Below are 56,570 nucleotides of genomic sequence, written 5' to 3'. Positions count from 1 at the left end.
GACAGACCAGCACCGCCGACTGGACATTGCCCAAGGCCGGGATATCAATAAACAGCGTCCGAGACGTCGTGATTTCAGGCGGAACATTCAACAACAACGTGACGGACCTCTATCTCGGAATCCGCGGCAGTGGGGCCAATGTTCGTGTCGAGGGCGTGCAATGCGCCGAGGCGTCCAAGGCTGGTATCTTGTTGCAAGGCGCTAGCGCCGGGGTCGGCGGAGTGACGATCACCGGGGCGCGGGTCGCCGCTGATGCGACGGCGCATGCACTCCTTTCCCCAAACGACACCATTCACTATGTCAACGACGTGCATATCGCCGATTGTAACTTCGCCACCAAATCCCTCACCGCGGTGGCTGTGTCCGCCTCACCCACGCCGGCTCGAAACTGGAGTTTCAGCAACGTGATCTGCACGTCGCGTGGGACACCGTTCCAGGCCACTCAATTTGGCGGGCGGATGACGATCCAAGGCATGCGGCTGGTGCTGTCAGGTGGCGGTACGGAGGGGTATAGCGCTTTCCGCTGCTTTGGCGCCGGCGCGATGATCGTCGACGGCTTGACCATCGCCGGCCAAAAAGTCGGCACCACGATGGACACCCGGGGTTTTATCGGATCGTTGACGAACGTCCACGCTGAGAACTCCCACACCCGCCCCGTCCCAGCCTCAGTGGGGACCGTCCGGCCGACATTCCCGGGCTTTCCAGGCGCCCGCATTCAGAATCTAGCGCCGGGCGCGGGAGGGCACCGAGAGTGGCAGTGGCAGCACGGAGGATGGGTCGAGACGGGGTGAGCGAACAGGTCTCTCCTACGACCTATATAAATCCGCCAGCAAGCCTCCTTCTCAGTCTGCTATTGTCAGTCCATACGAGGAGAACGATCGGCTTGCTCGTGCGCCGACCAGCCGACCAGGGAACGCCAGCCAGGGTGACCAGAAAACGATCCTCGCCAAGCGCGGATAAGAGGAGCCTGGCCTTCATCAGGAAAGTCGGGACGGCATGGCGTGATCCCGACAGGCCCCCCCCTGCTTGCGTGACGCCTGGGGCTGCGGCACGCCATAAGCTATCATCATGATCATAATCAGACCGCCGCCGGTGATAAGGCTGGTGAAGAGCGACGAGTTTCCAAGAGACATGATGAACGGGATCGAAACGGTCGCTGCGAACGGCAACCGGTCCGGGGTCACGACCTTGTTGGCCAAGCCGAGAAGCAGGCCGAGAACCGCCCCCATGATCACCACGCCCGCCAAACCGTAGGCTGCTACGCCGTCCGTGGCCCAGAAATTGGCATTGGCGTTGAACCCGCTTCCTCCGACGAGATGGGCGCCAGCGACATATCCGAGCGGTACCTTGTATGGATAGTCGATGATCATGTTGATGATGTTTACATGTGACCAGTAGGTCAACGGATTGACGGAAAACACATCCGCATACACGCCGGTCATCGCACCTTGAATGCCAAGGGTCCGCATATAGATCAGCGCGACGGCATCCATGGCCGATCCAACCGGCTGGTAATCTGTAGCTATAAGAATTGCGAGCGCGGAAAATGTCAGCGCCACAAATCCGAACGCAAGGCGGGACGTTGCAATGCGGCCCTTGCTGTTGATGACGAAAAAGTAAAAGCCGAACGTCACGATCAGGATCACGAGCATCATCTTTCCCGCGAACGCCATGAAGACCAGTATCTGCCCCACAAGCCCGAGTGCTATCGCCCAGCGCCGCGTTCGATCAAACAGTCCAACCGCCAGAAGATAGGGGTTCATCGCATTGGACAGCCACCCCGTTAGATAGAGCGCGAGTGTGCTCGTCTGCGCGGCGCCAAACTTGGCGCGCTGGTCGTAGATTTCGTCCATGCCGGAGAATGACATCATCCCCCTGTAAGTCGCGATATAGAAGGTTATGGCAGCCAGATAGAACGCGAGGAAGAAAAAGAAGAAAGTTGTTACCGAAACCTGACGAATGAGTGAATACGACTTGAAGTGGATCATCTTCGGGATGTAGAATATCAGAAAAAATGACGCAGCCACTGAAACAATCAGCCATGATGCGTCAAATGATGTATATCCTTGCCTTGCTACGATGAGAATCGATGGGATAAAAAGCGTCAGATACAGCATCCAGCAAAAAAAATCGGAATACCTCTTAATTGAAATTGGAAGGATAAAAGCAAATGCAGCTATAATACAATAAGCAAGAACGGAATCATTTGCGTTGTAGACATAGCTAAACCCGAGATAAAAGAAACTGACAGATGCCCAATCGATATAGACATCCACAAACATGATGACGTAGACAGCCACCCAGAGCAGGACGAACATCCGCGCGTAGCTAATATTCTCCGGTCGCAGGTATTCCAATTGCCCCGTCCTTGTCGAACTGATATGCGGCGTAGATACCGTATCGTCCAAGCCTTACCGCCGCCAAAAAGGTGCGTCCATAGCTAATTCGCCCTCCCGCCCCTCATTCCTGGCGCTCGACCTGCTGCGCGGGGCATCGGCGCTGGTCGTCATGATGGCACATCTGCGGGGCTATTCGCTGCCCGCCTACGGCGCGCTGCCGGCCTCCGACCAGGGTCTGATCACTGCTTTGTTTTACGCCGTCACTCGTCCCGGACATCCGGCGGTGATGGTGTTTTTCGTCCTCAGCGGATTTCTCGTGGGCGGGCAAGTCATCCGCCATGTGCGGGATGGACGCTTCGATCTCCCGCGCTATGCCGTCGATCGGGCGACCAGGATATTCCTTCCGCTAATACCAGCCCTGTTGCTGACGGCCCTTGTCGCAATCAGCGTTGGCTCTGCCTTTCCGATCCAGGACGTTGTCGCACATATCGCCGGCCTCAACGGCATCGTCGTCCCCACCGTGCAGGCTAACGCACCGCTATGGAGCCTTGCCTATGAGATCTGGTTCTATGTGCTGATGGGCTGCGCCGGATACGCGTTTTCGCGACGCTCTCTGCCCGCCTGGTCGTTCTTCGGGCTCGGCGCCGCCGGCTTGGTCTTCAGCGTCCTCGAAGCTCAATACTTGCTGTTTTGGCTGCTTGGAGCGCTCGTGGCCGCCTACCCGCCGCGATCATTGTGGGTCGCATATACAGGGGTAGTAGCTTTCATAGGCGGCATTTTTGTTTCGCAAATGATGTCGGATGGCGGGCCTTGGGCCGGACACGCAACGGGCCCGGCCGATGCGATCATGTGCGCCGGGCTCGCCGCACTCCTTCCGGCCCTCTGTCACGAGCGGGCGAATCGCGTCCTCGAGCCCGCGGCGTGGCCGATCCGAAGCTTGAGCGCGATGTCCTACTCGCTCTACATCTTTCACTATCCGGTGCTCGTCTACCTGACCGCCAACTACATGCCCACGGCACCAGGGTTGGGTGACGGAGGCACCACATCGCTGGTCGTCAAGGGTGCCGTCTGCTTCGCAGTGTGTTTGGTTTTCTATCTGCTCTTCGAGCGACGGACGGTCGCCTTCCGCAACCGGATCAACGGCACGGTTTCGGCCTAGCGTCAAAGCCTGTAGCGGAGCTTATCGACGCCCGAGAGAAACAGATTTTGCATGATTGCCGACCACACTTCACCGACGGCAAAGATCGTACTGGCTACGTGTCGGTCGCGCACTGCCAGCGCTGCGCCTCGGTGCAGTCGATTGCTATAGGCTTGCAGCGGTTCGGCGATCGAATCATCCGCTATAACAGTTCGAGAAAACGCTCAAATTGTCGTTTCTTGCTGTACTCTTCACGAATTGCGCGGTGCCCGGCCCAGCCGATCGCGTCCCAGCTTCCGTCGTTCAACTGCCGTTCGATTCTTTCCGATGCGTCCTGCGGCTGCTCATAGACCGCCATGGTTTCCCCGTCACGCATGGGTGCGGGATAACTGCCGGAGTCAGAGACCAACAGAGCTCCGGCCCCCATGGTTTCGAAACAACGCATATTGCCACGGTCCGGGCCTGCCATATCGATCGAGGCATTGACCACGACCTTGGCTCGTCCAAGCTGTTCGTACATTGCGCGCCCGAACACGGGAGGCGCACTGACGTTGCGGATCGCGGGCGGGCGGCGCACCGCTTTCAGAGGACCGAACCAGCCAAGCGGCGTCTCCGCAAGCGGCGTATACCGTGACAGATCCAAATGGAAAACAACCCGGCGGCGGCCGGCAAGACGGGCGACCGCTTCCAGTATCTGCCTACGGCGCTGGTGATGGCGGCTGTAGCCGCCGAAGAAAAGAACATCGATATCCCTGTTCCGATTCTCGGCCACGCTGTCGAGTTCCGGATCGTGAGCTGGAAAAAAGTGAGCCGTCATGGCGCCCTGTTCTTCCCAGAGCTGCCGCATCGACGGAAAATTGCACAGCACGAGATCATAACCGGAAAAGTCAATCTTGCCTGGCGCGGCGCGCCAGGCAATCTTGCGTTTCACGTGCCCAGGCAAGCGGCTCACAAAAGCGGCGTCGTAGCGAAATGGATCGAGATTGTAGAAGACATCCGTCTTGTGATGCTCGATCTGGGCAAGAAGGATGTCGGCCAGCGGCGTATCGTTGCCCAGCCCGTTTTCGCGTGCCCACGCCCGCTGCAGCGATTCGTCGTCGCCATTGGTAAAGAACGCCTCCGGACTGCGCTCCAGAATCGGCAACAGAATATGTGCCGCGCCGTAGCGATCGTTCAGAAACACGCCCTTCTGCTGCTCGAAGCTGCTGATCCCCGCCACGAGGCCGGTAAGGCGGGGCCTATAGCTTGGGGCAATCCCAGAATTCTGAAAAAGTCGCATAATTCCGTCTTGCTACCGGGTGGGTTTTGTAGCGCTGATGACGAAGCCGGAACAGAAGATGCGCCAGTTCAGCAATGCGCAGAGATTCTCGAACAGAGCGACGGAAAGGTACGCGGGCAAGAAGAAGGCAAAATAGTCGCTGGCACGGTAGAACGACTTGGCGTCCACCTGCTCGAATCCCTGACTGCGAAACAGTTTAGTCATATCCGAAGGGGAGCAATGGTCGAAAAACGCCGGATAGCCGGTAACTCCGACTGCCGCTGGCCTGAGGTATGGGATCAGCCATCTCTGCATAACGGGTCCGACGATCCGCAATGCCACTGAATAGGGATGCCACTTCGACGGGACATAGTGGTGCATTACGCCGCCCGGCCGGAGCGCCAAAAACATCGAGCGCGCCGCCGCCCTGTTGTCGGGCACGTGCTCCATCAAGGTGATCGAAATGAGCATGTCCGCTTCGACATCAACGGGCTGCTCGATCGACTGGACGACAAATTGGTCGTAGATGCGATAGCAGTCCGGTTTTTCCTCGATGTCGAGACCGATATAGGTGAAACTGGTACTTCGCTCCAGAAGCGGCCTGTCGATACCGCCGACCTCGAGGATGGCCGACGGCTTTAGGCGCGCAACATCCTCGGCAATGCGCCGCTCAAGCTCCGCCTTGTAAGACGGCGCGCCGAAAACTCTGGGAAAGCGGCGTTCGAGCCATGCTGCGGCGTCCCTGTTCCAACCAATAAACGACCTGAGAATCACCGCACCCCTTGTCTGCAAACCGGCAAAGACCGGACATCGAAAATCATAGTGCTGTTACGGCTTGCACTGGCTACGTTAGTTCGCCCTGCTTTTCTCGCCGCATGAACTGGTCCTTCACGTGATTCACGAAGGCGTCAGGAAGGGACGCATTATCGCGGAAACTCGTTTCGCGGGTTGGATCGTCATTTACCACGACAATCGCTTGGTTTGGGTAAGTGATCCGCGGAACCTGCCCAAAAAAAGCAGCCCACAGGTTGAAGTTCGAGCCGGCACCGATGATCGCACTTGCCTGAGCCATTTCCAGCATGTGCGTGACGGACTCCGCGTCATTCGCCCGGAGCACGTCCGGGAGACGAAGGAGTGGCACAAGCTCGGTATCGTCCCCATCGGAAAAGACACGGGCTGGCATGTTCGTGCCCAAGGCCTCACGAAGAGCAACAAGGCTGTCGCAGTACCAGTCGATCGGAAGCCGTTGATTATGGGTCTTGGCCTCCACTCGATTCACGTCGAAACGGGAGAAGTCGCCAAGGCGGACATGGACAGCCACGAAGGGCGCGGCCGGCGCTTCCGGCAGGTACTTTTTGCGGGTAATCCTGCGAAAGGCGTCGTAGAGCACGCGCCCATGGCCGCGGACTTCATGGAAATGTTTTTCGAAGTTTGACGCCACGGTATTCTTGAAGACAACGACTGTGTTTCTGCCGTCAAATGCCGTTGACGCAGCTGTATCCGAGGGAATCTTGCGTGCCGCTGCGAGAAGCACGGTGCGCCACGGCTCGCCCACATAGCCGTGATTGGTAAAAAGCTTGAAATATTCGCGCCTGTCCCGCTCACGGCGCAAATAAGGACCTATGCGCGGGCGGAACCAGCGCGGTCCGAGCATCTGTGCATCGTTGTTTCGACACCATATCTCACAACGCGCCCAGGCGAGCATGCTGTGACCAAGACCGAAACGGCCGATATCTGGATAGCCATAAAGATGTGCCATGAGCGTCTGCCTTCTCAGCGCCAAAACTCAGTCGATGTCCGGCAGACAGCGCCGAACCGATGGTTGAATTGCTCAGCAAAGACGGGGCTCACCCTCATAGTGTCGTTTTTCCGTTTTCTGTTGCCTGCAAGCTCACCATTCTCGTCGCACGATCAGCCAACACAAGGTGAATGGCATAGGTTACAGCGGTGGCAAGCGCGTACCAGACCATAACAGTGGTTGGATTGTCGACCCCTACCCAGCCGAGTCCGCCGAAGACACACAAGGTGAAAAGAAACCGGCATATTTCCCAAGTGAATTGAAGCGACTGGCGGTCAATAACGACAAGCGTCATGGTCAACGCCGTGGCGACGAAGCGCACATACGCGATTGGAAATCCAATCACGCAGAGTTTGCCGGCCATGGTCCAATCCGCCCCGAAGACGAGCGGAACGAGGCTTGGCGAAAGTATCATCCCGAGCACTGTCGGCAACAGACCGATGGCAAGAAGCTGAAAGAGCGAACGTCGAAACGCCCTGTTCAAGCCCTGCTTGTCGGTACGATAGAGTGTTGACAACTCGCCAGTGAAGACCTGCGAAACGGCCACCGCGATGACGCCAACCGGCATCAAGATAAATCGCTCGAGGAGAGCGTACTGCCCCGCTACTTTCAGGTCGAACAGCGCAACAAAGGCGAATGGCGCGACCGCAGCGCTAAGAGATGACAAAAGTGTTCCCGGAAAAGTGAGGAGGCCAAATTTCTGGAAACGAATGGCCGTAAACCTCATCTCGGAAAAAGAGATTCGAGAAATCAGAGTTCGCCAGAGTTTGCCGCTCCCAAAGAGGACCGTGATCGCCCCGAAGGCTCTACCGAACACATCGGCAAGAACGAGACCAACTCCAATGAAAGGAAGAAAGGCAAATCCAAGCGCGCCAAATGAGAACCCCACCGATTGCAAGATCTTAGACCGTGCGCTTAGGCCATAGTTACGCTCGCGGATTGGCAAGAAGGTGAGCATTTGGTAGATCCCCGCTACTGCCATCGCGACGGGTAAGAAAAAGATAATGCCGTGCAGAGATGGCAGGGCACCCGGGATCAACAAATTGGCAGCGCCGGCAAGAAGAAGGGTCGTCATGCTGGTCAAGATGCAGAGCCGAAATGTCAACTTTAACAGATTTTCAAAAACCCTTCCCGGTCGCGCGCTCAAAATTGCAACCTCGTATCGAAATGCGACAAACATAACCGCCACATTCAGTATTGAAATATAGATCTGGTATCGGCCGAACGCTTCAGCATCATAGAGCCGCGTCAGAGCAGGAAGAGCAGCAACGGCAATGGCCTGCGCAATCACTGACCCCGACAGCACGGTCAGGATGCTTCGAAACATGCCAAATCGCCAATTGTAAAAATCGAGACAATTTTCCCCTGACGCAAAACATGGCCGGCAAACGGCCGAACGGTCGCGGAGAGCAAATTTCCTAGGCCAGGCCGTTCCGTAACGAGGTTCAGGACATAAACTCCGATCGGCTTATTCTTGAGATTATCCATCGGTGGGGTTCTGCGCCTTGTGGATGTCGTTGGTTGTTCGCGCACGGCCACGGTGTATCGCGAAACTCGGTGATCGCAAGTCTCGATGCATATACATCTCGGGGCGCACCCGCTAGGCACCCCGCGCCCATGGTGCAATGAGCTACAACGCCTCGACCACTCGCCACCGAGATTGCAGCCATCTAAGCGAGACTATCGTTGCCAGAGTGCGGCTTCGAGAAAAATTGTCCGAGTTTGCGCATTGGCTTGGCAACAAGCGCGTAGTCAAGAGGACCCGATCCGAGCCAGCGGCGGCGTGCCCGCAGCGCTTCCAGATTGTGGCCGATATGCGAGGCAAGGCTTCGCGTGCTGGCCCCACCAACCATCATATCCACAAGCACGTGGCTAGTCGCAGCGATTCGGAACCCGTGGAGTTCAACGGCTCTCAACATCCAATCATAATCCGATGCCACTTTGAGGCTGAGGTCGAATGCACCGACCGCGTCCGCAACCTTTCGCTTGACGTAGAACGTTGGATGAGCCGGCATCCAGCCGGCGCGAAAACCTTTGGCGGGCCGGGTTGCGGCACGCCAACGGCGTACGACGCGCTTACTCAGATGGTCTTCGACAAAATCCAGGTCGCCATGCACGATGTCGGCCTGTTCGAGCCCTGCCGAGATCCGTCCCAGCGCCGTACGATCGTGGAAGCAATCGTCTGAATTCAGCACTCCAACCGCATCTCCGGTATAGAGGCGCAGCCCCTTGTTGAGCGCATCATACATCCCGCTGTCGGGCTCGCTGACCAGGCGGATCTGGTCCTGTGGGTACGATTGGACTATTCGCAGCGTATCGTCCGATGAATTGCCGTCGATGATCACCAGTTCTTTGTCGTAATGATTCTGGACCAGGAAGCTGTCGATCGTATGCCTGATCGTCGCCGCGGAGTTCCAACAGACGGTCAAGACCGAGATTTTCATATCAACCCGGTCCGACGCCACTTACTGTGCCGCAACGCGAATGCGATCCTCATCGAGGCGCCGATGTTCGGATTCCCGCCTTACCGTTTGGAGGTCGGACTGGACCATTTCCTGGACCATTGTCGCCAGCGACGTTGTTGCCTTCCACGCGAGAACGCGCTCCGCTTTCGAAGCGTCGCCGATCAGAAGCTCAACTTCGGTCGGTCTGAAATAGCGCGGATCCACCTCGACCAGAACAGCGCCCGATTTTGCGTCGATGCCTTTTTCTTCAATTCCGGAACCAACCCATTGGATTTCGGTGCCGACTTCGTTGAACGCAAGCTCGACAAAGCGGCGGACCGAGTTCTTGACCCCAGTTGCAAGGACATAATCGTCGGGCACCTCATGCTGAAGAATTCTCCACATGCCTTCGACATAGTCGCGGGCATGGCCCCAGTCGCGTTCAGCTGACAGATTGCCGAGATAGAGTTTGTCCTGAAGGCCGAGGCTTATCGCGGCGGCCGCGCGCGTGATCTTGCGGGTGACGAACGTCTCGCCGCGCATCGGACTCTCGTGATTGAACAGGATGCCGTTGGATGCGTGGATGTCGTAGGCTTCGCGGTAATTCACCGTGATCCAGTAGGCATAAATCTTTGCCGCCGCATAGGGTGACCGGGGATAGAAAGGCGTCGTCTCCCGTTGCGGGATCTCCTGCACCTTGCCGTAGAGCTCGGACGTCGATGCTTGATAGAAACGCGTCTTTTTTGTCAGGCCAAGCAGCCGGATCGCCTCGAGCAGGCGCAACGTGCCGATCGCGTCGGCATTCGCCGTGTATTCCGCGGTCTCGAAGCTCACCTGGACATGCGATTGTGCGGCGAGATTATAAATCTCGTCTGGCTGCACTTCCTGAACAATGCGGATGAGGTTGGTGGCGTCGGTCATATCGCCATAGTGCAGCGACAGCCTTACGTCCTTTTCGTGGGGATCCTGGTAGAGATTGTCGATGCGACCGGTGTTGAACGACGACGACCGCCGCTTGATACCATGGACATTGTAGCCCTTTGCCAAAAGAAGTTCCGCCAGATAGGCGCCATCCTGGCCGGTGATGCCGGTAATGAGTGCGGTTTTCCTAGTCATTGTGCTTCTCCGGGGTCGGTAAGACGATATTCTCAACGCTGATCAGCGTAGCTTTGGACATTACAAAATACCCACTTCAAAAACTGAAGATGTGAGGCTTGCGAGCGGCGGCTTGGTTACGTCGACTAGCGATCTTTGTCGCCCTGTCAACGTGCGCCAAAGCCCGTCAGCATGGTTCGGATGGTACGAAACACGATCAGCACGTCGAGCCAAGGGGAGAAATTCTTGATATAGTAGAAGTCGTAGTGAAGCTTTTCCAAGACATCGTCAACAGCCGCGACGTGGCCCTGGTTGACTTGCGCCCATCCGGTAATGCCAGGCCGCACGATGTGCCGGTATCGATAGAATGGCAACTCCGCCTCGTACCATTTCGAGAGCACGAGCGCTTCCGGCCGCGGGCCGATCCAGCTCATCTCGCCGCGCAGGATGTTGAAGGCCTGCGGCAACTCGTCGATCCTGGATTTTCTCAAGAACTGTCCCAAGCGGGTGATGCGTTCGTCGTCGGCCTTCGTGATGGCCGCTTCCTTCTCGTCGCGAATGATATCGCTGAGCTTCATGGTCCGAAACTTATAGACCTCGTAGGGATGCCCCCTGTAGCCCATTCGCTTTTGCTTGAATAGCGCCGGTCCAGGCGAATCGACCTTTACGGCAATCGCGACGAAGAACAGCAATGGCGAGAAAACCACAAGAACAAACAATGCAGAAGCCAAGTCTATCGCCTGCTTTATTTTCAGATAAGCCTGGTTTGGATTCAAGGAACCCAGGGTATTTTCAGAAAGATGCTCGATTTCTACCCTGCCGGTGAGCGATTCGCTGATTTGCTTGACATGGTAAACCGGCGTTCCCGAGAGAGCGCGGTCGGCAATATACCGCTCCCACTCATCCGAAAGGTCGGCTCGAAGATCGGCCACCACGCCGCTTGCGTACTCGATAACTGTGGCGGGCGAATGAATCCTATGCCAGCTCACACCCGGTATGCTCTCCAGCCTCTCGACGTCTCCGCCTGGGATTACCGCCAGCCGGTGTGCATCGAGCCGCCGGGTGGCCAAGCTCAAACCAAAATACCACAATGTCGATTGAATGAAGCTCGCTGCTGCCTGGAACCGGCTGTAATCGAACCTGAAGAAGAAGATCGTCGCGAACACCAGGCCGTAGGTCAGGGCGAAGGTTGGCAGGATATAGCCGGCCGCTGCAACGCCCGGGAAATTGCCGATGCGCTTATAAAAGAAATAACCTGTCGTGTGAGCGACAAGCGCCGCAAAGATCGTGACCTGCAGGTTCGGTGACCGGATCACCTCCTGATCGACCGACAGGCGGATCAGCGCCGGCAGCAGAATCGCGAATGTCAATCCGCCAAGCAGCTGAAAGCGCATCCGGAGCAGCAGATGCCGTTTATTGGGTAAATGGATGGTGGTGGTGTTCATAGTGAATCCCGCCAAGCAGGCTTCATGAAAACGGGTACATTCACCTGACCAGATGCCGCTCTCGGCCGACGCTCGAATAGGCTATGCCTTCCCTAACGACGTCCTCGCCGCGGTAGACGTTTCGCAGATCAACCATCACCGGCGTCGCCATGAGTGCACGGAGCCGCTTCAGATCCAACGACCGAAACGCATTCCACTCGGTGACGATGACGATCGCATGCGAGCCGTCGGCTACCGCGTATGCGCTATCCCCGAACGCAATGCCCTCGATCATCTTGCGCGCCTGCTCCATGCCGACCGGATCATAGGCCTTGACCGAAGCGCCCGCATCCTTGAGCGCCTGAATGATGGCCAATGACGGCGCATCGCGCATATCGTCGGTGTTCGGCTTGAACGTAAGGCCGAGGATACCGATGGTCTTGCCACGAACCGAGCCGCCGCAGGCCTCGACTACCTTGCGCGCCATCGCCCGTTTGCGCTGGTCGTTTATCGAGACCGTCGTTTCAATAAGCCGCACCGGGCTTGCCGCGTCCTGCGCGGTCTTGACCAGCGCCAGCGTGTCTTTCGGGAAACAGGAGCCGCCATAGCCCGGCCCCGCGTGAAGAAACTTTGCGCCGATACGATTGTCCATGCCGATGCCGCGCGCGACGTCCTGCACATCGGCCCCCAACTGCTCGCAGAGATCGGCAATTTCGTTGATGAAGGTGATCTTCATGGCCAGAAATGCGTTGCCGGCATATTTGGTAAGCTCAGCCGTACGCCGGCTCGTATAGAATATCGGCGCGACATTCAACGAGAGCGGACGGTAGATCTCGCCCATCACAGCTTTGGCCCGTTCTGCATCGGTCCCGACAATGATGCGGTCGGGCCGCTTGAAATCCTCGATGGCCGATCCTTCGCGAAGAAACTCCGGATTGGAGACCACCGCAAAATCGGCGGTGGGATTTTGCTCGCGAATGATTCGTTCCACCTCATCGCCGGTACCCACGGGGACGGTCGATTTCGTCACCACAACCGTAAATCCCTTGAGCGAGCGGCCGACTTCGGCGGCCGCGTCGTAGACGAAAGACAGATCGGCATGCCCGTCGCCACGCCGTGACGGCGTGCCGACGGCTATGAAGACGACATCCGATTGAGAAACGGCATCGGCCAGATTGTCGTCGAAACGCAAGCGGCCTTGCGCGGTGTTGGTGGTGACGAGGTCGTCAAGCCCCGGCTCGTAGATCGGTATCTTGCCAAGTTTGAGCATGGCAAGCTTTTCCGCATCCCGGTCGACGCAGCAGACCTGATGGCCAAAGTCGGCGAAGCAGGCGCCCGAGACGAGCCCCACATAGCCGGCACCAATCATTGTTATTCGCATACCGTGTACTCTCCATCAGCGCCGATGAAACGATCTCGCCAGACAGCGCCTTTTCCCCACCGAACGACGGCTACCGCACTCCCGGGTGAAAACCCGAGAGCGCATCCTATAACAATTTACATCACGACGCCGCCTTGCTGTTCGCGGCTACGCGATTGCTACGAGATCCCTGGCATCCAGATCTACAGGGATTTCGCCATTCATGATGGCCACTAGAACCCGGGCTCTTCCGGCTGGATCGAGCCGGTCAAGGCGACCGATCTGTTCCGCGAGAGGGCCCGAAAGGATTCGGACCGAGGCACCGGCTGCGAGGCCTCCACTGAAATCAAGCAGCCCGTCCTTACCGGTCAATGCAATGAAACGCTCTACCAGACCCGAGGGGACCGGCAAAGGCCGGTCGCCTTGCGTGACGAGGGAACGCACACCGAATGTTCCATTGACCGAACGCCAACGTTGCAGTCCGAGGTCAAGGGCGATGAACATATAGCCCGGGAAATAGGCCGCCGACCGGGTTTCGAGACGCCGGGCATGACGCACGGTTTTCTCGCAGCGAGGCACAAAGGGCTCGAATCCCTGGATCCGGAGATGCCGCTCTGCGACATGCTCCTTCCCGGGAAAGACGCTGGCCGCATACCAGCGCGTTGCCGGCGCGACGGTCGGCTCAGGCGACAGGGCTGTTGCCTTGCTCGTTGTTTTTTCCGCGCTACTCACGTGTCTTCCTTCGGCGGTCGGCGGCATGATCTCAGGTCAACGGTTACGACAGTGTGTGGATACCAGCAAGCAACCAAGCCACTAAAGTCAAGGCGGTTGGGTTAAGAATTTCCTACACATTGTTAGGAAATTTAGCTGTGCCTAAATAATCATCGAGCCGCTTTCTTTTTCAGCTGGCTGAGATGCTATGTCGAGCAATTTATTTCCATACGTAGGTGCTTGGTTACGCTGGTCGTGACGAATCGCCCGTCGGTTCTGGTACTTAGTCCGTCGACTTGAAGCTAATGTGACGGATGGCGTCGCGCACAAGCCTGCCGCCAGCGACAAAGATCCTACACGGCCACACCAACTACGGCGAAAAATCACTGTCGCGCAGAACAGGTAATCACCGCTCGACCGGCTTCACGAACGCTTCAGCAGCGACCAGACAGCCGGCACCAGGCTCGCGGCCAGCGCAACCTTGATCAGATCACCGACGATAAAGGGCACCACCCCGAACTGCCAGGATTTTTCCGGGCCGATCAACAGCGCCAGCCAGGCAAAGCCCATTGCCATCATGACGATCTCGGCCACCAGCATCGCATTGAAGAGCTTGATAGGATGGCGATCCCAGCCACGGTCAGCAGCCCAGCCGACGATCGCCGCCATGACGACGAAGCCGGCTAGATAACCGCCGGTCGAACCGAGCATGTAAGCGATACCGATGCCCTTTTCGGGCGTGCTCTGGAAGACCGGAAGGCCCAGCGCGCCCTCAGCCATGTAGAGAAGCAGCGTGGCGACGCCAAGGCGCATGCCGAAGGCGACAGCGATCAGCAAGACGGCGAGCGTCTGCATCGAGATGTCTACCGGTCCGAGCATGACCTTGGTCCTGGCCGACAAGATCAGCAGCAGCGTTCCGGCGATCGCCAGCAAAAGCTGTCCCGCCAGGCGGGCCGTGCCTTTTTCGGGCAAAGCGAGAGAAATGAGCGGACGCATCGTGGTTGCAATTGCCATGGTCTTCCCCGTTCCGGATTGCCGCCGAACGCGGCCTTGCGTTTTCCTATATTGGCTTCCGTGCTATGCGGCAATCGGTTTTGCCCTCCTCCCAAAAAAGGTCGCGACGTTCGCCATGGCGCTGAAATTCGATACCAGCTTCGATCCGGCCTATGGCCAGGGCGTAGCCGTTGCGCCTGGTATTCAACGCGTCACCGCCCCGAACCCAAGCCCATTCACCTTTCACGGAACCAACAGCTATATCGTCGGGCGCGAGACGCTGGCGGTGATCGATCCGGGTCCTGATGACGAGGCACATCTCCGAACACTGCTCGAAGCGATCGGGACCAGGCCGGTCAGCCATATCTTCGTCAGCCACACGCATCGCGACCATTCGCCGCTGGCGCCTCGGTTAAAGCAGCATACGGGTGCGGCGGTTCTGGCGGAAGGCCGGCATCGTCCGGCGCGGCCGTTGCGTACCGGCGAGGTCAGTCCGCTCGATGCCAGCGCCGACACCGACTTTGTTCCTGATATCGCGCTGCCGGACGATATGGTGATCGACGGTGACGGCTGGGCGATCCGGACGGTGCTGACGCCCGGCCATACCGCCAATCACGCGGCCTTCGCGCTGGAAGGAACCGGCATCCTTTTCTCGGCCGATCACGTCATGGCGTGGGCAACCACGATCGTCGCACCGCCGGATGGCGCGATGGCCGAGTACATGACATCGCTCGATCGGCTGATCGAACGTGACGACCGGCTGCTGCTGCCCGGTCATGGTGGGCCGGTGACCGAGGCGCGCAGCTTCATGCGCGGATTGAAAACGCATCGCAAAATGCGCGAACGCGCAATTCTGGAGCGGATCAACAGCGGCGACCGGGCAATCAAGGACATGGTGGAGGCGATCTATCGAGACACCGACCCGCGCCTGCATGGCGCGGCCGGCCTGTCGGTGCTTGCCCATCTGGAAGACCTGGTGGCGCGCGGCCTGGTCCACACCGACGGTGCGCCGGCTATCGACGGCATCTATTCGCCGGCAAAGTAGTACACTTCGGGTATCACCCCGCCGGCGCCACGCCCACCTGGCCGGCGACTTCCTGGTCGAGCTCGGCAAGGAAATCGATGATGCGCGCTGCATTGTCGCCAAGGTCGTAGCGGCCGTAACGCGAGGCCGAGCGCATATCGACGATGACCGCGTCGCCGTCGTCGGTCACGCGGATGGCGACATCGGCGGGAAGACCAACCAGCAAGCTCTTGGCCAGCGCATCGACCGTCACGTCGCTTTGCCCTGCTGCGTCTGGAAACGGCGCCGTGAGCTGCCAGCCGCGGCGATCGAGCACCGTTTTGGCCGCCTCCAGAACGCGATCGAAAGGCAAGGTGTAGCTGCGTCCGGTAACAAGCGGATAAGCTTCGATTTGCAGGCGCTGCTCGCCGGGTGTCGGCGGCAAAAGCTCGTTCATATCCTTTGTCCGGGTGGAAATGTCGAGCACCGGTGGGTCGTCCAGGTCCGTCGAGATGTCGCGTAGCGGCGGATAGGTGGCCACCCAATAGGCCGCAACGCCGTAAGGGATGAGCACCAGAACCGCCAGCAAGGCGCCGACGGTCAGGTCGTGGCCGCCGCGATCGCCGAAATTCCATAGTCGCGCAAAGGCAAACCCGGCGAACAAAAGCGCAAATGCGGCCAGCAGGGCGACAATGCAAAGCACCCACAGGAATGCGGGCGTCTCGACGAGGTCATAGCGATGGCCGATGAGAGCGGTCAGCAGCAGGACTGCCGAAAACGCGCCGGCGCGCCGCGACCAACCGGCAGCCCACGACGTCTGTCGCTCGGGAATTCCAGTCATTGCTTTCCGCGCTGCCCCAACCCGAACACAGGCATAGTGCCTTTCAGCGGCGGCTTGAAGACGCAAAGACGCCGCATCTCCGGTCAATCCGTCGGCAGGTGATAATCCCGGAACTGCTGGCGCAAGGTAATCTTCTGGATCTTGCCGGCAGCGGTGTGTGGGATTTCGCCGACAAAAGCGACGTCGTCCGGCATCCACCACTTCGCCACCTTACCGTCCATGAAAGCGAGAATATCCGTCTTGGTCGGCTCCCTGCCCGGCTTGCGCACGACCACGAGCAAAGGCCGCTCGCCCCATTTCGAATGCGGAATGCCGATGGCGGCGGCCTCCGCCACGTCCGGATGGCCGACAGCGAGGTTCTCGAGCTCGATGGTCGAGATCCATTCGCCGCCCGACTTGATCACGTCCTTGGCGCGATCGGTGATCTGCATGTAGCCGCCGGGGTCGATATGCGCGATATCACCGGTATCGAACCAGCCGTCTTCATCGAACTGTTCGGATCCGATGCCGCCATAATAGGCGCGCGCGACGGCCGGCCCGCGGACTTTGAGTCGGCCGAAGGTCTTGCCGTCCCATGGCAGCTCGCTATCGTCGTCATCCGTTATCTTGATTTCGATGCCGAACGGCGTAAAGCCCTGCTTCTGCTGGACGGCGAGGCGAGCCTCACCCGTCAACCCGGCATAGTCCGGCTTCAGGGTACACAGCGTGCCGAGCGGCGACATCTCGGTCATGCCCCAGGCGTGGACGACCTGGACATCGTAATTGTCCTGGAACTTCGTCGTGATCGCGCGTGGACAGGACGCGCCTCCGATGACGACTTTCTGCAGATAGGGCAGTTTCTTGCCGGTTCCTTCCAGATGCTGGAGGAGCATCATCCACACCGTCGGCACGGCGGCGCTGAAGGTCACCTTCTCGGTGTCGAGCAGCTCGTAGATCGAAGCGCCATCCATCTTGCAGCCGGGCATGACCAGCTTGGCGCCAATCATCGGCGCGCTCTGGGCAAGGCCCCAGGCGTTGGCGTGAAACATCGGCACGACCGGCAATACGGTATCGCGCGACGACAGGCCCATGGCGTCGGGCATCGCTTCGATCATGGCGTGCAGCACGTTCGAACGATGGCTGTAGAGGACGCCTTTCGGATCGCCCGTGGTGCCCGAGGTGTAGCACATACCGGCGGCGGTGTTTTCGTCGAAAGTCTTCCAGGCGAAGTTACCGTCGGCTTCAGCAAGCCATTCTTCGTACGCAACCACATTGGGCAGCGCAGTCTCCGGCATATGCGCGTTGTCGGTCAGCACGATAACCTGCTTCAGCGATTTGACCGCGCCGGCAATCTTTTCGAGCAGCGGCAGGAAGGTCAGGTCGACGAAGATCGCCTTGTCCCCGGCATTGTTCATGATCCAGGTGATCTGCTCGGGAAAGAGCCGCGGGTTGAGCGTGTGATAGATGGCGCCGACACCCATGATGCCGTACCAGGCCTCGATATGGCGCGCGGTGTTCCAGGCCAGGGTCGCGATGCGGTCGCCGAGCCCGAAACCATCACGCTCGAGCCGCTCGGCGACCTTCAGGGCACGATCATGGATTTCGGCATATGTGCTGCGCACGATCGGCCCCTCGATCGAACGCGACACGATTTCGCGGCTGCCGTGCTGCCTCTCGGCATTGTCGATCAGCTTATGGCAAAGCAGCGGCCATTCCTGCATCAGCCCGAGCATCTTGTTCCTCCCGTTATTTTTTCGCCATTGTGGGACGAACCGGCGGATTGTCCAGCCAGGATCGGGCTGGAGCGGGGCATGGAGCCAATTGAGGCCGAATTCGCCACAATCCGGCCATGCTCGGCGTTAACGTTGGTTAATGGCGGGGCGCGATTGGCGAATGAAAGAGGTTCGCATGGACGCGCAGCTCGACGACAAAGCCCTCGAAAATACGCTTGCCGAAAGCCTGGCCGATCTGGTGGCGGCCGATCTGGTGGCGGCCGATGTGGCGCAGGCCGATCTGGCGCCTGACGCCAAAACCGTTTCCGAAGATGAATTCGTCGAGGTCGTCGGCGGCGCCCTCGAAGCTGTCGGCGGCACGCTCTTGTTCAAGATGTGCGTCGAGAACGAGGGCGAAGCCCAGCACGTAGCCGCCGCATCGGTCGGCGATGGCGGCAATCGCCAGTTCCTGCTGCTCACCTTGCCGACCAACGGTGGTGCTTTGAAGGTCGAGACCACCTCGAAAAGCACCAATCCGGTGGCCGGCATTGCCGCCGCCTATGCCGGGCTGATGGACGCATTCCAGGCCGCCTGATTTCCAGGCGGGATCCCGGAGGAAAGCGCAAGACTGCCGCCTGCGGACGACGCCCGCCGGTGGCTGGCAGGTCTTGCGCAAGGCTCTTGCCAGACACATCTTGGGGTAGAGGCAAGGAGATCCGATATGGACCAGATCGCAAACCCGTCACCCGGCTTTCAGCGCAATCCGGGCAAGGTCATCACAGTCGAGCCTTACAGGGGCACCGTGACGGTGCGCGCCGGCGATACCGTCATCGCCTCGTCCAGCAAGGTCAAGGTGCTGACCGAACCTCCCTATCCGCCTGTTTTCTACATTCCGTTCGGCGACATCGACTTCAAACAGCTTGGCAAGACCGAACACTCGACCCATTGCCCCTTTAAGGGCGATGCCAGCTATTGGAGCGTGCTGCCCGCCGGCGATGCAGGCAAGGATGCGATGTGGGCATATGAGCGGCCGTTCGACGAGGTGGCCTATATCCGCGACCACGGCGCGTTCTATCCGAACAAGGTGACCATCGAGGCCACGCCCGACTGATCAGTCGGTGGTGCCTTCATCGCCGATGCCGTCGGCATCGTCGAGCCGCACGAAGGTGAGGCCCTTGGCCTTCAGCGCCAGGAGGCCCTGCACCACGCCTTCGCCGGCGGCATGGGTCGGCTGGTTGATGTGAGCGATGATGACGTCGCCGTCCTTTGCCGCGGCAATGCGCCGGGCGGTCTCTTTTGCGCCGAGCAATGAGCCGCCATCGCCGTTGATTGAGAATCCGGCGATCTTGAAACCAAGTTTGCGTATCATCGCGATTGCCGACGGGCTGTATTCCGCGGTTGCGCCGCGAAACCATTTCGGCGCCGGTTCGCCGGTCACGGCAAGAGCGGCAGCACCCGATTCGACCTCGGCCAGCACGGCCTGCGGGCTGCCGGCACTGCGAATGCCGTAGATCTTTTGCGGCGTGTCGACAGCCGGGACATGGCGGCCGCCATGGTTTTCCAATTCAAACAGTTCGGGATGCGCCCGCATGATCTCGATGGCAGCGGCGTTGTGCTTCAGCCAGATGCCGGTGACGAAAATGGTGGCAGGAATCTTGTTTTCCACCAGCGCCGAGAGAACCCGTGTGTCGGTCCTTCCGCCGCACGCATCGAGCGTCAGCGCGACGCGGCCGCCGCCCGCCTCGGCCTTGATGTGCAGCGTCGGTGCGACGAGCAACTGGGCGTTGCCATGAGACACCGCCAACAGCGATATCGCAACGGCGCAAAAATACTTTTGGAACGGGCGCATCGATTATTTCCAGGTAGGCCGGATCAAAGTTGAAGCGGCGACCCCAAGACCGCCATCAAGGCGGAAATCGGGACGATGCCCCTGCAAAAGCGGCGGCAGCGGCAATTTGACCGCCGGCCTGACCTTTAGCAAGCGCGAGGTCACAATGCGTGCTCCACGTCCTTAACCGTACGTGAAAGGATCGCGCGCACCTCGTCGACCACTGCTTTGACCTCTAGCCGCCAGACGCAGCAAGCTTTGCTCGGATCGGGCCGGCGGCACAAGTCCCTGGTTATGCACTCGCAAGGCATGGAGGGCCGCGGCGTAACACTGGCCACGCCGACAGGCCCCCAGACCGCCGGGTCGGTCAGGCCGAAGAGGCCAACAACCGGCGTTCCCGCGGCGGCGGCCATGTGCATCGGCCCACTCTCGTTGCCGAGAAACAGGCGTGCCTGACCGAGGACCGCCAGCAGCGTTGCCAGCGACAGCGCCCCGACCACGTTGACGACCGGCGAAGCGGCCTTGGCGATAATGCGCTCGGCAGATGCCTGTTCACCGGGGCCGCCGACAAGCAGGAAGTCCAACCCGGTATGTCGCGAGATGTCGTCGATCGCCATCGCAAAACGTTCCGGTTGCCATTGACGCCCCCGGAAGCTCGCTCCCGCATGAACGGCTATGAAGGCGTTACGCCGGAGATGATGCCGCTCGAGAAGCGCCAATGCCTTGGCGGTCTCCAGCGGCAGCGGCTGAATCGTTGGGACCTCCGCACGCAACTCCACGCCAAGCGCCTCAAGCGGCGAAAGATAGCGGTGAAGATAATGCTGACCACCAAAGCCAAACGGTTTGGCCAGGACGTTGGCGGGCTGGCGTTCCAGCCAGCGCAACGGTTTTTCGGGAGGATCATATCCGACGCGGGTCTTGGCGTTGACGAGCCTGACGATGATGCGTGAGGTTTTGGAATCGGCCAGGTCGATGGTCAGGTCAAACCGGAACCGGCGCAGAGCGCGCACCATCGCGTAAAGCTCGCGACCACGCTGCACAGGGGTGCCACGCATCCGTACGCGTCGGAACGACACCACGTCCGAGGCGATGCCATGAGCCAACAGGAAACTGGCAAAGTTCGCCTCGCAAAGGAACACGATCCTGGCCTTTGGATATTGGAGGCGCAGGTTTCTGGCGAGCGCAGAAGCGAGGACAAGATCGCCGATGAATTTCGTCTGGAGGATGAGAATCGAGCGGACGTGCGTGGGCGGGTTCTGCAACATCTGTTTCTGGCACCGGGGCGGGTTCGGGGGCCGGAAACTGGGCAGAAACGATGTCGGGATTTGGAGCCGACACACGCACGTTCGCGTGAATTCGGTTACAAATCGGTAAGGTCAGATGCCGGTGGACTCCAACTCCTATCTGCGGCCGTTCTTTGCAGCCTGCACCGCCGCTTGCGCGGCGGCCAGCCTGGCGATCGGCACCCGGTATGGCGAGCACGAGACGTAGTCGAGGCCGACCTTTTCGCAGAAATGGATCGAGGCCGGGTCGCCGCCGTGCTCGCCGCAAATACCGAGCTTGATGTCGGGCCGCGTCGCCCTGCCCTTTTCGGCCGCCATCCGCACCAGCTCGCCGACGCCCTCAATGTCGAGCGACACGAACGGATCCTGCTCGATGATGCCTTTTTGCCGGTAGTTCTCGAGGAACGAGGCGGCGTCGTCGCGCGAGATGCCGAAGGTGGTCTGGGTCAGATCGTTGGTGCCGAAAGAGAAGAATTCGGCCGCCTCGGCGATGACGTGCGCGCGGATCGCGGCGCGCGGCAGTTCGATCATCGTGCCGGTCAGATAATCGATCCTGACACCGGTCTCCTCCATCACGCTTTTGGCGACCGCGTCGATGCGCGCCTTGACGAAGTCGAGCTCCTTCACCAGTCCGACCAGCGGCACCATGATTTCGGGGACCACCAGCGCGCCGGCCTTCCTGCCGGCCTCCACGGCCGCCTCGAAAATGGCTCGTGCCTGCATCTCGGCGATTTCGGGATATGAGACGGCAAGCCGGCAGCCGCGATGGCCGAGCATCGGATTAAACTCGTGCAACGCTTCGGTGCGCCGCCGGAGCTTGTCCGGCGACACATTCATGGCGGCGGCGACCTCGGCCACCTCCTCCTCGGTCTTGGGCAGGAATTCGTGCAGCGGCGGATCGAGCAGACGGATCGTGACCGGCAGCCCGGCCATGATCTCGAACAGTTCGAGAAAATCCGAGCGCTGCATCGGCAACAGCTTGGCCAGCGCCGTTCGCCGGTCCTTTTCCGTATCGGCCAGGATCATCTCGCGCATGGCAATGATGCGATCGCCGTCGAAGAACATGTGCTCGGTGCGGCAAAGCCCGATGCCTTCGGCGCCGAAGGAGCGCGCCATGCGCGCATCCAGCGGCGTCTCGGCATTGGTGCGCACCTTCATGCGGCGCGCGCCGTCGGCCCATTCCATGATGGCGGCGAAATCGCCCGAGAGTTCGGGCTGCAGCATCGGCACGGCGCCCTTCAGCACCTGGCCGTTGGAGCCGTCGATAGTGATGATGTCGCCCTTGCGGAAGGTCGCTCCCATCGCCATCAGCGTGGCGGCTTTGTAGTCGACGCGCAGCGAGCCGGCTCCTGAGACGCAAGGCTTGCCCATGCCGCGCGCCACCACAGCGGCGTGGCTGGTCATGCCGCCGCGCGTCGTCAGGATGCCTTCGGCCGCATGCATGCCGTGGATGTCTTCGGGGCTGGTCTCGATGCGGACCAGGATCGCCTTGCGGCCTTGCGCCTTCGCCTCCTCGGCGTCATTGGAGGAAAAGACGATCTCGCCGGTGGCAGCACCCGGCGAAGCCGGCAGGCCGACGCCGATGATGTCGCGTGCCGCCTTCGGATCGATCGTGGGATGCAGCAACTGGTCGAGCGAGGCCGGATCGATGCGCGCAACGGCCTCCTCCTTCGAAATCAATCCGTCCCTGGCCATGTCGACGGCAATCTTCAGCGCCGCCTTGGCGGTGCGCTTGCCGGACCTGGTCTGCAGCATCCACAATTTGCCGCGCTCGATGGTGAATTCGAGATCCTGCATGTCGCAGTAATGCTTTTCCAGGCGGTCTGAGATGCTGACGAAAGCCTGGAAGGCGTCAGGCATCAGCTTCTGCAGCGACGGCTTGTCGGAGCCGGCGGCAATGCGCGCTGCCTCGGTGATGTTCTGCGGCGTACGGATGCCGGCAACGACATCCTCGCCCTGGGCGTTGACCAGGAACTCGCCGTAGAGCTGCTTTTCGCCGGTCGATGGATTGCGGGTGAAGGCGACGCCGGTGGCCGAGGTGTCGCCCATATTGCCGAAGACCATGGCCTGGACGTTGACCGCCGTGCCCCAACTTTCGGGAATGTCGTGCAGGCGCCGGTAGGTGATGGCGCGGTTGTTCATCCAGCTGGAAAACACCGCGCCGATGGCGCCCCAGAGCTGCTCGCTCGGATCCTGCGGAAACGGCTTGCCGAGCTCCTCCTCGACCTTGGCCTTGTAGAGCGCGATCACGCCTTGCCATTCGATGGCTGTCAGCTCGGTGTCGAGATCATGGCCAAGGCCGCCCTTCTGGTCTTCGAGGATTTCCTCGAATACCTCATGGTCGAGGCCCATGACGACATCGGAATACATCTGGATGAAACGGCGGTAGCTGTCATAGGCGAACCGCGCATCGCCTGAATCGGCGGCAAGTGCCTCGACCGTCTCATCGTTGAGGCCGAGATTGAGCACGGTGTCCATCATGCCGGGCATGGAAGCGCGGGCACCGGAGCGCACCGACACCAAAAGCAGTTTCGAGGGATCGCCGAAACGGCGCCCGGTCAGCCGGCCGATATGGTCGAGGGCGACCGCCACATCCGCTTCCAGCGAAGTCGGGTAGGTGTGGCCGTTGGCGTAATAGGCGTTGCAGACCTCGGTAGTGATGGTGAAGCCCGGCGGCACCGGCAGGCCCAGGCTGCACATTTCGGCAAGATTGGCGCCCTTGCCGCCGAGCAGATTGCGGTCGCCGGCACGGCCTTCCGCCGCTCCATCGCCAAAGGTGTAGACCCATTTGGTCATGCTTGCTCCCCGGTTGCAGGAGATTGGAAATACTGACAAATCGAGCGATATGATGCTGCAGTGCGAAAGGCAAGGCATCGACCAAGCCGGCCGGCCTCTACAATCGATTAATGAAAAGCGGCGCCGAAAAGACTTGCTTTTTGGAAAGTTTTGTTTTAGAACATAACGTGAACAAAAGGCTGAAACGATGAGAATGACCGGAAAGCTCGACTATCTGGAAATGCCGGCGACAGGCGGAACGCTGGACAGGGTGAAGGCTTTCTACAGCGCGGTCTTCTCGTGGTCGTTCACCGATTACGGGCCGACCTATTCAGCTTTTGTCGAAGGCTGGACGGCGGTTTTCAGGCGGATGGCGCAAGATGCGCCGGCCAAGCCGCTGCCCGTGCTCTATTCCGAAAGGCTGGAGGAAACATTGAGCGCCGTCGAGAGTGCCGGCGGCACCATCATCAAGCCGATCTTTTCATTCCCCGGCGGCAGGCGGTCCCATTTCGTCGATCCGGCCGGCAATGAAATGGCGGTGTGGGGTGAATATGTCCGTTCAAAGTGACGATTGCAAAACTGGTGAATCGGTCGCGCATAGTCATATGTCGGCATTGAGCTTTCTCCTGGCTCGTCCTATAAGGCCGCGCGCACAGCGGGCACGCTCCGGCTGTTGGGGCGTAGCCAAGTGGTAAGGCATCGGTTTTTGGTACCGACATTCCCAGGTTCGAATCCTGGCGCCCCAGCCAGTTCTCCAATTCTGACGATCCCCGAGTCGTAGTCTCAGTTGCAGACACCTTGGTCGCGGACTGGTATCTGCGGTATCTGTCCACAACAAATTGGTGTCTCCGGTAGAGAGCGCGATGCGACTGGCATCTTAGTTTAATGTCGGCTCAATTGGCCGGCAGTCAAATGCATCTTTGGGGAAAAGCAGTTTTTTATGCCACGGCTTGGCGTTAGATCTTATAGTTTAGGCTTTTATAATCAAAAACATCGGGTTTTTTGTCGCCTTTCCTCAAAAAAAGCCAGAGCATTTAACACCTCTATAGTATTACCAGCGCTTTAATGAAGTTCAATTTCTTTTTAACGACGGCGATCATGTTATCTTGTGAGTATATTTTTCGCCGCGACGTAAGAATCCTGCCGCCGATCAACCATTCTATCAGAGCCTGCAGGTATGTGATTTGGCGCTAATATACACCCTCTAGTAGGCAGACATCCGCGGGGCGCTATCGAATCAAAATGAGGGATTATGGATGGCAACTCTGCACTATGCATCGGGTGGTTCTGCCACCGAAATCGCAACCGCCGGCTTCAATCTGGCTGACGTTCAGTATGTTTCGCTGGTCGACGCATTGCCTGACGGCATGAAAGGCCTGGTGTACCTCAACGAGCATGAGGGCGTAACCGCATCCTTCATCGAGAAAATGACCCCCTTCCTCGGCAATCCGAATGTGTTTGGGTTCTATCTGGTTGACGAGCCTGATCCCACGGGCAGGTGGGGCACCTATGCAACCGCCGAGAACCTGAAGGCGGAATCCGACTGGATCCATGAGCATTTTCCAGGCGCCAAGACCTTCATCACCATGATGAACATGGGATCCCCGACCAATCCGGATTTTACCAACACCTACAATCCGGCCAACACGCATATCGACTATTTTGGAATAGACCCCTATCCGGTGCGCACGGGAACGGACACGGTCGACTACGACATGATCGACCGAGCCGTGGCTGCAGCGGTGAAATCCGGCATCCCGATCAGCAACATCGTTCCGGTCTATCAGGCCTTCGGCGGCGGCAACTGGGAGACTTCCGACGGCGGCAGACAGGTCATGCCCACCGCCGAACAGATGCAAATCATGATCGATCATTGGGCCAAGCTGGTTCCGTCACCTGCCTTCGACTACACCTACAAATGGGGAACGCAGAACGGCGACACCGCATTAGAGAGCTCTCCGGAACTACAAGCCGTTTTCCGGGAGCACAACCTCGCAACGACTGGGACCGAACCGCCTCCCGTCGACACAAGCGACACCTTGTATGGCACCAGCGGCGACGATGTGTTTCACGGCGCCGGCGGCCACACGATGATCGGCTATGGCGGCAATGACACCTATTATGTCGATGACATCCGCGACAAGGAGATCGAGGCGGCGGGCGGCGGTACCGACAAAGCATTCGCCTCCGTAAGTCATGCGCTTGCGGCCGGATCGGAAATCGAACTTCTCGCCACCAACAGCCCGTCCGGCACCACGGCGATCAACCTGACCGGCAATGCGTTCGCCCAGACTATCCAGGGCAATGCCGGTGCCAATGTCATCAACGGCGCCGGCGGGGCCGATACGTTGGTCGGCTATGGAGGCAATGACACCTACTATGTAGACAATGCCGGCGACAGGGTGTTCGAGGTGGTGGGCGGTGGTACAGACAGGGTGCTCGCCTCGGCAAGCTTTGCGCTTGTGCACTCGGCAGGCTCTCAGGTCGAGCTTCTTGCCACCACAAACCCCTCCGGCACCGCAACAATCAATCTCGTCGGCAATGAGTTCGCCCAGACGATCCAAGGCAATGCCGGTGCCAATTACATCAACGGTATGGGTGGCGCCGACACGCTGACCGGCTATGGTGGCAATGACACTTACCTCGTCGACAATGCCGGCGACAGGGTGGTTGAAGCGGCCGGCGGCGGCGGCGACAGAGTATTTTCCTCGGTGAGCTATGCTCTTTCGGCCGGCTCGCAGGTCGAGCTTCTTGCCACCACAAGTCCTTCAGGTACGGGAGCAATCAATCTCACTGGCAACGAGTTTACCCAAGCCATCCAGGGCAATGCCGGCGCCAATGTCATCAATGGTGGCGGCGGTGCTGACATCTTGACCGGTAACGGAGGCAATGATGCCTTCGTGTTCAACAGCGCTCTTGGAGCCGGCAATATCGACAAGGTCACCGACTTCAACAAGCTCCAGGACAAGATCCAGCTCGACGACGCCGTTTTTGCCGGGCTTAAATTGGGCGGCCTTTCATCCGACGCTTTCTTTGCTGGCACGGCTGCGCATGATAGCTCCGACCATATCATCTACAACAGTTCAACAGGAGCGCTCTCTTTCGACAGCGACGGGATCGGTGGCGCAGCTCAAATACAGTTCGCCACTCTCTCTCCAGGTCTGTCGCTTACGGCAGGTTCGTTCCTTGTGATCTGAACGACCCGGAACGGCGGACCTTCAATTCGAGACGGTCCGCCGCTTTATCTTTGTTCAAGCACCCGATTTTCCAAGCAAAGTGACCGGTCTGAGTTGTGCTCTCCTCCTGGAGTGCAACGTCCCCTCCATAAAGGCTCACTCCAAAATGGAGTGGTATCGTCCTTGTCTTCGTGATCCTGCCTCTAGTCTAGAAGAAGCCGGGATGGTCTCATTGTCTGATTCAATGTCAATACTGAGATATGGGGATAGCCCGCCGGCGTCAAAAGCGCTCGAATGTCTGCAATTTGTCGCTGCCTTGACCTTGAGCAGAGATGCGGAGCTCGATTCAACTCACGACACTCAATTATGCGCTTGTGGTCGCAGAGGAGGGCAGCTTTCTGCGTGCCTCGCGACGCGCCGGGATCGATCACACCGCGCTCAGCAGGCGCATCCGCGATCTGGAATACGCGGTGGGTACGAGGATATTTCATCGCCATGCCCGCGGCGTCGGCCCAACCCCGGCCGGCGAGCGCTTCCTGGAGCGTCTGCGCTCCGTGCTGCTCGAGCTCGACAACACGCTCACACTGGCCAGGTCCGGCACCAGAGATGACCAACAAAAGCTTTCCATCGGCTCCAACGGGATCATTCTCGCCGGGCGGGCCTTGGATGCAATCATCGAGTTCGGGCAATCTCATCCCAATGTGACCGTCAGCTTGACAGAGAGTCCTTACCCTTCGCCTGAGGCTGCTCTGGGTGCCACTCAGGTTGACGTGGTCGTGACCTCCTCCTCCCGATTTACCGGCGGCGCATTCGAATTGACGCTGTGGAAAGACACTCTGGCTGTCGTCCTTGCCTCAAATCATTCTCTCGCAAGCCGTTCGGTGATCGAGTGGCACGAGTTGCACCAGGAAACGTTGCTGGTGCGCAGGGGCGAAGCATTTCAGATCGCCGACGCTGTTGGGCGCGGCGTGCAGCTTCCTCCAATCGTCGAACATCACGTCAGTGCCGGCATTCTTTTGCGCCTTGTCGGAAGCGGGCTTGGAGTTGCTTTGGTCCACGACGGAGATGCCAACAATATTCCTGAAGGTGTCGTCTGCCACAAGCTGCGGATCGGGGGCAAGCCAATCCAGATCTGCAATTTTGCACGTTGGCGACCGGACAATGCCAATCCTGCCCTGCCGATCTTCATTGCGTTCCTGCGTGATCGGTATTCGTCCTGACGGCTGTCCGACCGGCATACGCCCGGAACACTCGTCCCGGCTTCAGGCTTCCTCGGGCTTTGGCAAAGGCTCAGTCCGACGTCATGACCGGGTCAGCATCGGCGCTATCAGCTTTGCCGGATCGGCGACTATCTGTCCGGTCTCGCGGCCGAGCAATTCAGCATAGGCGACGAGATCGCGATGAACGGCGGCGGGCAGTTCGATCGTCATCTTGACCGGCCGGTCATGGCGGAGAGCATGGCGGGCCGTACTCGGTCAACCCGAAACTTCGGCAATGCGCACCAGATCGCTAAGCGCTGAACGGATTTGTGGCCAAGGAAATTCGGAGCATTCCTCCCATGTCTCGCCCTCGCGCAATACGGCATCCAGCTTGCCTGCCACACCCGCAAGAGTGGTGGCCGGCGTCGTCGAGAACGCTTCCAGCAGATCCGCCGCGCGTTCGCCAGCCTCGCGCTCGGCTCTGAGCGCAGCAGTGTAACCGGTCTCCTTGGCAGCCGCATTCCAGCGTGCCTGATACATCGCGAAATAAGCTTCGGCCTTTTCACGAAGCGCCATCTCCGGCTCTTTGCCGAGCACTTCGTTGAGCGCCTCGATGGAGTGGACCGTCACTTCCCGCCCCTTGGGCAGGCGGACGATCACACAAGGAAGGCCGACGCTCTCTAGGAGCCTCGTCTCCAGACGCTGCTGCCTACGGCAGAGCCGTTCGGTCCTCTTATGGGCTGTCTCCCATTCCCGCCAAAGTGCCAGCGCTGGGTCTGCCGGCATACTCGGTGCAGCTGGACTTCCGGCAAATACATTTTTCTCAACCACCAACGCCGTGGACGTGATCATCCCAGCCGCAAGCACTCGCCTGCGGGTGACGAAAGATAAAGTCGTGGTATTGTCGGAATCAGCCATGATCCGAGCTCCAAGCAGCTTGGGTTGTGGTCAGGCTGGGCACGGTGCGTCAACACCGCGCCTAGCCGCTTAAATGCAGATTAAGGTACAGCTTGAGCAGCAAATGCGCAACAGAAATCATCATAATATAGTGATTGCATGACGCCGATACAGTGTCGAATGGCTCGGGCGGCGCTGGACTGGGGAGTATTGGATCTAGCTCGGGAAGCGGGAGTCTCCACCCAAACGATAGTCCGCCTCGAACGCGGCGAGGCGCTTAAGCAAGCAACTGTCGATCGTATTTGTCACGCGCTCAAATCGGCCGGCATTGAGTTCATTCCGGAGAACGGTGGAGGTCCTGGCATTAGGCTGGCACGCCGATCTAACAACCGATGAACCATTACGGCCAAACGTCCCATTGGAATCAAACTGCGGCGAATCTCTTGCGACCGAGTGCCGCGTAGGACCCGATTTTCCCGAACATTTTGCGACAGAAATACCTCGCTGTCAGCTCCAGTGAAATGCGGACGCATCCCATGCGAACCTGAAAGCCGAGTTGGTGGGCAGGCATGCGGCTGCACCATGCAGGATACCCAAAGGCCGGCTGGCCAACGGGCAGGGTTTGGCACGTTTCCGGCCCTGCCCGCCCTCGGCCACCAAGGGCCGGCATGCCACATGCTCGTCAGCGTATGGCAGACAGGCAGGCCTGATTGCATCCTGTCACAATCTCATCGAAAACAGGATGGGCAAGTCGCGTCACGGCCACTGCCGCGGATTCTCGACCTTTACTCCGCCGCTCCGCGCTCAGCGCGACTGTTTAGGGCAATGAGGTTTTTTGCCCGGAACAGGCAATCCGGCTGCTCATTCCGATAGCGGTGTCCGATTTCCATGATGAGGATGGTCCCCGGCAAGAAGGCCAACGCGCTGAAGATGTCATCCCAGTCGATATCGCCCAGCCGAGCGGCATGTGCGGGTCACCTATACCCGGCGTTGCATCCTCCTGCGGAAGGTAGGTTCCGTGGAAGCCCTTCGGGCGCCCGAAGGAATCATGGACATGCAGGTGCCCCGCAACCGGCGCCATGGCCCGCAGCTGCTCGCGGAAGTTCAGGCCGCGATGGTTCGATTCACTAAAAGCGTGACTTAAATCGACGAGCGCCACCAGGTTCAGATGGCTAACCGCCTTTGCCGTCTGCGCAACCTCAGGGCCTTGGCAGCATCAATCTGGTAACGGTAGACCGCCGGGTCCGTGAGGTTCGATGAGACGACGCGGTGAGCCGTATAGCGGAAATCGAACTCCCTCGTCAGCGCGATAAGCCTCTCGGCTCTCTCGCGGACGACGCGACCACCGACCATGAGGTCGAGGGTCGTCAGTTCCAGTCCGACGGCTTCGACGCCCATATCGGCAAAGCTGCGAAAGTCCGCTTTAAGGCTCTCCATCTGCCATTGAAAGAGACTGAGTTAAAACCTGCGGCGATAATCTTGCTCATAAGCATTCCCAATGACGGGCGGCCAGGAATGCCAGGCCGGTCCGGATCGTTGTCAGATGAGATGGCAATTACAGAACCGATGCCATTCTCGAAACGAGCTTCGTTCACCCTAGGTGCGATCGAGCGGTCTACGCTATTGCCAGTGGGCTTACATTAACTCGGATCAGACCGCGACGACCTCGAGTCTCACGAAGCAGACTGCCTGCCCCGAACCTGGAAGCTCTCAAGAGCACCTCTCGTTCAGACAGACTTGATACTGAGAGCCCCCTTTCTCAAGCTAAACTATTACAGGTTCACGCAAATCACCTTGTCATCGTGGCGAATTCATCAGCCTCCAGAGCTGGAGGAACCGGCAAGATGCGCGGCATGAGGCAAATCAATTCGACCGCCGGAGGCCCTGCCGCTGCAGAGTTTCCGGGTTTGCGTTTCATTGCTGCGGCGTGCTCGCAGATCCCAGGAAAAGACCGGTGAAGTTCGCAACACGTTGAATTCTCGGCGACACGCAGAGGTTACAGCTCGCCTTTATGTACGCCGCAACGGCTCAGATCTGTCTGGGTTCGGTCCACTCGGCGCCCGAGAGGCGAAGATTTCGGGATCGAGGCGCTCGAGCCACTGCGCGCCAGACAAAGCTATCCGATCCGTGTCATACTGTCAGGCAAGACACTAGCAATTTGGGGGCCGCAGCAAATGAAAGAAGAGAACGACGTTCAGAAGTTGGTGCGCACGCTGCGGGCTCGAGCACCTGATGACGCGGCTGAATTGCTGGCCCGAGAATCTCCCGAGTTTATCCGCGACACACTAAAGCTGTTGCCGGACGGGCACGCCCGTAAGGTGGCCGAGCATTTGCCACCGCACATGCGGCCCATCAGGTCTCATGGCAGTGGCAAGGATTTCGCGGTCCCCGACTCGCTCGTCGAGCTGATGGACCCGATTCCCGCCAGCGTTCCTGTCGCGACGACGGTTGCCGCCGCAGTGGAGGCGGTCAGACGCGCCAAGGTGCCGACCGAGCTCACTTATCTCTACGTCACGGACGAGGGCAATAAACTGGTTGGCCTGGTGGTCCTGCGCGATCTGATGCTGAGCGAAGCGGACGCGACGGTGGATCAGATCATGCTGCCCAGGCCGTTCGCCCTTAATGTCGGTCTGTCTTTGAGCGAGGCCTGCAAGGCAGCAGTACGCCGTCAGTACCCTGTCTATCCGGTGGTGGACGCGGAGAACCGGCTGCTCGGGCAGGTTCGCGGCTGGCGCTTGTTCGAGCAGCAAATCATCGAGATTTCCGCCCAGTCTGGCCAGATGGTGGGTGTCCAGAAGGAGGAGCGTTCTTTTACGCCGCTGTTTTCAGCCTTCTTGAAGCGTCATCCGTGGCTGCAGCTGAACCTGCTGACGGCCTTCATGGCCGCTTTCGTGGTCAGTTCGTTCACAGGCACGATCGAGAAGATCGTCGCCCTGGCGGCGTTCCTCCCGGTCTTGGCCGGGCAGAGCGGAAACACCGGCTGCCAGGCACTCGCTATGACGCTGCGTGGCCTTGCCCTGGGGGATGTGGACAAACGACCGAAGCTGCACCTGGTGATGCGGGAGGGCGCGCTCGGGATCGCCAACGGCGTGCTCGTCGGTCTTGTGGCGGCTGCGGCGATGTGGTTCTACGCCTCGCGGCAACCGGAGTCGGCGGCCCAGGCGCCAATGCTGGCACTTGTGATCCTGCTCGCCATGTCCGGATCGTGCCTCATGTCCGGAATCTCCGGCGTGCTGATCCCGCTGGGCCTGCGCCGGGTCGGCGCCGATCCGGCGGTCGCCTCGGCGATCTTCCTCACCACCGTGACCGATATTGTAGGCATGGGCCTGATGCTGGGGCTGGCCACCATGCTCGTGCTGTAGCAAGACGCGTCCGGTGACGCGTCCCTGGGAGTCGGGGCGATAAGCTGACCTCGTCGCGTTCAACAAAATAGCAAGAGCCAGGCCGCATCGCGCACGTGTCGTGAGAAGCACCTTCCGGCAGCTCTCCGACCCCCTTGCGCAACGCGACGGAAGACCTTTGGATGAGCCGTGGGTGACCTTGAAGCCTCATTCGGTGACCAGATACGCGCAGAATCGCGCAAACAATATTAATCTTGTCGGCTGCGCGATCCGCCACTGATGATGATTTGAGTTAGTTGCCACTGGTGCCGAATACTTCAATTATGTACAGCAACGCTGAGAAGATGTTTTGACAACCAGCGCAGCCGAAACACGAATAAACCGATAGTTTGTTGCGCCGCTGCAACAGCTGCTGAGACTCGCATGGTCTGGTGACAGTTCAGTCGCCTTTTTCTTTGAGTCGTGCTAAATCCTTCGCACTAGTCGGGTTTGGGGTGGGTTCTCGGCATGCAATCTTCGTTTCGAACGATCTTCGGCTTCGCCGCAGCGCTGCTTTGTACCGGCGTATTGCCGGCCGGCGCACAAGGTCCTTTTACGGCCTATGATGATGCGTTTTCGGCCCGCATCGCCAGTCCGGCCGACAACGGAACGCTCGCCCAGTTCGTCACGGTTGCCGTCAACGCGGGACAATACGATCAGGCGATCTCTTCAATCGAGCAGTATCTGATCAAATATCCCCGCGATGCGCGCGCCCGACTGGCGGCCAGCCGATTGTACTATCATGTCGGCTCCTATGAATTGGCCCGGCGGCAGGTGCAGTACGGCATCGAAGTCGGCGGCCTGAGCGCAAGTGAGCAGCAGGAAGCCGTTCGCCTGCTCGCCCGCATCGAGCGCGCGTTGCGTGGCGTCACCTGGGAACTCGCCCTGACCGGCGGCGTGTTCAGCGCATTTACCGATTTTGAGCCCGGCGGGGCGCAGGACGACGACAGCTTCGTCTCGCCCTATGGCCGGGCGGAAGGCTTTGTCCGGTGGGACCTCGGCACGCCAAGCGCCGACGCTCTCGTCCTTTCAGGGTCGTTGACGGCGACACAGCGCTTTTTCACGGAAGACCTGTCGGTTCCGGGCAGCGAGAAGACTTTCATCCACGGCAACGCCGCGATCACCTGGGACAAGGGGCTACCCAACAGTGGGATCGATTCGCTGCGCCTGCTGCTTTCGGCGTTCACAGTTACGGATCGTTTCGACAGCGATATCCACGAGACCGGAATCGGCGTCAGTGGGCGCTTTCTTGTGCGCCCGACGGTCGAAACGACGCTTTTCGCAGGCGGCGGCTACATCGATCTAAGCGCCTCGCAAGGCATTTTCGCCGATAGCAGGGTTTTCTATGAGGCAGGCGGCAGCTACCGCTTCCGCAATGGCCAGGCGCTCGGACTGCGCTTTGTCGGCTCGAATGACTTCGCCTCCGGATCTGGCGAAATCGGCCACAGCTACACGGGCGAGGTCCGCTATGGCGGCCTGTTGATGAACGTACCGGATCTTTTCGCATGGTCGCACCAGATCGCCTTTTCGGCCGGCCACAGCAACACTCCCGATCTGTCCGTCGGCATCGGCACAAATATCAAAAGCGACTTCTGGCGCATTGCCTCGGAAAGCGATTTTCAGCTGACGGAGGCGCAGAAGATCAGCGTCGATCTCGCCTATCGCCAAACCAACTTCGCCATCGCCAACCGCGACCGAAAATCGTTCGAAATGCTCATGAGCTACACGTTGACGCTCAATTGAAAGAGGCCGCGATGAGGACCCCGTACCGTCAGATCGCCATTTTTGTCGCCTGCCTTGCCTTTGCGGCACCTTCCGCCGCTGAGACGGTCGGATCGATGACGGCCTACCAGACCAACATCGTCCGCAACAACGGCGGGACAATGAACGTTGGGGCCGGCGTCGAACTCGGCGACCAGCTGCGCAGCAATCCCACCGGTCTTGGAATGCTGGTGTTCCGGGACGAATCGAGCGCCAAGATTGGTCCGAACACCAGCCTGACGATCGATGAATTCGTCTACAATCCGGGCTCCGGATCGGGAAAGATCGACATCGGGATGAACAGCGGCCTGGCCCGGTTCTATGGCGGCCAGGTTTCGAAAGGCGGCGTCATGCAGGTTGCGACGCCGCATATGGTGCTTGGGGCGAGAGGCGGCATCATCGAAGTGCTGGTGGCAGCCGGCCAGACCGTGGGCATTCTGCGCGCCGGCCGCATGACCTGCACGATCAATGGCAAACGGCTGGTCATCACAAACCCGGGCTACGCCTGCACATCGGAAGATGGCAAGCTGCTGACCGGCTACGGCGGAATCGACACCTTCCCGATATTGGACAGCATCGACCGGATAGCCGGCACCGGCCTGCCAGGCGAACCGGGTCCGGGACTGGATGTAAGCGCACTTTGCGCGTCGGCACTCGGCGGCTCGCTCAAAGTCTGCGACTCCACCGACGGCGCATTGCCAGGAGTGGTCATGCAGTTCCCCGACACCCCAACGCCACCCGTGGGCGGCGGCGTGAATAAGGGCGAGTGTGAGGGTGAGGGTTGCTGCAACTACTGCGAATAGGGCTGGCCGCACGACATGAGCCTCTTGGTCGGTTGGCGCTGGGCTGATTGGCGGCAAGCTGGCAGGCGCAAAGTATCCGGCCTTGTGGTCGTGCTCCTGCTGCTCGCTTGCCATTTGGCTTTTGACGGGCCGTTGTCGCGCCTGCGCGAACGCACGTACGACTTCTACCAGTTCCTCGCCCCACGCGAGGCGACGAGCAATCCTGTCGTGATCGTCTCGATAGACGACGCCAGCCTCAAGGCACATGGGCGATGGCCCTGGAACCGAGGCCTCTTGGCCGATCTGGTCGATGGCATCACCAAATCCGGTGCCGCGGTCATCGGGCTTGCGCTGGTGCTGCCCGAGGCCGACACCTCGCCTGAGGGCATCGCCGGAGACAAGCGCCTGGCAGCGGCACTGGCCAAAAATCGAACGGCGCTTGCTGTCAGCCTGGGCAACGAGGCGACGGTTTCAGAAGCAGGGCCCAAAGCCGGCTGGTCGATCGTCGGACAGGTACCCGACACACTTCCCGGCTTCGCCGGCCTGACCGGCTCGCTTGCCGAATTCTCGAACGCCGCCGCGGGCCTCGGCGTAATTCGCACCTTGCCCGATCCCGACGGCGTACTGCGCCATGTGCCGCTGCTGTGGCTTCGCAATACCGCTCAAGGCGTGCAGCTGTGGCCGTCCTTCGCGCTCGAGCTTCTGCGCCTTTACGCCGGGCAGGACGGCTACATAGCCCGGATGAATGCCGCCGGGTTCGACGCACTCAGGATGGCCGGCGCCATCGTGCCGCTCGAGGCGGAGGGGAGCATCCGCCTCTGGGAAACCGCCACGGATACGCCCCGTCTATCTGCCAGCACTATCCTTTCGGGCGGCAGTGATCCGCGGCTGCGGGACGCCATCGCCATTGTCGATCTGTCGGCCGTGGGACTGACGCAGTACCTGCCCACCCCGACACGTCCAGCGCGACCAGGCGCGGACATCCACGCCGATGCAATCGCCCAGTTGCTTGCCGGGCGCTATCTGGCAGAGCCAACGCACGCGCGTACGGTGGAGCGGCTCTGGTTTGTCCTCAGTGCCGTCATTTTCATCGGACTTTCCGGAGTGCTCGCCGGGCGTGTCGTGCTTGGTGCCCTGGCTCTCGTGCTGCTGGCCGTCACGCCGTTCGTGTTCGGCGCTCTCGAATACAGCCTGCAGGGCGCACTCTATGACCCGCTGCAGCCGGCGCTTGCGACGATCCTGGTAGCCGGCTTCGAAGGCTATGTTCTCTACAGGCGCAGCGAGCAGCGCCGGTCCACCCTGGCACGGCAGTTCTCCCAGTATCTGTCGCCTTCCGTGGTGCAGCGCCTCGCAAGCTCAGACACCGAAGCGATCCTGTCCGGCGAGAAGCGCGAGATCACGATCCTGCTCAGCGACATACGCGGCTTCACGACTATGAGCGAACAACTCGACACCCAGGAAATCGCAAAGGTGGTCAACCACTTCCTCGGCATTGCGACCGATGAGATCCTCAAGCGCGACGGCACCATCGACAAGTTCATGGGCGACGCGGTGCTCGCTTTCTGGAACGCGCCGCTTGATCAGCCGGACCATCGCGAACGCGCGCTCGACGCGGGCCGTGCCCTGATCGAACGGGTGAAGCGTGAAGACGCCGCCTTCAGCGCGGACGGCCACCCCTCCATCGCAATCGGCGTCGCCATTGAGACGGGCATTTGCTCGGTAGGCAATTTCGGCTCCGAACGGCGCTTCGATTACACCGCGATCGGTTCGCCGGTGAACCGCACGGCTCGGCTCGAGTCGACGACCAAGAAGCTGGGCATCCCCCTGGTGCTTGGTCCCGGCTTTGCGGCAGGAGCATCGATGCCAGTCGTCCAGGCGGGCGCCTTTGAACTCCAGGGTTTCAAGGGCGAGGTGCCGGTTTTCACCGTTCCGGAGATGCAAGCTGCTCACCAAGGTATGAGCCGCGAAGTAGAGAGCCAACGTGGTGAGCAATCTGGCGCCCCTGCCGTGGTGGTTGGTTCGCCGCCATCCGTGCAAATGGCACCGCCTGATCTTGCACCCCGAACCCGAAGCACACGCTGACCGGATCCAGCGGATCGCGGGTGCCGATCTGCTTTGTGAACTAATACTGCTGGGGAGGCCTAGGTGTCATCAAACGGCCCTTTAATTACGGGTGGCTGTCAATCCGGATCGGCGCGACAGCCGATGAGACGCGGATAGACGGCGAAGGGATCGGTCGAGGTAACCCCGGCAATGATTGTCGAGGCCGCCGTATTTTCGAGCGAGAAGATAGGCGGTGTTATCCAGTTCACCACGAATGGCAGCACGGCTTCGTTGAGTTCGCCGCGCCATCATGTGGAGGCAGCGCGTGGTTCAGATTGTTTATCCTCGCCGCCGGATCATGCGCTCGGGATGTTCCCAAGAGCATCCAGCCGTAGCACTCCCCGAGCTGCCCTAACGAGAGAGTTCGCTGGGCCGGGATTATGGCCGTTATGAACCTGACGCAATTGATGCAGCTGGCGCTGGCCTCGTCGGGCGCGTGGGCGGTCTATCGACATCAATCGGTCGCCGCGGATGTTGGGATGCGCATGCGTCGGCGCACGTAGCGTCGATACGCCTTGGGCATGTGGGCGTTGACAGTGACATAGCCGGAGCGACGTGTTTCAGACGCCGAGCAATTCCAAGGACTGAGCACCAGAACCGACCCTCCCGACGGATTTTCGCGAGCTGGATTCCTCCCTCCCTCCTTATCAAAACCGCCGCTCGCGAATTCGCTGGCGAGTATATCTCCGATATGATATACATATATCACTCAGAGGATATACAAATGCCGCTCTTCATTCGCGATCCCGACGTCGATGCCATGGCCGTCGAGCTGCAGCAGATTACCAAGGCGCGCAGCAAGACCGAGGCCGTCAGAACCGCCTTGCGCCATGAGATCGAGCGCAACCGCGGCAGCGTCCCGCTGCGCGAGAGACTTGCCAAAGTCAAGGAAATGGCGCGGCGGATCGGGCCGGCCAACCCTGATTTCGATATGAAGAAATTCACCGACCAAATGTGGAGCGACGACTGATGTTCGTCGATGCCTCGGTGATCGTTGCCATCCTGAACGAGGAACCTGGCGCGGAAGAACTGGAAAAGCGGCTCGCGGCCGCGACCAAGCCGCTGTATACCTCCCCGCTCGTCCGGTTCGAGGCAGTCCAGGGTCTCGCGCGAGCGTCGGCCGAAGCCATCAAAAAAAACGCCAAGCCCACGGCCGACATGCTGGCGCAAGCCCGTGATACCGTCGACGCCTTTTTGATCGAGATCGCCGGCAAGGAAATAATGATATCCGGCGATATCGGCGACCGGGCGATCGAAGCCAGCATGAAATACGGCAAAGCAGTCGGGCACAAAGCCGATCTCAATTTCGGCGATTGTTTTGCCTACGCTTGCGCGAAGGCTCACCGGCTTGCCCTGCTTTACAAGGGCAATGACTTTTCACAAACTGATCTGGCGTAAGGCTTTCCTGGCCTTGCATCGCGGCGCGAGAGCCGATGGGCCCTTTTGCATGCTTTGGGCGAATCGTCGTCTTTCATGGTTAACGCAATATTACGAGGAACGTTCGCTGCAGCACTGGTTTTCTTCGGCACGATCACCGTCCAGGCACAGCGGGCAGACGGCATCTTGTGGGTGCTGCGATCGGGTGGGCCATGCCGCGATCTGCCAGGGGGCGATACGGCCCTCGCACCACTGGCTACAACCGCTTCGTTCGATGGCGGAAAGCAGGTGTCTGGGATCGGCTGATGGACGCCATTACCGAGGCCCATGACGGCACGGTGCAGATGATCGACACCTCTATTGTTCGCGTCCATCAGCAGGGTGCGATGGCAAAAAGGGGAATCGAGATCATTGTCTCGTTCGTTCCCGAGGCGTGCTGACGACCAAAATCCATGCTCTTGTCGACGCCGAAGGCAGGCCGATCAAGCTGACGCTCACGCCGGGCCGGAAGAGCGACATCGCCTCCGCAGTGGATATGATCAAGGATTGGCGCGAGGGTGCCATGCTGCTCGCCAACAAGGATATGATGCCAACCCATTGCGCAATGTCATCACCGAGCGAAAGCCATGGGCCAACATCCCGCCTAGAGCCAACCGCAAGGACCCGATCTGCTTCAGTCGCTTCCCTTACAAGGGCGCGCAACTTCGTCGAACGCTTCTTCAACAAGGCTAAGCAGTTCCGTCGCATCGCAACTCGATATGACAAGCTGGCAGAAACTACCTTGCTGCCCTGAAACTCGTCTCAACTCGCATCTGGCTACGCGGTGATGAGTCTACGTCCTAGCGTTTTGCGTGCCCTCCCCGGTTGTCATTCACCGCGCATCGTCGCCTGGAAGGTCGGCAGGTGCTTCTTCTGTGCCTCGAGCATTTTCTCGCGATAGACGCCATAGATGACGTCGGTGTCGTGCAGTGTGACGCCGGCAATTGTCGGCGAAGCAAAAACCGGCAGTTCGATGCCGCGTTTCGAAAGCGCCTCGGCGGTGCGGGCGATCAGCTCCTGCGCCAGGATCATGGCAAGCACGGTCGACGAACCGGAGACCGGACGGCTCCAGCCCTCGACCGGCACGATGGCATCCTCGATCGGCGAGCAGGTGTCGATGACAAGGTCGGCGGCATCGGCAAGCCGTTTGCCTGAAGAGTGCGTCGCCGGCTTGTCGAGATTGTTCTTGCTAGTTATCGCAACGACGAAGATGCCGCGTTCTTTCGCATAAAGCGCGGTGTCGATGCCGGACGAATTGCGGCCGCTGTGGCCAAAGATGATGATCGAATCGCCTTTGTTCAGCGGCTGGTGGTCGAGGAATTTCTCGGCGTATTTCTCGGTCCGCTCCAGCCACAGAAGTTCGCGCACGCCGCCGGCGCCGAGCACGTTATGCCACATGACACGCGGGTCGGTCAGCGGATTGAAGCCGACATAGCTGCCGTAGCGCGGAAACACTTCCTGGACCGGCAACACCGAGTGGCCCGAGCCGTAAAGATGAACCAACCCCCCGCTCTCGAGCGTGTCGGCAAAGCGGCTGGCCGCTTCGCCAAAGGCTTCGGCATTGGCTTTCGAGGCCTGTTCGATGAGGGCGGCAAGGCGAGGTATGTAGAGATCGGACACGTCGGTACTCCTGTTATGTGTCGGCTTCGGTAATGGCTCAGCTTCTTGCAGTTGGCGCGGCGCGACCGGCACGCAGCGTCGAGCGGATTTCGTAGCGGTCGCCCCGCATGACCGAGACGGTGAATTCGAACGGCCCACGCTCGTCGGTGGTGATGCGCTCGACCACGAAAGCGGGGCTCCCCGCAGGCAGATCGAGCAACTCGGCATCCGCCGTCCCGACCGCGCCAACACGGTAGTTTTCGCGCGCCGCTACCGGCACGATGCCGTAATGGCGTTCCAACGCTTCGTAGAGCGAGCCCTGCAACAGGCCGGCATCGAGAAAGCCCGGCACGCGCGCGGCCGAGAGTTGCGCAGTCTGAATACCGATCGGTTCGTTGTTGCCGAGCCTGAGCCGCCGGATGCGCACCACCGGATCGCCCTCCTCGATCTCCAGCGCTCCGGCCACGGCGGCATTGGCGGTGGTCAGGCTGCAGTCGAGCAATCGCGAGCCGGCGACCACGCCCATATTGCCCATTTCCTGCGTGAAGCTGGTGAGTTCGCGGGTGCCGGCGACCAGCGTGGTGGAGCGCACGAAGGTGCCACGGCCATGTTCGCGCCTGAGCAGTCCGTGCTCCTCAAGATTACGCAGCGCGTGGCGCAGCGTGATGCGGCTCACCCCGAATAGGGCGCACAGTCTGTCTTCGGCCGGAATCTGGTGGCCGGTCGCCCACTCGCCACTCTTCACGACGGCGCGGATGGCCTCTTCCACCTGATACCAGAGCGGCTCGGGCCTTCGGCGGTCGGGCAGCTGGAAGCTAACTTGGCTCATCTTATCTGCCTCCACTGTGCTCCGGCGAGACCGGCCAGCGAGGCGCCGACGAGACCGGCGCGGGAGCCAAATTCGCCGGACCGCAGCACGACATCGCGCAGATGCGGCGGCAGCTGACGCCGCAATGCCGCAAGCAGCCTCGGTCCAACGACGTCCAGCGCATCGGCAAGCCCGCCGGAAATCAGGACCGCCTGGGTGTCAAGCAGCGCGACCGCACCCGCCAAGGCAGTACCCAGCCGGCGCGCCGGCAGCTCCAATGCGTCAAGGGCGGCCGTCTTGCCACCCCGGGCCGCCTCGACCAGCCTGCCGCCATTGGCAAGCCCGATCTGGCGCGCCGCGGCGTCGAATGCCCGCCCGGAAGCGAAGCGCTCCAGCCAGCCGCCGCGGTCGTCGCCTTCATCCTCGATGTCGGCGCAGGCCCAGCCGAATGAGCAAGCGCCGCCACGTACGCCGGCGACGATGTGGTTATTGGCCAGAACGGCGGAGCCGATACCGGTGCCGATCGCCAGCAGGATGGCATCGGACAGGTCTTTTGCGGCACCTTCGACCGCTTCGGCCAGCATGGCGACCTGCGCGTCATTGCCAACGGCAACGCGCAGCCGAGGAAACAAGGCCGCGATGTCGATGCCGTCGAGATAGGGCAGGTTCGGAATCCAGCGGCAGACCGAGCCCTCGACAAGCCCCGGCACCGCTAAGCCAAGTGCCTCGACCGGACCGGCCTCGGCGCGCAACGCACCGACGCGGGCGACGAAGGCATCAAGACTTGCTGGTGCGGGCTCGCGGCTGAGCATCTCCAGCCAGCGAACATCGCCGGTATGGATAGCGGCGCGCAAGTTGGTGCCGCCAAGATCGATGGCCAGAACGCGTGTCATCGAGAGCGACTCCGACTGGCTGCCGCCCGGTCCTCGGAGCGCCAGGTCCACGACGCCACGGCGTCGTCGGCTCTGGTCGGCAGTGCGGTACAGACTCCGGTGCACGCGGCGCCAAAGCCGATCGGGCTGAGCGCAGCGTGTCGATGAACCATGCTTCGTCTCCCATTCGACATCGGCATCCTTTGCAAGCGGCGCCCGGCAGCCGAGAGGCTGCCTGTCTCCGCCGCGGCAACGAAAAGCGCCTCAGTGTCATTATAACGACACGACTTCGATCGCAAGAGGTTTTGGGGATAGCCAGAAGTGAGAAACAGCTCGAGCCATCGCATCTAAACTCCTGTTTATTATCTGTGATCTCCCTTCACAAAATCGGAGTAAGAAACCGCTGCAACGCCGGCAGGAGCTCTCCACGAAGATAGCGCTTGCATCGTTGCTTCGGGTTGTCATAACGTCATGGACATCGCTGTGTGGCTATGCGGAGGGTCGCATGTCTTTGGCTTGGATTTCGAAACTGGCACTTGCTGCAGGGTTGTTGGCCTCGCCCACCATTGGTTGGGCCCAATCGGTCAACATCTCCTATCTGACCCACTGGTCGCCCGAAACGGTCGCTTTGCTGGACGCCGCGGCCAAGGACTACGCCAAGAGCAATCCCGATGTGACCGTCACCGTGCGCGCCGTCCCCTTCGGCGATCTCCTGACGACGCTGCGTTCCCAGGGCGGCAGCTCGGACGGGCCGACGATCGGCGGCATCTATGATTTGTGGCTGCCCGAGCTGGCGCGAGACAAGCTGGTCGCGCCGGCCCCCGATGCGATTGCCGGCGAGGTCAAGAGTGCGTGGCCGGCCGGTGTCGTCAGTGCGGCCTCTGTTGGCGCCACGCTTTACGGCATTCCAAACGAGATCGACGTCTACGCGCTGAACTACAACAAGGAGCTGTTCAAACGGGCAGGCATCACAGCCGCGCCGAAGACCTGGTCCGAATTGAAGGATGCGGCCCAGAAGCTGACCAGGAAAGATGCCGGCCAGCAAGGCTTCGGCATGATCAATTCCTGGGCGGCGGGCGTCGTCCATCCCTTCGCCTCGCTGCTGGTCTCCAATGGCGGCGAGCTGGTCAAGGACGGCAAACCGATGCTCGACAGTCCTCAAGCCGGTGAGACTTTCCAGCTTTACGAGGACCTGATCAAGTCCGGCGCCAGCGATCCGGCGATGGCCACGGCCGACGCCAACACAACCGGCCCCTTCCTAGACAATTTCGTCTCCGGCAAGACCGGCATGATCATCATGGCCAACTGGTGGGAAAGCGCATTGAAGAGCGGCATGGGCGACAAGTTCTCCAATATCGCCACCGCACCCATCCCGGTCGGTCCGAGCGGCGACAAGCCGCACTCGATCTCCTATTCATGGATGACCGTCGTCAACGCCAATGCCGGTCAGGCCGAGCAAAAAGCGGCATGGGATTTCCTGGTATGGCTGAACAGTCCGAAGTCCGGCAAGAACGGCGCATCGGCAATGTCGGATATTCTGATGTCGATGGGCATCCTGCCGACGCGGACCTCCGACATCGAAGCCCATAAGGACAAGCTCGGTTCCGAGTTCCTGTCCGGCTATGTCAGCGTGCTTGCTGACGCCAAGCCCTTCCCTGTCGTCCCGGGCGGCCAGGAGTTCAGCGAATCGCTGCAGCAGACGCTCGAGGCGTTGCAGTATGGGCAGCTCTCGGCCAAGGATGCGCAGGCGAACGCGCAGGCCGATGCCGTCTCGATCCTGGAGCGTGCCGCCAAATAGCGAAGGCGCTGTTCGAGAGCCCGACGCTTTGGAAGCAGAGCGATGATCAAGAGCTATCGTGCCTCGGTGGGCATCATGCTGGCGCCCGCCGTGACACTGATTGGCGTTTTCATCCTGCTGCCGATGCTGCTCACCATCTGGCTGTCATTCCAGGACTGGTCGACGCAGACGCCTTTTTCCAATGCGAGCTTCATCGGCTTCGACAATTTTCGCGAAATATTCGGGCCGACCTCGGTCGGGCGGGATTTCAAGCGAGCGCTGCTCAACACCGCCATCTACACGGCATTGTCGGTGATGCTCATCCTGCCCCTTTCGGTAGTGTTCGGCTTGATGGTCCACCAGCGCGATGTCGCAGGCGGTACGGCGCTGCGGACCGTGTTGTTTTCCACCTACATGGTGCCGATGATCGCCGTGACGCTGGTCTGGTCGAAGCTCTATTCGCCGAGCGAGGGGCCGCTCAACCAGGTGCTCGGTCTCGCCGGCATCGGCCCGCAACTCTGGTTGTCCTCGCCAAGATCGGCGTTGATCTCGATCGTCGTCCTCAATGTCTGGCAGCAGATCGGCTATTTTACGGTGCTGGCCGTTGCCGGGCTGACCCAGATCCCAGGCAGTCTTTACGAGGCGGCGACGCTTGACGGCGCCAACCGGCGCGAACAGTTCCGCTTCATCACCTTGCCGCTATTGAGCCGCACGCTCTTGTTCAGCGCCGTCATTGCCATCATCAACGCCGTGCAAGTGTTCGAGCCGGTGGCGCTGATCACCCAAGGCGGGCCGGTCGGCTCGACCAACGTGCTGACCTACCATATCCGCCGAGTCGGCATCGAGCGGGCACAAGGCGGGCTGGGCTCGGCCATGGCAGTGATGCTGATGCTGTCGCTGATCGTCATTGTGTGTGCGCTGTTTGCATTCGCCAACCGGAAGGATGACGAATGAGCGCGCCGGGCCGCTCAGCATCGAGCCGGTTGGCGCGCAAACGCCTGGCGGGCCGCAGAGCACTGCTCGCCACGCTGATGCTGCTGGTTGCCGTGGCCTCCGCCTTCCCGCTGTTGTGGATGGTGCTCTCCAGCCTGAAAACGCCGGCCGAAACCATGCAGGTGCCGCCGGTGTGGATACCGCGCACGCCGACCCTCGAAGCGTACGAGAAAGTGTCCGGCGTCATCAATGTCGGTCGCTCGATGTGGAATTCGCTCGTGATCGCCACGATCACCACCGCCGGCATTCTGGTCACCAGCATGATGGCTGGTTACGCCTTCGCCAAGCATCACTTTCCCGGCCGCTCACTGCTGTTTTCGGTGCTGATCGCCACCATGTTCCTGCCGCCGATCGTCACGCTGATCCCGCTTTACCGTCTCGTCGGATCAATCGGCCTGAACGCCAGCCTTGCCGGTATTATCGTGCCCAATCTCGCCAATGCGTTTGGCATTTTCCTGATGCGCCAGTTTATAGCCGGCGTGCCCGACGATCTGATCGACGCAGCGCGGATGGATGGGGCGTCGGAACTCCTGATCCTGTTCAAGATCGTCGCGCCGAGCGTGGCGCCGGCAATCGCGGCACTGGCGCTGTTTGCCTTCGTCTATCACTGGAATAGCTATCTCTGGCCGCTGACCGTTCTACAGGGCAATGCACACGAATATCCGATCGTCATCAGCCTTAGTCGCCTGCTCAGCTACAACAGAGGCGCTCTCAACACGGGACTGGTGATGGCTGGCGCGACGCTTGCCGTGCTCCCGCCACTGGTGCTCTTCGTCTTCCTGCAGCGCTTCTTTGTGGATTCGATCGTCGGCCCGGCGGTCAAGGGATAGCGTGGGCGGCACTGCCGGCATCCGTCTGGCTGTCATCGGGACGCGCTGGTGCGCTGAACGGAGCTAAGCAGATGACCGCGTTCTGAGAGCCATCAGTTCATCAGTACAACTGGCCGCGAATGCCTCCACCACGTTAGCTGCAACTAGTGAATCGCACGCTTGGTACCCGCCCCAGGCCGTTTTCACAGCTCCCAGAAAAGCGGCGCGGCCCTGCTCGTTTGCAGACGTTCGGAAGGTCACGGGAAGGTAGTGATTGGACCCTGCGTTTAACGGTGACCTGCCTCATCTCGGGAAACTAGCCCCGATCGAGGAATTTGCGCCCCGCGAGAAGCTCTCGCTCGAATAGTTGCTCGAACTCATGCGACGCGAGCTGGGTCAGAGCAGGACCGCGATCTTCAGCTGTTCGCTTCGCCCCGCTGCGGCTATTCCGCGCGAGGGCGTCGGCTTCGTTGATCTGGTTAGGGTTCTTTCTTCCGCAGGTCCTTTACAACATCGAGAAAAGCCCGCAGGGCGGGCGGCACGGCTCGATGTCCGGGGTAGTAGACCGCAACTTCTTCCGGTGCTGGCGTCCACGCGGTCAGGACCTTGCGTAGCCGGCCATCGGACAACGCGGCTTCGGCGGCCCAATCCGCCACATAGGCGATGCCCAGACCCTCTATTGCGGCTTCGACCATCAGTTCCTCGTCATCAAGGACGATGGGGCCGTTTGCCCCGATCACCAGTTCCTGGCCTGCGCGTTCGAACTCCCATCGATAGAGCTTGCCGCTGGGCATACGGTGGCCGATGCAATGGTGGCGTTGCAATTCCTCGGGCGTTCCCGGCTCCCCGAAGCGATCGAGATAGGCGGGTGACGCGATACAGATGAACGTCAACGCGCGTGCAAACGGCACGGCGATCATGTCTTTGGGAATTGATGTGATGAGGCGCGCGCCGGCATCGAACCCGCTGGACACGATATCGATGAGCCGTCCCTCGACGACGATGTCCACGGTCACGTCCGGATGGCGCTCCGCCATCTGCGGAAGAACCGCGCGAACGAGAAGCCCGGCCACCAATCGCGGTGCGTTGATGCGGACCGTTCCTGCGACATTGCCCCGGAACCCCGCGACGCTGTCGAGCGCCTCGTCCAGCGAGGCGAGCGCCGGCTGAAGACGGTCGAGCAACCGGAACCCGGCTTCTGTCGGCGAGACGCTGCGTGTGGTGCGGTTCAGAAGTCGCACGCCCATGCGTTCCTCGAGCGCACGCATCGCATGGCTCAATGTGGAAGGTGCCGTGCCGATCTCGTCCGCTGCGCGGCGGAAGCTACGGTATGTGGCAACGGCGACGAAGGCGGTGAGATCGTTGAGCGACGGGCGGGGCATTGATGGGGATTTTGCATTGTCCCATGCCGATTTCAACGGCTAATGCGCGCAATGCGATTGCCCTATCTCCTGCCTGGATCAATTGGAGAAATGAGAAATGGAAAAGGCCTGGCTCATAACGGGTGTGTCTTCTGGTCTAGGCCGGCTGCTGGCGGAGAAGACCCTGATCAGGGGAGACCGCGTCGTCGGTGCCAGTCGCAGCGAGGACGCACTTCCCGACCTGCGTGCAAGTTACCCCGAACGGCTCCGCATCGTCGCAATGGACCTCAAGGACCAGAGCTCGGTCCGCGCCGCGGTCGACCGGGCCTTCGCGGCATCCGCTCGGATCGACATCGTCGTAAGCAATGCTGGCTATGGCCTGCTCGGCGCGGCTGAAGAGGCTGGCGATGTGCAGGTTCGGGACATCATCGACACCAATCTCATCGGCTCGATCACGCTCATCCAGGCGGCGTTGCCGCATCTGCGCAGCCAGGGTGGTGGTCGGATTCTACAGGTATCGAGCGAGGGAGGCCAGATCGCCTATCCGGCTTTCAGCCTCTATCACGCGACCAAGTGGGGTATCGAGGGGTTCGTCGAATCCGTGGCGCAGGAGGCTGCTCCCTTCGGCATCGAATTCAGCCTTGTGGAACCCGGGCCGGCGCGGACCGGGTTCGGCGACAATCTCGCGCGGACCAAGCCGCTTGCGGCCTATGAGGGAACCCCCGCCGATCAGGTCCGCGAGGCGCTCCATGGGTCTTGGGTAATCAAGGGCGACCCCGACCGCATGACGGACGCAATGATCAGGCTTGCCGATCAGGATGCTCCGCTCCCGAAACGGCTGGTGCTCGGTGCCGAGGCCTATGCCGGCATCCGCAAGGCACTCGGCGGACGCATCGAGGAGCTCGACCGGCAGAATGACATCGCGGTTGCGGCGGATTTCACAGACGAGGAGTTGGCGCGGCTGTGACCCCCGGCTCCGGCCCGCTGCTCGTGCCCACCTCTTATCAAGACAGAAAGGAACTTGAGATGCCTACACGTGACGCCGTCTACCCGGCCAACCGGCACGCGTTATACGATATCCACCGCTATTCCGCAGCCATTCGGTCCGGCGATCTTCTCTTCGTGTCGGGTCAGGTCGGGAGCCGTGAGGACGGCTCGCCCGAGCCCGTATTCGAGGATCAGGTTCGACGGGCCTTCGCCAATCTGCGCGCGGTCTTGGCGGCCGCCGGGTGCAGCTTCGACGACGTCGTCGACGTCACAACGTTCCACACCAACCCGGACGAACAGATCGAGACAGTTCTGGCCGTCCGAGCGGAAGAAATCGGTGCACCTCCCTACCCGAACTGGACCGCAGTGGGCGTCAATTGGCTTGCGGGCTTCGATTTCGAGATCAAGGTCATCGCCCGCATCCCTTCGACGACGAGCAGCCAGCCGGCGGACAAGCGCTGATCGCTCGCCCTGCAGTTCTGTATTGGCTATTTGGGGCCGAAGGCAGCCTGTCAGCTCTTGTGTCCGGAGCGGAGATAGCTGACCTCCACCTGCGAGAACCGAGGTCGTGAACTGACCAAACAGATTAGGTTCGTTCGGTCAGCGTACCGCAAGGGAATCTCGCAGCCTGTTGTGTATCTTGGCTTTATAGTTCGAGAGAGGCGCTGAAGGTCGAGAACTCTTCATCTGTGATCGGGACCACGTGCTGCGGCTCGGGTAAGCGCCCGCCTGCACGTCGGATACGAGCTCGCGATAGGCGGCAATACGCTCGCCTTGCAGCCGCTCATATTCGGCGGCGAAGTTGCGGTAGGTCTTGGCGTGGCGGGGCCTGTGGCCAGCGGTGTGGCCAAGCATGTCCTCGCTGAACAAATACTGCGCGTCGGCATTTGGGCCGGCGCTCATGATCATCTGTATTCCGGGCGATCAGTTCGGCGACCGGTCGGAGACCACCTCCAGCTCGGCGCCAAAGCAGCCTATGCCTCCACCTTCGCGTATGAGCTCCGAAATTCGTTCGGAGGCACCACTTTCAGATCTCTCCAACTCGAGGACCGGGATGTCGGAGGCAAGCACGCGCCGGAAGCGACGGGAGAACCCGTAACGGCGAATGTTGTCTTCAATCAGTCGCGCGGAACGCGACAGAGTGGTCACGACACAGAAGCTGTGAGCGACAAGGCTGACGGATGAAGCGAAGCCTTGCCTATACCGATGACGGGCTTGGTAGCGATGGCCCTTTCCGCGTCGAGACCCGTTTCGTCTAAGCAGGCAATGATATGGGCGTCGACATTGTCCATTTCCGCCGCGACCACCTGCTTGAGCAGGCCCGCTACGGAGAGTGCACCGTCAAATGGCCCTTCGATCGCTTCAGGTCCAGCCGTTGGCATGCACGCCCACTATCTCGTCCCTGGGCCTGTCACCGCCATGGCGGCTGCGACGATCCCGCTGGTCATCGAAGCGGTCGTGTTGGGATTGATGATGGCAATTCGCATTCGGGGCATCCTGGCTTGGTTCCGCTCAGTCACAAGGACGCCAGCGCGCTGGACATCCGCTCCAGCCCTCGGCGCAGCAGGGGACGCGGGCAGCCGACATTCAGGCGGATGAAACCTTCGCCGCCAGGCCCATAGACGCGGCCGTCATACAGATTGACGCCGGCCTGATCGACAAAGAACTTCTGAATTCCACCCACTCTACGATCGAGCGCGCACGCGTCCAGCCACACCAGAAACGATGCGTCGGGCCGCATGGGCGTAATGCCTGGAAGGTATTCGCCGGCGAAGTCACAAACCAGATCAATGTTGCTGGCGATGTAGGGTGTGAGTTGATCGAGCCAGGGCGCGCCGGTGCTGTAGGCAACCTCCAGGGCCAGGCGGCCGAAAAAGTTTGCATTTACCATGAATGAGGCCTGCATCGCGGCAAGAAGCTGCTCGCGGCGCTTTTTGCTCGCCACCGCAATGGTTGCCGAAGGCACCCCGGCGAGGTTGAAAGTCTTCGTCGGAGCGGTGCAGATGAACGACTTCTCCGCGGCATCGTCCGAGATGGAAGAGAAGACGATGTGCGGGTGGTCCGACAACCTTATGTCGCAGTGAATGTCGTCGGATATGACCAAAATCCCATGGCGCTCACAAATGTCGTTCAGCGCTGTCAGTTCTTCGAGTGTCCAGGCCATTCCGGCAGGATTGTGAGGATTGCACAGCAGGAACACCTTGGCGCCGCCGGCCGCCAGTTTCTCGAAGTCTTCCAGATCGAGTTCATACCTGTTGTTTTGCAGCCTCAGCCGGTTCGTGAGCAGAATCCGGCCATTTCCCTGAACCACTTCGAAATAGGGCGAGTACACGGGTGACTGAACGATGACGCCGTCACCAGGCTTCGTGAAGGTTCGCAGTATCGCAGCGACCGACGGCATGATCGCCGGCGCGGGGAGCAGGGTCTCCAGCATCGGCGACCAGTTGTGCCGGCGTGTGAACCACGATTGCACGATCTCATAGTGGCGCGGATCGCGGCGTGTGTAGCCGTAAATGCCATGGTCCGCGGCCTCGCGCAGCCGCGCGATGACGGTTTCCGGAGCACGGAAATCCATATCCGCTGTCCATAGGGAGAGCAGGTCCTGGCCTTGCACCTGAGGAGAGAACTCGTCCCACTGGTTGGCCCATTTGACGGATCCGAATTGCTGGCGGTCGTGGATTTGGTCGAAATCTATTCCCACAATATTTTGTTGCCCAACCGCCGATGCGGGCGTGTCTGCACAAGCCATTTGATACTCACCTGGAAAATCTACTGCCACGGTTACGGCCGCTTTGCGTCTGCGGACTTCCCTATTTGAGGATTTGCGCCAGAAACTGCCGCGCTCGTTCCGACCGGGAGTTGGTGAAGAACTGATGGGGCGTGTTGATCTCGACGATCTCCCCGCGGTCCATGAACACCACGCGATCAGCCACCTCCCGCGCGAAGCCCATTTCATGCGTGACGCACAGCATCGTCATACCTTCACCGGCGAGCGACACCATCGTGTCGAGCACCTCCTTGACCATCTCCGGATCGAGGGCAGAGGTTGGCTCGTCGAAGAGCATGATCTTCGGGTTCATGCAGAGAGCCCGGGCAATTGCAGCACGTTGCTGCTGGCCACCCGACAGCTGACCCGGGTAGCTGTCCGCCTTTTCCGCAATTCTGACGCGCTCCAGATAATGGCGCGCCAATTCCTCAGCTGCCGTCCGCGGCATCTTCCTCACCCAAACAGGCGCAAGCGTGCAATTCTCAAGCACCGTGAGGTGGGGAAACAGATTGAAGTGCTGGAAAACCATCCCGACATTGCTGCGGACTTCATCGATCTTGCGCAGATCCTCGGTTACCGCTTTGCCGTCGACGATGATCTCGCCCGACTGATGCTTCTCGAGATGGTTGACGCACCGGATCATCGTCGATTTGCCCGACCCCGAGGGGCCGCAGATCACAATGCGCTGCCCCTGTGGCACCGACAGGTTGATGTTCCTGAGCGCATGGTATGAAGCGAACCATTTGTTGACGTCACGCAGTTCAATGGCCATCGCCTTGTTGAAGGGCTGTCCCTTCGTCGATGCGTACATTGCTTGTGGCATCATCGTCGCGTCCTAAGATTTGTGGCCGCGCGCCAATTGGCGCTCCATCGATTGCGAGTAACGGGACATGCCGAAGCAAAAGCCCCAGTAGACCAGTCCCGCAAAGAGGTAGCCGGTTGATGAGATCGTCGGGCCTGCCCAGTTCGGATCGACGCGCGCCGTTTCGATGGCTTTCAGGAAATCCGCGATGCCGACGATGGCGACCAGAGTCGTGTCTTTGAACAGACCGATGAAGGTGGAGACGATGCTCGGTATGACGATCGTCAACGCCTGGGGGAGGACGATCAGGCGCATTATGTCGAAGTAGCTGATCCCAAGCGCCTTCGCCGCCTCGTATTGGCCCTTCGGGATCGCCTGAAGGCCGGCCCTCACAACTTCGGCCATATAGGCGGACGAGAACAGCGCTATCGCCATGAGCGGGCGCAGGAGACGATCAGGCGTCAGATAGTCCGGGACGAAGAGCGGCATCATGAAGTTCGCCATGAACAATACCGTGATAAACGGCACCCCCCGGACGACTTCGATGAATGTGACGCAAACCGCCTTGACGAAAGGGAGTTCGGACCTGCGTCCAAGCGCCAGGATAACCCCGATCGGAAGCGAGACGACGATGCCCACAATCGACATCAGCAGCGTGATCAGGAGACCGCCCCAGAGCGTCGTATCGATGACAGACAAATGGAGCCAGGCGACCCCGCGCACGAGAACGAACGCGGCAACGGGGTAGACAAGGAAGAATAGCAACGCCGCCACTTTGCGCCGCGGAGCCTTCGTCCACAGGAGCCAAACGATGAGGATGGCGCCGATAGCCTGTGCGAGATCAACGCGCCACCGCTCGGAAGCCGGGTACGCGCCGTATCGCAGGTAATCGAACTTCTCGGCAATGAAAGGCCAGCAAGCTCCTTGGCTGTTCGTGCGGCAAGCCTCGCGACCGCCGCTCCAGACCGCGTCGAAGATCGCAAAGCTCAGAAAGTGACGCAGCAGCCACACGGCGAAGAGGAGAAAGCATATTGTCAGCGCGCCTGAAGACGGCGTCGAAAACAGATTTTTTTTCATCCAGGTCACTGGACTTGGCCAAACGTCAGCGGGGGGCGCCATCGCTGGTATGAGCGCGCTGCTGACAACTGGCGAATGCATGGACTGATCGCTCATGCGTCACCTCTCGACGATCGCAAAATGTCGGTTACACGCGTTCATGGCCAACGACGTGGCAAGGGAGATAACGAGATAGACGGACAAGGTGATCGCCATGACCTGGACGGCGGCGCCGGTCTGGTTGAGTACCGTCCCGGCAAAGATCTGAACGAGGTCGGGATAGCCAATGAACACCGCAAGCGACGAGTTCTTGATTAGATTGAGATACTGGCTTGTCAAAGGCGGGATGATAATACGCAGCGCCTGCGGAACAACGACAAGGCGAAGCGTCTTGCCCGGCGCCAGCCCCAGCGCATACGCAGCCTCGCTCTGGCCCTTTGGCACTGCCTGGATGCCACTCCGGACAATCTCGGCGATGTAGGATCCGGTGTAGACCGACAGACCGATCAGGAGAGCGGCAAACTCTGGATAGAGTTGATGTCCGCCTTGAAAGTTGAAACCCCGCAGCTGCGGCGCGACAAACGAGACCGGCTCGCCAGCCGCCAGGAACACGATCAGCGGAAATCCTATCAAGGTCGCCAGGCTGACCAAGAATACCGGCAGCTGCTTGCCAGTTCGTTTCTGGACACTCTTGGCGCGGAACCAGAATGCAATGCAGCAGAAAACGGCCGTTACCAATGCCAGGCCCACAAGCCCCGCCCCCGGATGCCACTGGATCTCCGGAATGATGAGGCCGCGATTGTTGAGGTAGATGCCGCCGGGGATGGCGATGGACGCCTTCGGGGAAGGCAACGGCTTGAGGACGGCGTTGTACCAGAACAGCAGCTGCAGCAATAACGGGACATTGCGCACAAGCTCGACATAGGCGGTCGCCACCTTCGAAACGATCCAGTTCGGCGAGAGGCGGGCAACGCCGATGACGAAGCCAAGCAAGGTGGCCAGCAAGATTGCGAGGAAGCTGACGTAGAGGGTATTGACCACTCCCACCCAGAAGGCCTGACCGTAGGTGGATAGTGCATCGTACGGTATCAGGGTTTGATTGATGTCGAAGCCGGCAGCCTCACCCCAAAAATCGAATGAGAGCGGAATCCCCCGGACCCGCATATTCGATGCGGTCTGCATGCCGATGCCCAGAGCCAATGCCAACAGGCAACCTGCGAGCAAGAGCTGGTAGAAAACGCCGCGCACTTTCGTATCGTGCAGCGATAGGCTCCTGCGCGAGGGCGCTGGAAGCGACAAATCGGACATGGCGTGTTCCTATCGGGATCTGTGCAAGGCGCTGGCGGTAACGCGCAAGCGCCTTGCAACCATGCTTTGCCTAGCGAATCGGCGGAGCGTACTGAACGCCGCCTTTGTTCCAGAGCGCGTTCATGCCGCGCTCCATTTTCAGCGGGGAGTCCTTGCCGACATTCCGATCAAACACTTCGCCGTAGTTACCGACCTGTTTGATCACCTCGACCGGCCAGTCGTCGCCGAGCCCGATGTCCTTGCCGATGCTGCCTTCCACGCCAAGCAGACGGCGGATGCTGGGATTGTCCGACGACTTCATCGCATCAACGTTTTTGGAGGTGACCCCGTATTCTTCGGAGGCCACCATGACGTAAAGCGTCCACTTCGCCACATTGAACCACTGGTCGTCTCCCTGCCGCACTGCCGGGCCAAGCGGCTCCTTGGAGATCAGTTCGGGAAGAACGATGCTGTCGTCCGGCTTGGCCATGCGAAGCCGCGATGCGTTCAAGGTAGAGGTGTCCGCCGACAGGACGTCGCAACGCCCCTCCTCGTAAGCCTTCACGACAGCTTCCTCGTCGGCGAAACCAACCGTGGTGTACTTGATCGACTGCGAGCGAAAATAGTCGGCAAGGTTCAACTCGGTCGTGGTGCCTTGGGTGACGCAAATCGATGCGCCCTCGAGCCCCTTGGCTGATGTGATGTTGTCCGCCTTGCGCACCATAAATCCCTGACCGTCATAGAAGTACGTCCCCGCAAAAAGTATGCCGAGAGACGTATCGCGCGACGATGTCCATGTTGCGTTGTGTGCAAGAATGTCGATCTCCCCCGACTGCAAGGCGGTGAAGCGATCTTTTGGCGTCAATGGGATGAACTTAACCTTTTGCGCATCCCCGAGCACGGCAGCGGCCACGGCGCGACAATAGTCGACCACAAATCCGGTCCATTTGCCTTCATTATCGGGAAGGCTGAAGCCAGCCGTGGCCGAATTTGTGCCACACGTCAGCAGGCCATTTTTCTTGACATTGTCGAGGGTTGCGGACCACGCCGAGGAGGCGGTGCACGCGATAGCGAGGGCAAGTAGGCCCTTAAACGTCGATCTCATTTCGGTATTCCCCTGTTTTTGTTGAAGGGAATGTGGCCTCAAGTATGACTATTCGTCAAATTGACTGTTCTCATTGCGAAAATGAGCGTCATTCATAATTGAGGAGGCGCTCGCTCTCGGGTGAAAGGGAGCTTGAGTGCTGATCGGGCTAGTTTGCTTGGGGCGGGCTAATCGAATGAGCGACGGCGCGCGCGACCTATGGTGCAGCCAACCCCGGTGCTCCGACGGTTGACCCTTGGTCTCTCTCGGTCCGCGACTCGTTGTAGATGCTCATGATTATTTCCCGGAGCCATTTGGTACCCGGGTCATTCGCCATCTGGCGGTGAACAATGAGCCAGGCATTCACATTCGATATGGCAAGGGGCGGCGGGACCAACGTCACCTCACTCCTCTCGTCCAGAATTTGCAGGATGGCATCGCCGCAATGGGTAATCAGTTCAGTGCCGCGAAGCGCCCAGGGCAGCACCAGATAATTCGAGATGGTCGCAACGACATTGCGCCGGAGACCATGCTGCTTGAGGGCGGCATCCGCGAGGCCTTCTGCCAGACCATCTGCGGAAATCTGCAGGTGAGAACTGGCCAAATATGTTTCCAGTGTCATTGCGTTCCTGGCGATCTTGCTTCCACTCCACACCGCGCAAAACAATTGATCCTGGCCAAGCTCCACCTTCAAGAGACTTGGGTCGTCGCGTATTGCCGCTCCCGTCAGTGCACAGTCGACTTGTCTCAAATAGACCGATGAACCGATTTCGGGTCCGTTTGCGGGAATGACGTTCAGCGTCGCGCCAGGCGCTTGCCTCGAAAATTCCCGTATGAGCCCTGGGATGAATATCATGGCGTGATAGTCAGTGAGTCCCACGCGAAAGTTGCGTCGCGTCGTTGCTGGATTGAAGATCTGATGCCGGTCGATCGATGCGCGGATAATCGCCAGCGCGGCAGAAATATCCGACAGCAGCTCAACCGCCCGAGGCGTTGGCCGCATCTCGCCTCCATCTCTCGTGAACAATTCGTCCTGCAATAAATACCGAAGTTTTGATAGGGAATGACTTACAGCTGATTGTGTTCTTCCCAATTCGGCAGCTGCGCGCGTTACGCTCCTTTCACGCATCATCACGTCGAACACTCTCAGCAAATTGAGATCGATATCATCGAAACTCATGAGACCTCCCCCGTTTTCATCATGCCTCGCCTGCATGCTAACATCGCTTCCAACGCGCGAACGATGCCATGGCGAACAAATGCGACCCTTCGACCTGCGGGGTCAACGTTCCCTGTTGGGAAATCAATATGTTAGCGGAGGGTTCGCCAACCCATTTCCTTCGCATTCTCTCGTATGGTCTGGCTAACCTAAGGACCAGGGATGTCTACGACTCGCTGCCCCTTAGGCTGAGGCCAGACTGACCTGTTGGCGCTTCGGCTGCCGTGCCGAAACAGGGTGGCGAACTGGTCCACCGCCTGCCCGGCCCGCGCCAGAACCAGCGAATCTACGAGCTTGCCGTCGGCGAAGTCGCTGTCACTGCCATAGACGGCGCTCGGCACCGTCAGGGCGGAGTAAAAGCCAAACAGCGGGCGAAGCTGATGTTCGACTACCAGCGCGTGGCGCTGGCCACCACCCGTCGCGCCGATCAGGACCGGCCGGTCGACGAGCGCCA

At 60.1% G+C, this 56,570-nt stretch carries 53 protein-coding genes, 1 tRNA gene and 2 pseudogenes (1 of these 56 running past the window's edge); 23 read left to right on the top strand and 33 right to left on the bottom strand.

The genetic code is table 11. The annotated features are described in order from the left end of the window. Positions 1–791, top strand: the 3' end of a protein-coding gene (locus NKH59_RS24595) for a right-handed parallel beta-helix repeat-containing protein (protein WP_353023367.1). Its footprint begins 916 nt before the window's first position; 791 of the gene's 1,707 nt are visible here — the last part of the coding sequence; its start codon lies off the left edge, out of view; its stop codon occupies positions 789–791. 186 nt (positions 792–977) lie between these two features. Here the strand turns inward: NKH59_RS24595 and NKH59_RS24590 are convergent, their stop codons facing one another. Beyond that, the gene (locus NKH59_RS24590) at positions 978–2,357 is read right to left on the bottom strand and encodes a hypothetical protein (RefSeq protein WP_352979955.1); all 1,380 of its coding nucleotides are present in this window, start codon (positions 2,355–2,357) and stop codon (positions 978–980) included. Between NKH59_RS24590 and NKH59_RS24585 the strand changes: the two genes are divergently transcribed. Next, positions 2,332–3,498, top strand: coding sequence for an acyltransferase family protein (locus NKH59_RS24585; RefSeq protein WP_353023375.1), 1,167 nt, complete (start codon positions 2,332–2,334; stop codon positions 3,496–3,498). The genes NKH59_RS24590 and NKH59_RS24585 overlap by 26 nt on opposite strands. A 181-nt stretch (positions 3,499–3,679) precedes the next feature. On the opposite strand, the gene NKH59_RS24580 is transcribed toward NKH59_RS24585, so the two are convergent. The 10 genes and pseudogenes from NKH59_RS24580 to NKH59_RS24535 all read right to left on the bottom strand — a co-directional run bounded on the left by NKH59_RS24580 (position 3,680) and on the right by NKH59_RS24535 (position 14,581). Beyond that, positions 3,680–4,756, bottom strand: a complete 1,077-nt coding sequence (locus NKH59_RS24580; protein WP_353023366.1) for a glycosyltransferase family protein — start codon at positions 4,754–4,756, stop codon at positions 3,680–3,682. 12 nt (positions 4,757–4,768) lie between these two features. After that, positions 4,769–5,509 (bottom strand): methyltransferase domain-containing protein, encoded by a 741-nt coding sequence (locus NKH59_RS24575; RefSeq protein ID WP_352979959.1) that lies wholly within the window; start codon positions 5,507–5,509, stop codon positions 4,769–4,771. A 70-nt stretch (positions 5,510–5,579) separates the two neighbouring features. Further along, positions 5,580–6,494, bottom strand: a complete 915-nt coding sequence (locus NKH59_RS24570; RefSeq protein WP_352979960.1) for a hypothetical protein — start codon at positions 6,492–6,494, stop codon at positions 5,580–5,582. A gap of 94 nt (positions 6,495–6,588) precedes the next feature. After that, on the bottom strand, positions 6,589–7,860 hold the full coding sequence (locus NKH59_RS24565; RefSeq protein ID WP_352979962.1) for a lipopolysaccharide biosynthesis protein: 1,272 nt from the start codon (positions 7,858–7,860) through the stop codon (positions 6,589–6,591). 343 nt (positions 7,861–8,203) lie between these two features. Beyond that, entirely contained in the window at positions 8,204–8,977 is a 774-nt protein-coding gene (locus tag NKH59_RS24560; protein WP_352979964.1) for a glycosyltransferase family 2 protein, read from the bottom strand. Next, positions 8,974–10,093, bottom strand: a pseudogene (gmd, locus tag NKH59_RS24555) (GDP-mannose 4,6-dehydratase). The gene NKH59_RS24560 and the pseudogene gmd overlap by 4 nt, the downstream one beginning before the upstream one ends. A gap of 146 nt (positions 10,094–10,239) precedes the next feature. Then, positions 10,240–11,517 (bottom strand): sugar transferase, encoded by a 1,278-nt coding sequence (locus tag NKH59_RS24550; RefSeq protein WP_352979966.1) that lies wholly within the window; start codon positions 11,515–11,517, stop codon positions 10,240–10,242. Between the two features lie 40 nt (positions 11,518–11,557). Beyond that, on the bottom strand, positions 11,558–12,877 hold the full coding sequence (locus NKH59_RS24545; protein WP_352979968.1) for a UDP-glucose dehydrogenase family protein: 1,320 nt from the start codon (positions 12,875–12,877) through the stop codon (positions 11,558–11,560). A 147-nt stretch (positions 12,878–13,024) separates the two neighbouring features. Next, complete coding sequence (gene nusG, locus NKH59_RS24540; RefSeq protein WP_353023365.1) at positions 13,025–13,588, bottom strand: transcription termination/antitermination protein NusG; 564 nt, start codon at positions 13,586–13,588, stop codon at positions 13,025–13,027. A gap of 402 nt (positions 13,589–13,990) precedes the next feature. Then, on the bottom strand, positions 13,991–14,581 hold the full coding sequence (locus tag NKH59_RS24535) for a biotin transporter BioY (RefSeq protein WP_353023363.1): 591 nt from the start codon (positions 14,579–14,581) through the stop codon (positions 13,991–13,993). Between the two features lie 115 nt (positions 14,582–14,696). On the opposite strand from NKH59_RS24535, the gene NKH59_RS24530 reads away from it, so the two are divergent. Then, positions 14,697–15,605, top strand: a complete 909-nt coding sequence (locus NKH59_RS24530; protein WP_352979974.1) for an MBL fold metallo-hydrolase — start codon at positions 14,697–14,699, stop codon at positions 15,603–15,605. Positions 15,606–15,618: 13 nt separating this feature from the next. On the opposite strand, the gene NKH59_RS24525 is transcribed toward NKH59_RS24530, so the two are convergent. Then, positions 15,619–16,404 (bottom strand): DUF1499 domain-containing protein, encoded by a 786-nt coding sequence (locus NKH59_RS24525; RefSeq protein ID WP_353023361.1) that lies wholly within the window; start codon positions 16,402–16,404, stop codon positions 15,619–15,621. 83 nt (positions 16,405–16,487) lie between these two features. Next, complete coding sequence (locus tag NKH59_RS24520; protein ID WP_353023360.1) at positions 16,488–18,116, bottom strand: fatty-acid--CoA ligase; 1,629 nt, start codon at positions 18,114–18,116, stop codon at positions 16,488–16,490. Between the two features lie 175 nt (positions 18,117–18,291). Between NKH59_RS24520 and NKH59_RS24515 the strand changes: the two genes are divergently transcribed. Both NKH59_RS24515 and NKH59_RS24510 read left to right on the top strand, forming a co-directional pair. Next, positions 18,292–18,690 carry a hypothetical protein gene (locus tag NKH59_RS24515; protein ID WP_353023359.1) on the top strand — a complete coding sequence of 133 codons (399 nt, stop codon included), beginning with the start codon at positions 18,292–18,294 and terminating at the stop codon, positions 18,688–18,690. Between the two features lie 126 nt (positions 18,691–18,816). After that, the gene (locus NKH59_RS24510; protein WP_353023357.1) at positions 18,817–19,206 is read left to right on the top strand and encodes a DUF427 domain-containing protein; all 390 of its coding nucleotides are present in this window, start codon (positions 18,817–18,819) and stop codon (positions 19,204–19,206) included. Here the strand turns inward: NKH59_RS24510 and NKH59_RS24505 are convergent, their stop codons facing one another. From NKH59_RS24505 to ppdK, 3 genes are all read right to left on the bottom strand, one after another. Next, positions 19,207–19,944 (bottom strand): polysaccharide deacetylase family protein, encoded by a 738-nt coding sequence (locus NKH59_RS24505; protein WP_353023355.1) that lies wholly within the window; start codon positions 19,942–19,944, stop codon positions 19,207–19,209. A 140-nt stretch (positions 19,945–20,084) separates the two neighbouring features. Further along, positions 20,085–21,188 carry a glycosyltransferase family 9 protein gene (locus NKH59_RS24500; RefSeq protein ID WP_353023353.1) on the bottom strand — a complete coding sequence of 368 codons (1,104 nt, stop codon included), beginning with the start codon at positions 21,186–21,188 and terminating at the stop codon, positions 20,085–20,087. A gap of 135 nt (positions 21,189–21,323) precedes the next feature. After that, positions 21,324–24,002 carry a pyruvate, phosphate dikinase gene (ppdK, locus tag NKH59_RS24495; protein WP_353023352.1) on the bottom strand — a complete coding sequence of 893 codons (2,679 nt, stop codon included), beginning with the start codon at positions 24,000–24,002 and terminating at the stop codon, positions 21,324–21,326. 187 nt (positions 24,003–24,189) lie between these two features. Between ppdK and NKH59_RS24490 the strand changes: the two genes are divergently transcribed. From NKH59_RS24490 to NKH59_RS24475, 4 genes are all read left to right on the top strand, one after another. After that, entirely contained in the window at positions 24,190–24,549 is a 360-nt protein-coding gene (locus tag NKH59_RS24490; RefSeq protein WP_352979982.1) for a VOC family protein, read from the top strand. Positions 24,550–24,655: 106 nt separating this feature from the next. Next, positions 24,656–24,730, top strand: a tRNA-Gln gene (locus NKH59_RS24485). Between the two features lie 507 nt (positions 24,731–25,237). Next, positions 25,238–27,178, top strand: coding sequence for a calcium-binding protein (locus tag NKH59_RS24480; protein WP_353023351.1), 1,941 nt, complete (start codon positions 25,238–25,240; stop codon positions 27,176–27,178). A gap of 311 nt (positions 27,179–27,489) precedes the next feature. Beyond that, complete coding sequence (locus tag NKH59_RS24475; protein WP_352979986.1) at positions 27,490–28,377, top strand: LysR family transcriptional regulator; 888 nt, start codon at positions 27,490–27,492, stop codon at positions 28,375–28,377. An 81-nt stretch (positions 28,378–28,458) separates the two neighbouring features. Here NKH59_RS24475 and NKH59_RS24470 read toward each other — a convergent pair whose 3' ends face one another. Further along, complete coding sequence (locus NKH59_RS24470; RefSeq protein ID WP_502906636.1) at positions 28,459–28,587, bottom strand: DUF2274 domain-containing protein; 129 nt, start codon at positions 28,585–28,587, stop codon at positions 28,459–28,461. A gap of 45 nt (positions 28,588–28,632) precedes the next feature. Beyond that, entirely contained in the window at positions 28,633–29,274 is a 642-nt protein-coding gene (locus NKH59_RS24465; RefSeq protein ID WP_352979988.1) for a hypothetical protein, read from the bottom strand. Between the two features lie 138 nt (positions 29,275–29,412). Between NKH59_RS24465 and NKH59_RS24460 the strand changes: the two genes are divergently transcribed. After that, positions 29,413–29,649, top strand: a complete 237-nt coding sequence (locus NKH59_RS24460) for a helix-turn-helix transcriptional regulator (RefSeq protein ID WP_352979990.1) — start codon at positions 29,413–29,415, stop codon at positions 29,647–29,649. A 389-nt stretch (positions 29,650–30,038) separates the two neighbouring features. Here the strand turns inward: NKH59_RS24460 and NKH59_RS24455 are convergent. Then, positions 30,039–30,740 (bottom strand): annotated as a pseudogene (locus tag NKH59_RS24455) (TIM barrel protein). 687 nt (positions 30,741–31,427) lie between these two features. Between NKH59_RS24455 and NKH59_RS24450 the strand changes: the two are divergent. The 4 genes from NKH59_RS24450 to NKH59_RS24435 all read left to right on the top strand — a co-directional run bounded on the left by NKH59_RS24450 (position 31,428) and on the right by NKH59_RS24435 (position 37,258). Next, positions 31,428–32,615 carry a magnesium transporter gene (locus tag NKH59_RS24450; protein WP_353023349.1) on the top strand — a complete coding sequence of 396 codons (1,188 nt, stop codon included), beginning with the start codon at positions 31,428–31,430 and terminating at the stop codon, positions 32,613–32,615. A 486-nt stretch (positions 32,616–33,101) separates the two neighbouring features. Next, positions 33,102–34,376 (top strand): tetratricopeptide repeat protein, encoded by a 1,275-nt coding sequence (locus NKH59_RS24445; protein WP_353023347.1) that lies wholly within the window; start codon positions 33,102–33,104, stop codon positions 34,374–34,376. Positions 34,377–34,387: 11 nt separating this feature from the next. After that, the gene (locus NKH59_RS24440; RefSeq protein WP_353023345.1) at positions 34,388–35,197 is read left to right on the top strand and encodes a FecR family protein; all 810 of its coding nucleotides are present in this window, start codon (positions 34,388–34,390) and stop codon (positions 35,195–35,197) included. Between the two features lie 90 nt (positions 35,198–35,287). Then, positions 35,288–37,258: a CHASE2 domain-containing protein gene (locus NKH59_RS24435; protein WP_353023344.1), complete on the top strand. Its 1,971-nt coding sequence runs from the start codon at positions 35,288–35,290 to the stop codon at positions 37,256–37,258. 98 nt (positions 37,259–37,356) lie between these two features. On the opposite strand, the gene NKH59_RS24430 is transcribed toward NKH59_RS24435, so the two are convergent. Next, on the bottom strand, positions 37,357–37,503 hold the full coding sequence (locus NKH59_RS24430; protein ID WP_353023342.1) for a hypothetical protein: 147 nt from the start codon (positions 37,501–37,503) through the stop codon (positions 37,357–37,359). Positions 37,504–38,003: 500 nt separating this feature from the next. Between NKH59_RS24430 and NKH59_RS24425 the strand changes: the two genes are divergently transcribed. From NKH59_RS24425 to NKH59_RS24410, 4 genes are all read left to right on the top strand, one after another. Beyond that, positions 38,004–38,249, top strand: a complete 246-nt coding sequence (locus tag NKH59_RS24425) for a type II toxin-antitoxin system VapB family antitoxin (protein ID WP_353023341.1) — start codon at positions 38,004–38,006, stop codon at positions 38,247–38,249. Then, entirely contained in the window at positions 38,249–38,677 is a 429-nt protein-coding gene (locus NKH59_RS24420; protein WP_352475136.1) for a type II toxin-antitoxin system VapC family toxin, read from the top strand. Before NKH59_RS24425 ends, NKH59_RS24420 begins: the two co-directional genes overlap by 1 nt. A 284-nt stretch (positions 38,678–38,961) precedes the next feature. Beyond that, on the top strand, positions 38,962–39,096 hold the full coding sequence (locus NKH59_RS24415; protein ID WP_352542708.1) for a hypothetical protein: 135 nt from the start codon (positions 38,962–38,964) through the stop codon (positions 39,094–39,096). After that, the gene (locus NKH59_RS24410; protein ID WP_353023339.1) at positions 39,090–39,449 is read left to right on the top strand and encodes a transposase; all 360 of its coding nucleotides are present in this window, start codon (positions 39,090–39,092) and stop codon (positions 39,447–39,449) included. The genes NKH59_RS24415 and NKH59_RS24410 overlap by 7 nt, the downstream gene beginning before the upstream one ends. A gap of 74 nt (positions 39,450–39,523) precedes the next feature. Here NKH59_RS24410 and NKH59_RS24405 read toward each other — a convergent pair whose 3' ends face one another. From NKH59_RS24405 to NKH59_RS24395, 3 genes are read right to left on the bottom strand one after another with little or no spacing between them, the layout of a single operon-like run. Beyond that, entirely contained in the window at positions 39,524–40,315 is a 792-nt protein-coding gene (locus tag NKH59_RS24405) for a sugar isomerase domain-containing protein (protein WP_353023337.1), read from the bottom strand. A gap of 37 nt (positions 40,316–40,352) precedes the next feature. Then, entirely contained in the window at positions 40,353–41,123 is a 771-nt protein-coding gene (locus tag NKH59_RS24400; RefSeq protein ID WP_352475026.1) for a GntR family transcriptional regulator, read from the bottom strand. Beyond that, entirely contained in the window at positions 41,120–41,995 is an 876-nt protein-coding gene (locus NKH59_RS24395; protein ID WP_352475028.1) for an ROK family protein, read from the bottom strand. The genes NKH59_RS24400 and NKH59_RS24395 overlap by 4 nt, the downstream gene beginning before the upstream one ends. Before the next feature lie 484 nt (positions 41,996–42,479). Between NKH59_RS24395 and NKH59_RS24390 the strand changes: the two genes are divergently transcribed. The 3 genes from NKH59_RS24390 to NKH59_RS24380 are packed head-to-tail and all read left to right on the top strand — an operon-like array spanning position 42,480 to position 45,574. After that, a complete protein-coding gene (locus tag NKH59_RS24390; protein WP_352503538.1) occupies positions 42,480–43,772 on the top strand; it encodes an ABC transporter substrate-binding protein in 1,293 nt (430 codons plus the stop codon). A gap of 42 nt (positions 43,773–43,814) precedes the next feature. Continuing rightward, positions 43,815–44,705, top strand: coding sequence for a carbohydrate ABC transporter permease (locus NKH59_RS24385; RefSeq protein ID WP_352503539.1), 891 nt, complete (start codon positions 43,815–43,817; stop codon positions 44,703–44,705). Then, positions 44,702–45,574 carry a carbohydrate ABC transporter permease gene (locus tag NKH59_RS24380; RefSeq protein WP_352503540.1) on the top strand — a complete coding sequence of 291 codons (873 nt, stop codon included), beginning with the start codon at positions 44,702–44,704 and terminating at the stop codon, positions 45,572–45,574. Before NKH59_RS24385 ends, NKH59_RS24380 begins: the two co-directional genes overlap by 4 nt. Positions 45,575–46,032: 458 nt before the next feature. On the opposite strand, the gene NKH59_RS24375 is transcribed toward NKH59_RS24380, so the two are convergent. Then, positions 46,033–46,935 carry a LysR family transcriptional regulator gene (locus NKH59_RS24375; protein ID WP_352503549.1) on the bottom strand — a complete coding sequence of 301 codons (903 nt, stop codon included), beginning with the start codon at positions 46,933–46,935 and terminating at the stop codon, positions 46,033–46,035. A gap of 97 nt (positions 46,936–47,032) precedes the next feature. Between NKH59_RS24375 and NKH59_RS24370 the strand changes: the two genes are divergently transcribed. Both NKH59_RS24370 and NKH59_RS24365 read left to right on the top strand, forming a co-directional pair. Continuing rightward, a complete protein-coding gene (locus NKH59_RS24370; RefSeq protein WP_353023335.1) occupies positions 47,033–47,881 on the top strand; it encodes an SDR family oxidoreductase in 849 nt (282 codons plus the stop codon). A 59-nt stretch (positions 47,882–47,940) separates the two neighbouring features. Next, positions 47,941–48,363 (top strand): RidA family protein, encoded by a 423-nt coding sequence (locus tag NKH59_RS24365; RefSeq protein WP_352503550.1) that lies wholly within the window; start codon positions 47,941–47,943, stop codon positions 48,361–48,363. 138 nt (positions 48,364–48,501) lie between these two features. Here NKH59_RS24365 and NKH59_RS24360 read toward each other — a convergent pair whose 3' ends face one another. The 9 genes from NKH59_RS24360 to NKH59_RS24320 all read right to left on the bottom strand — a co-directional run bounded on the left by NKH59_RS24360 (position 48,502) and on the right by NKH59_RS24320 (position 56,511). Then, the gene (locus NKH59_RS24360) at positions 48,502–48,810 is read right to left on the bottom strand and encodes a 3-methyl-2-oxobutanoate hydroxymethyltransferase (protein WP_502906637.1); all 309 of its coding nucleotides are present in this window, start codon (positions 48,808–48,810) and stop codon (positions 48,502–48,504) included. 236 nt (positions 48,811–49,046) lie between these two features. Next, a complete protein-coding gene (locus NKH59_RS33560) occupies positions 49,047–49,283 on the bottom strand; it encodes an aspartate/glutamate racemase family protein (protein ID WP_502908717.1) in 237 nt (78 codons plus the stop codon). Positions 49,284–49,417: 134 nt separating this feature from the next. Continuing rightward, the gene (locus NKH59_RS24350) at positions 49,418–50,650 is read right to left on the bottom strand and encodes a MalY/PatB family protein (protein ID WP_352923506.1); all 1,233 of its coding nucleotides are present in this window, start codon (positions 50,648–50,650) and stop codon (positions 49,418–49,420) included. A gap of 61 nt (positions 50,651–50,711) precedes the next feature. Next, a complete protein-coding gene (locus NKH59_RS24345) occupies positions 50,712–51,440 on the bottom strand; it encodes an amino acid ABC transporter ATP-binding protein (protein ID WP_502906638.1) in 729 nt (242 codons plus the stop codon). A gap of 63 nt (positions 51,441–51,503) precedes the next feature. Further along, positions 51,504–52,643 (bottom strand): amino acid ABC transporter permease, encoded by a 1,140-nt coding sequence (locus NKH59_RS24340; protein ID WP_353023333.1) that lies wholly within the window; start codon positions 52,641–52,643, stop codon positions 51,504–51,506. A gap of 3 nt (positions 52,644–52,646) precedes the next feature. Beyond that, a complete protein-coding gene (locus tag NKH59_RS24335) occupies positions 52,647–53,834 on the bottom strand; it encodes an amino acid ABC transporter permease (protein WP_353023332.1) in 1,188 nt (395 codons plus the stop codon). Between the two features lie 70 nt (positions 53,835–53,904). Further along, positions 53,905–54,918 carry an amino acid ABC transporter substrate-binding protein gene (locus NKH59_RS24330; protein WP_352923512.1) on the bottom strand — a complete coding sequence of 338 codons (1,014 nt, stop codon included), beginning with the start codon at positions 54,916–54,918 and terminating at the stop codon, positions 53,905–53,907. Between the two features lie 196 nt (positions 54,919–55,114). Continuing rightward, positions 55,115–56,077 carry a LysR family transcriptional regulator gene (locus NKH59_RS24325; RefSeq protein ID WP_352923514.1) on the bottom strand — a complete coding sequence of 321 codons (963 nt, stop codon included), beginning with the start codon at positions 56,075–56,077 and terminating at the stop codon, positions 55,115–55,117. 188 nt (positions 56,078–56,265) lie between these two features. Continuing rightward, on the bottom strand, positions 56,266–56,511 hold the full coding sequence (locus tag NKH59_RS24320; RefSeq protein ID WP_502908718.1) for a hypothetical protein: 246 nt from the start codon (positions 56,509–56,511) through the stop codon (positions 56,266–56,268). Positions 56,512–56,570: the final 59 nt, after the last annotated feature.

The sequence above is a fragment of the Mesorhizobium sp. M0998 genome (genome assembly GCF_040318885.1).
Taxonomy (GTDB): Bacteria; Pseudomonadota; Alphaproteobacteria; order Rhizobiales; family Rhizobiaceae; genus Mesorhizobium.
The sequence above is the reverse complement of the archived record's forward strand: the minus strand, read 5'-3'. Positions and strand labels throughout refer to the sequence as shown.

What these genes read in the sequence shown, in the direction of transcription:
- NKH59_RS24350 (WP_352923506.1), bottom strand. Translation starts at nt 50,650, where the DNA reads ATGGCTTGTGCAGACACGCCCGCATCGGCGGTTGGGCAACAAAATATT.
- NKH59_RS24545 (WP_352979968.1), bottom strand. Translation starts at nt 12,877, where the DNA reads ATGCGAATAACAATGATTGGTGCCGGCTATGTGGGGCTCGTCTCGGGC.
- NKH59_RS24530 (WP_352979974.1), top strand. Translation starts at nt 14,697, where the DNA reads ATGGCGCTGAAATTCGATACCAGCTTCGATCCGGCCTATGGCCAGGGC.
- NKH59_RS24415 (WP_352542708.1), top strand. Translation starts at nt 38,962, where the DNA reads ATGGACGCCATTACCGAGGCCCATGACGGCACGGTGCAGATGATCGAC.
- NKH59_RS24360 (WP_502906637.1), bottom strand. Translation starts at nt 48,810, where the DNA reads ATGATCATGAGCGCCGGCCCAAATGCCGACGCGCAGTATTTGTTCAGC.
- NKH59_RS24330 (WP_352923512.1), bottom strand. Translation starts at nt 54,918, where the DNA reads ATGAGATCGACGTTTAAGGGCCTACTTGCCCTCGCTATCGCGTGCACC.
- NKH59_RS24450 (WP_353023349.1), top strand. Translation starts at nt 31,428, where the DNA reads ATGAAAGAAGAGAACGACGTTCAGAAGTTGGTGCGCACGCTGCGGGCT.
- NKH59_RS24445 (WP_353023347.1), top strand. Translation starts at nt 33,102, where the DNA reads ATGCAATCTTCGTTTCGAACGATCTTCGGCTTCGCCGCAGCGCTGCTT.
- NKH59_RS24580 (WP_353023366.1), bottom strand. Translation starts at nt 4,756, where the DNA reads ATGCGACTTTTTCAGAATTCTGGGATTGCCCCAAGCTATAGGCCCCGC.
- NKH59_RS24550 (WP_352979966.1), bottom strand. Translation starts at nt 11,517, where the DNA reads ATGAACACCACCACCATCCATTTACCCAATAAACGGCATCTGCTGCTC.
- NKH59_RS33560 (WP_502908717.1), bottom strand. Translation starts at nt 49,283, where the DNA reads ATGCCAACGGCTGGACCTGAAGCGATCGAAGGGCCATTTGACGGTGCA.
- NKH59_RS24325 (WP_352923514.1), bottom strand. Translation starts at nt 56,077, where the DNA reads ATGAGTTTCGATGATATCGATCTCAATTTGCTGAGAGTGTTCGACGTG.
- NKH59_RS24340 (WP_353023333.1), bottom strand. Translation starts at nt 52,643, where the DNA reads ATGAGCGATCAGTCCATGCATTCGCCAGTTGTCAGCAGCGCGCTCATA.
- NKH59_RS24570 (WP_352979960.1), bottom strand. Translation starts at nt 6,494, where the DNA reads ATGGCACATCTTTATGGCTATCCAGATATCGGCCGTTTCGGTCTTGGT.
- NKH59_RS24465 (WP_352979988.1), bottom strand. Translation starts at nt 29,274, where the DNA reads ATGGCTGATTCCGACAATACCACGACTTTATCTTTCGTCACCCGCAGG.
- NKH59_RS24500 (WP_353023353.1), bottom strand. Translation starts at nt 21,188, where the DNA reads ATGTTGCAGAACCCGCCCACGCACGTCCGCTCGATTCTCATCCTCCAG.
- NKH59_RS24385 (WP_352503539.1), top strand. Translation starts at nt 43,815, where the DNA reads ATGATCAAGAGCTATCGTGCCTCGGTGGGCATCATGCTGGCGCCCGCC.
- NKH59_RS24380 (WP_352503540.1), top strand. Translation starts at nt 44,702, where the DNA reads ATGAGCGCGCCGGGCCGCTCAGCATCGAGCCGGTTGGCGCGCAAACGC.
- NKH59_RS24525 (WP_353023361.1), bottom strand. Translation starts at nt 16,404, where the DNA reads ATGACTGGAATTCCCGAGCGACAGACGTCGTGGGCTGCCGGTTGGTCG.
- NKH59_RS24425 (WP_353023341.1), top strand. Translation starts at nt 38,004, where the DNA reads ATGCCGCTCTTCATTCGCGATCCCGACGTCGATGCCATGGCCGTCGAG.
- NKH59_RS24440 (WP_353023345.1), top strand. Translation starts at nt 34,388, where the DNA reads ATGAGGACCCCGTACCGTCAGATCGCCATTTTTGTCGCCTGCCTTGCC.
- NKH59_RS24370 (WP_353023335.1), top strand. Translation starts at nt 47,033, where the DNA reads ATGGAAAAGGCCTGGCTCATAACGGGTGTGTCTTCTGGTCTAGGCCGG.
- NKH59_RS24490 (WP_352979982.1), top strand. Translation starts at nt 24,190, where the DNA reads ATGAGAATGACCGGAAAGCTCGACTATCTGGAAATGCCGGCGACAGGC.
- NKH59_RS24520 (WP_353023360.1), bottom strand. Translation starts at nt 18,116, where the DNA reads ATGCTCGGGCTGATGCAGGAATGGCCGCTGCTTTGCCATAAGCTGATC.
- NKH59_RS24505 (WP_353023355.1), bottom strand. Translation starts at nt 19,944, where the DNA reads ATGCGCCCGTTCCAAAAGTATTTTTGCGCCGTTGCGATATCGCTGTTG.
- NKH59_RS24510 (WP_353023357.1), top strand. Translation starts at nt 18,817, where the DNA reads ATGGACCAGATCGCAAACCCGTCACCCGGCTTTCAGCGCAATCCGGGC.
- NKH59_RS24390 (WP_352503538.1), top strand. Translation starts at nt 42,480, where the DNA reads ATGTCTTTGGCTTGGATTTCGAAACTGGCACTTGCTGCAGGGTTGTTG.
- ppdK (WP_353023352.1), bottom strand. Translation starts at nt 24,002, where the DNA reads ATGACCAAATGGGTCTACACCTTTGGCGATGGAGCGGCGGAAGGCCGT.
- NKH59_RS24395 (WP_352475028.1), bottom strand. Translation starts at nt 41,995, where the DNA reads ATGACACGCGTTCTGGCCATCGATCTTGGCGGCACCAACTTGCGCGCC.
- NKH59_RS24345 (WP_502906638.1), bottom strand. Translation starts at nt 51,440, where the DNA reads ATGGCCATTGAACTGCGTGACGTCAACAAATGGTTCGCTTCATACCAT.
- NKH59_RS24560 (WP_352979964.1), bottom strand. Translation starts at nt 8,977, where the DNA reads ATGAAAATCTCGGTCTTGACCGTCTGTTGGAACTCCGCGGCGACGATC.
- NKH59_RS24400 (WP_352475026.1), bottom strand. Translation starts at nt 41,123, where the DNA reads ATGAGCCAAGTTAGCTTCCAGCTGCCCGACCGCCGAAGGCCCGAGCCG.
- NKH59_RS24375 (WP_352503549.1), bottom strand. Translation starts at nt 46,935, where the DNA reads ATGCCCCGCCCGTCGCTCAACGATCTCACCGCCTTCGTCGCCGTTGCC.
- NKH59_RS24565 (WP_352979962.1), bottom strand. Translation starts at nt 7,860, where the DNA reads ATGTTTCGAAGCATCCTGACCGTGCTGTCGGGGTCAGTGATTGCGCAG.
- NKH59_RS24515 (WP_353023359.1), top strand. Translation starts at nt 18,292, where the DNA reads ATGGACGCGCAGCTCGACGACAAAGCCCTCGAAAATACGCTTGCCGAA.
- NKH59_RS24460 (WP_352979990.1), top strand. Translation starts at nt 29,413, where the DNA reads ATGACGCCGATACAGTGTCGAATGGCTCGGGCGGCGCTGGACTGGGGA.
- NKH59_RS24480 (WP_353023351.1), top strand. Translation starts at nt 25,238, where the DNA reads ATGGCAACTCTGCACTATGCATCGGGTGGTTCTGCCACCGAAATCGCA.
- NKH59_RS24420 (WP_352475136.1), top strand. Translation starts at nt 38,249, where the DNA reads ATGTTCGTCGATGCCTCGGTGATCGTTGCCATCCTGAACGAGGAACCT.
- NKH59_RS24335 (WP_353023332.1), bottom strand. Translation starts at nt 53,834, where the DNA reads ATGTCCGATTTGTCGCTTCCAGCGCCCTCGCGCAGGAGCCTATCGCTG.
- NKH59_RS24535 (WP_353023363.1), bottom strand. Translation starts at nt 14,581, where the DNA reads ATGGCAATTGCAACCACGATGCGTCCGCTCATTTCTCTCGCTTTGCCC.
- NKH59_RS24475 (WP_352979986.1), top strand. Translation starts at nt 27,490, where the DNA reads ATGCGGAGCTCGATTCAACTCACGACACTCAATTATGCGCTTGTGGTC.
- NKH59_RS24365 (WP_352503550.1), top strand. Translation starts at nt 47,941, where the DNA reads ATGCCTACACGTGACGCCGTCTACCCGGCCAACCGGCACGCGTTATAC.
- NKH59_RS24470 (WP_502906636.1), bottom strand. Translation starts at nt 28,587, where the DNA reads ATGACGATCGAACTGCCCGCCGCCGTTCATCGCGATCTCGTCGCCTAT.